46 protein-coding genes and 3 pseudogenes (2 of these 49 only partly in view) are annotated in these 57,671 nt (G+C 64.2%); 24 read left to right on the top strand and 25 right to left on the bottom strand.

All coding sequences use genetic code 11. The features are described 5' to 3' along the window. From ACYPXD_RS01980 to ACYPXD_RS01970, 3 genes are all read left to right on the top strand, one after another. Positions 1-1,112: the final stretch of a hybrid sensor histidine kinase/response regulator gene (locus ACYPXD_RS01980; RefSeq protein ID WP_459706846.1), read on the top strand. Its footprint begins 1,291 nt before the window's first position; the window shows 1,112 of its 2,403 coding nt (coding positions 1,292-2,403); the start codon falls outside the window, past its left edge; it ends in the stop codon at positions 1,110-1,112. Next, positions 1,109-2,122: a chemotaxis-specific protein-glutamate methyltransferase CheB gene (gene cheB, locus ACYPXD_RS01975; RefSeq protein ID WP_459706844.1), complete on the top strand. Its 1,014-nt coding sequence runs from the start codon at positions 1,109-1,111 to the stop codon at positions 2,120-2,122. The genes ACYPXD_RS01980 and cheB overlap by 4 nt, the downstream gene beginning before the upstream one ends. A gap of 137 nt (positions 2,123-2,259) precedes the next feature. Further along, positions 2,260-3,357 carry a GGDEF domain-containing response regulator gene (locus ACYPXD_RS01970; RefSeq protein WP_459706842.1) on the top strand — a complete coding sequence of 366 codons (1,098 nt, stop codon included), beginning with the start codon at positions 2,260-2,262 and terminating at the stop codon, positions 3,355-3,357. Positions 3,358-3,540: 183 nt separating this feature from the next. Here ACYPXD_RS01970 and ACYPXD_RS01965 read toward each other — a convergent pair whose 3' ends face one another. Together ACYPXD_RS01965 and ACYPXD_RS01960 are read right to left on the bottom strand one after the other, a co-directional pair. After that, entirely contained in the window at positions 3,541-4,566 is a 1,026-nt protein-coding gene (locus ACYPXD_RS01965; RefSeq protein WP_459706840.1) for a GlxA family transcriptional regulator, read from the bottom strand. Between the two features lie 220 nt (positions 4,567-4,786). Continuing rightward, positions 4,787-5,626 (bottom strand): annotated as a pseudogene (locus ACYPXD_RS01960) (SDR family NAD(P)-dependent oxidoreductase); the annotation flags it as partial. Between the two features lie 5 nt (positions 5,627-5,631). On the opposite strand from ACYPXD_RS01960, the gene ACYPXD_RS01955 reads away from it, so the two are divergent. After that, entirely contained in the window at positions 5,632-6,267 is a 636-nt protein-coding gene (locus tag ACYPXD_RS01955; RefSeq protein ID WP_459706837.1) for a LysR family transcriptional regulator, read from the top strand. A gap of 171 nt (positions 6,268-6,438) precedes the next feature. Next, positions 6,439-6,723, top strand: coding sequence for a hypothetical protein (locus ACYPXD_RS01950; RefSeq protein ID WP_459706835.1), 285 nt, complete (start codon positions 6,439-6,441; stop codon positions 6,721-6,723). A gap of 77 nt (positions 6,724-6,800) precedes the next feature. On the opposite strand, the gene ACYPXD_RS01945 is transcribed toward ACYPXD_RS01950, so the two are convergent. Then, positions 6,801-7,832, bottom strand: a complete 1,032-nt coding sequence (locus tag ACYPXD_RS01945; RefSeq protein ID WP_459706832.1) for an AraC family transcriptional regulator — start codon at positions 7,830-7,832, stop codon at positions 6,801-6,803. Between the two features lie 358 nt (positions 7,833-8,190). Here ACYPXD_RS01945 and ACYPXD_RS01940 point away from each other — a divergent pair, with 358 nt between their 5' ends. After that, positions 8,191-9,162: an AraC family transcriptional regulator gene (locus tag ACYPXD_RS01940; RefSeq protein WP_459706830.1), complete on the top strand. Its 972-nt coding sequence runs from the start codon at positions 8,191-8,193 to the stop codon at positions 9,160-9,162. 79 nt (positions 9,163-9,241) lie between these two features. Here the strand turns inward: ACYPXD_RS01940 and ACYPXD_RS01935 are convergent, their stop codons facing one another. Together ACYPXD_RS01935 and ACYPXD_RS01930 are read right to left on the bottom strand one after the other, a co-directional pair. After that, the gene (locus tag ACYPXD_RS01935; RefSeq protein WP_459706828.1) at positions 9,242-10,030 is read right to left on the bottom strand and encodes an alpha/beta fold hydrolase; all 789 of its coding nucleotides are present in this window, start codon (positions 10,028-10,030) and stop codon (positions 9,242-9,244) included. Positions 10,031-10,313: 283 nt separating this feature from the next. Continuing rightward, complete coding sequence (locus ACYPXD_RS01930) at positions 10,314-11,438, bottom strand: ABC transporter ATP-binding protein (protein WP_459706826.1); 1,125 nt, start codon at positions 11,436-11,438, stop codon at positions 10,314-10,316. Between the two features lie 292 nt (positions 11,439-11,730). Between ACYPXD_RS01930 and ACYPXD_RS01925 the strand changes: the two genes are divergently transcribed. From ACYPXD_RS01925 to ACYPXD_RS01900, 6 genes are all read left to right on the top strand, one after another. Continuing rightward, a complete protein-coding gene (locus tag ACYPXD_RS01925; RefSeq protein ID WP_459706823.1) occupies positions 11,731-13,083 on the top strand; it encodes an ABC transporter substrate-binding protein in 1,353 nt (450 codons plus the stop codon). Between the two features lie 23 nt (positions 13,084-13,106). Beyond that, a complete protein-coding gene (locus ACYPXD_RS01920; protein WP_459706821.1) occupies positions 13,107-14,054 on the top strand; it encodes a carbohydrate ABC transporter permease in 948 nt (315 codons plus the stop codon). Beyond that, positions 14,051-14,950: a carbohydrate ABC transporter permease gene (locus tag ACYPXD_RS01915; protein WP_459706817.1), complete on the top strand. Its 900-nt coding sequence runs from the start codon at positions 14,051-14,053 to the stop codon at positions 14,948-14,950. Before ACYPXD_RS01920 ends, ACYPXD_RS01915 begins: the two co-directional genes overlap by 4 nt. 64 nt (positions 14,951-15,014) lie before the next feature. Then, positions 15,015-15,995: a sugar-binding transcriptional regulator gene (locus ACYPXD_RS01910; protein WP_459706815.1), complete on the top strand. Its 981-nt coding sequence runs from the start codon at positions 15,015-15,017 to the stop codon at positions 15,993-15,995. A gap of 29 nt (positions 15,996-16,024) precedes the next feature. Beyond that, positions 16,025-16,801 (top strand): SDR family oxidoreductase, encoded by a 777-nt coding sequence (locus ACYPXD_RS01905; protein WP_459706813.1) that lies wholly within the window; start codon positions 16,025-16,027, stop codon positions 16,799-16,801. A 31-nt stretch (positions 16,802-16,832) separates the two neighbouring features. Beyond that, complete coding sequence (locus ACYPXD_RS01900; RefSeq protein WP_459706811.1) at positions 16,833-17,867, top strand: NAD(P)-dependent alcohol dehydrogenase; 1,035 nt, start codon at positions 16,833-16,835, stop codon at positions 17,865-17,867. Positions 17,868-17,989: 122 nt separating this feature from the next. On the opposite strand, the gene ACYPXD_RS01895 is transcribed toward ACYPXD_RS01900, so the two are convergent. The 6 genes from ACYPXD_RS01895 to ACYPXD_RS01870 form a co-directional block, all read right to left on the bottom strand. Next, positions 17,990-19,087 (bottom strand): GlxA family transcriptional regulator, encoded by a 1,098-nt coding sequence (locus tag ACYPXD_RS01895; RefSeq protein WP_459706809.1) that lies wholly within the window; start codon positions 19,085-19,087, stop codon positions 17,990-17,992. Positions 19,088-19,158: 71 nt separating this feature from the next. Beyond that, complete coding sequence (locus ACYPXD_RS01890; protein ID WP_459706807.1) at positions 19,159-19,731, bottom strand: OsmC family protein; 573 nt, start codon at positions 19,729-19,731, stop codon at positions 19,159-19,161. A gap of 78 nt (positions 19,732-19,809) precedes the next feature. Next, positions 19,810-20,745, bottom strand: coding sequence for a hypothetical protein (locus ACYPXD_RS01885; RefSeq protein ID WP_459706805.1), 936 nt, complete (start codon positions 20,743-20,745; stop codon positions 19,810-19,812). A gap of 228 nt (positions 20,746-20,973) precedes the next feature. Continuing rightward, positions 20,974-22,227 (bottom strand): RNA polymerase sigma factor, encoded by a 1,254-nt coding sequence (locus ACYPXD_RS01880; RefSeq protein ID WP_459706803.1) that lies wholly within the window; start codon positions 22,225-22,227, stop codon positions 20,974-20,976. Next, entirely contained in the window at positions 22,224-22,592 is a 369-nt protein-coding gene (locus ACYPXD_RS01875; RefSeq protein WP_459706801.1) for a YciI family protein, read from the bottom strand. The genes ACYPXD_RS01880 and ACYPXD_RS01875 overlap by 4 nt, the downstream gene beginning before the upstream one ends. Positions 22,593-22,821: 229 nt before the next feature. Next, positions 22,822-23,748: a LysR family transcriptional regulator gene (locus tag ACYPXD_RS01870; protein ID WP_459706799.1), complete on the bottom strand. Its 927-nt coding sequence runs from the start codon at positions 23,746-23,748 to the stop codon at positions 22,822-22,824. Between the two features lie 127 nt (positions 23,749-23,875). Between ACYPXD_RS01870 and ACYPXD_RS01865 the strand changes: the two genes are divergently transcribed. Further along, positions 23,876-24,820, top strand: a complete 945-nt coding sequence (locus tag ACYPXD_RS01865) for a DMT family transporter (protein WP_459706797.1) — start codon at positions 23,876-23,878, stop codon at positions 24,818-24,820. Positions 24,821-24,889: 69 nt separating this feature from the next. Here ACYPXD_RS01865 and ACYPXD_RS01860 read toward each other — a convergent pair whose 3' ends face one another. Beyond that, on the bottom strand, positions 24,890-26,536 hold the full coding sequence (locus ACYPXD_RS01860) for a hypothetical protein (protein WP_459706795.1): 1,647 nt from the start codon (positions 26,534-26,536) through the stop codon (positions 24,890-24,892). A gap of 442 nt (positions 26,537-26,978) precedes the next feature. Between ACYPXD_RS01860 and ACYPXD_RS01855 the strand changes: the two genes are divergently transcribed. Further along, positions 26,979-27,416, top strand: coding sequence for a hypothetical protein (locus tag ACYPXD_RS01855; protein ID WP_459706793.1), 438 nt, complete (start codon positions 26,979-26,981; stop codon positions 27,414-27,416). Positions 27,417-27,441: 25 nt separating this feature from the next. Here ACYPXD_RS01855 and ACYPXD_RS01850 read toward each other — a convergent pair whose 3' ends face one another. Further along, entirely contained in the window at positions 27,442-29,829 is a 2,388-nt protein-coding gene (locus ACYPXD_RS01850; protein ID WP_459706791.1) for a phosphoketolase family protein, read from the bottom strand. Positions 29,830-30,100: 271 nt separating this feature from the next. Further along, complete coding sequence (aldA, locus tag ACYPXD_RS01845) at positions 30,101-31,546, bottom strand: aldehyde dehydrogenase (RefSeq protein ID WP_459706789.1); 1,446 nt, start codon at positions 31,544-31,546, stop codon at positions 30,101-30,103. A gap of 397 nt (positions 31,547-31,943) precedes the next feature. Here aldA and ACYPXD_RS01840 point away from each other — a divergent pair, with 397 nt between their 5' ends. Together ACYPXD_RS01840 and ACYPXD_RS01835 are read left to right on the top strand one after the other, a co-directional pair. Next, positions 31,944-32,348, top strand: a complete 405-nt coding sequence (locus tag ACYPXD_RS01840; RefSeq protein WP_459706787.1) for a heme-binding protein — start codon at positions 31,944-31,946, stop codon at positions 32,346-32,348. A gap of 104 nt (positions 32,349-32,452) precedes the next feature. Further along, positions 32,453-34,633 (top strand): malate synthase G, encoded by a 2,181-nt coding sequence (locus tag ACYPXD_RS01835; protein WP_459706784.1) that lies wholly within the window; start codon positions 32,453-32,455, stop codon positions 34,631-34,633. Between the two features lie 127 nt (positions 34,634-34,760). On the opposite strand, the gene asnB is transcribed toward ACYPXD_RS01835, so the two are convergent. After that, a complete protein-coding gene (asnB, locus tag ACYPXD_RS01830; protein WP_459706782.1) occupies positions 34,761-36,596 on the bottom strand; it encodes an asparagine synthase (glutamine-hydrolyzing) in 1,836 nt (611 codons plus the stop codon). 276 nt (positions 36,597-36,872) lie between these two features. Between asnB and ACYPXD_RS01825 the strand changes: the two genes are divergently transcribed. Together ACYPXD_RS01825 and ACYPXD_RS01820 are read left to right on the top strand one after the other, a co-directional pair. Then, positions 36,873-38,588, top strand: coding sequence for an alkaline phosphatase family protein (locus ACYPXD_RS01825; protein ID WP_459706780.1), 1,716 nt, complete (start codon positions 36,873-36,875; stop codon positions 38,586-38,588). A 180-nt stretch (positions 38,589-38,768) separates the two neighbouring features. Further along, the gene (locus tag ACYPXD_RS01820) at positions 38,769-39,635 is read left to right on the top strand and encodes an intradiol ring-cleavage dioxygenase (protein ID WP_459706777.1); all 867 of its coding nucleotides are present in this window, start codon (positions 38,769-38,771) and stop codon (positions 39,633-39,635) included. Here the strand turns inward: ACYPXD_RS01820 and ACYPXD_RS01815 are convergent. Continuing rightward, on the bottom strand, positions 39,632-40,603 hold the full coding sequence (locus ACYPXD_RS01815) for a polysaccharide deacetylase family protein (RefSeq protein WP_459706976.1): 972 nt from the start codon (positions 40,601-40,603) through the stop codon (positions 39,632-39,634). The two genes, ACYPXD_RS01820 and ACYPXD_RS01815, sit on opposite strands and share 4 nt — an antisense overlap. 392 nt (positions 40,604-40,995) lie before the next feature. Between ACYPXD_RS01815 and ACYPXD_RS01810 the strand changes: the two genes are divergently transcribed. The 5 genes from ACYPXD_RS01810 to ACYPXD_RS01790 all read left to right on the top strand — a co-directional run bounded on the left by ACYPXD_RS01810 (position 40,996) and on the right by ACYPXD_RS01790 (position 46,779). After that, positions 40,996-41,793 (top strand): GntR family transcriptional regulator, encoded by a 798-nt coding sequence (locus tag ACYPXD_RS01810; protein ID WP_459706775.1) that lies wholly within the window; start codon positions 40,996-40,998, stop codon positions 41,791-41,793. Between the two features lie 91 nt (positions 41,794-41,884). After that, a complete protein-coding gene (locus tag ACYPXD_RS01805; protein ID WP_459706773.1) occupies positions 41,885-42,994 on the top strand; it encodes a BMP family ABC transporter substrate-binding protein in 1,110 nt (369 codons plus the stop codon). Positions 42,995-43,023: 29 nt separating this feature from the next. Next, on the top strand, positions 43,024-44,169 hold the full coding sequence (locus ACYPXD_RS01800) for an ABC transporter permease (protein ID WP_459706771.1): 1,146 nt from the start codon (positions 43,024-43,026) through the stop codon (positions 44,167-44,169). Then, on the top strand, positions 44,169-45,098 hold the full coding sequence (locus tag ACYPXD_RS01795) for an ABC transporter permease (RefSeq protein ID WP_459706769.1): 930 nt from the start codon (positions 44,169-44,171) through the stop codon (positions 45,096-45,098). Before ACYPXD_RS01800 ends, ACYPXD_RS01795 begins: the two co-directional genes overlap by 1 nt. Positions 45,099-45,168: 70 nt before the next feature. Then, positions 45,169-46,779, top strand: a complete 1,611-nt coding sequence (locus ACYPXD_RS01790) for an ABC transporter ATP-binding protein (protein WP_459706767.1) — start codon at positions 45,169-45,171, stop codon at positions 46,777-46,779. Positions 46,780-46,843: 64 nt separating this feature from the next. Here ACYPXD_RS01790 and ACYPXD_RS01785 read toward each other — a convergent pair whose 3' ends face one another. The 6 genes and pseudogenes from ACYPXD_RS01785 to ACYPXD_RS01760 form a co-directional block, all read right to left on the bottom strand. Continuing rightward, the gene (locus ACYPXD_RS01785; protein WP_459706765.1) at positions 46,844-48,355 is read right to left on the bottom strand and encodes an amidohydrolase family protein; all 1,512 of its coding nucleotides are present in this window, start codon (positions 48,353-48,355) and stop codon (positions 46,844-46,846) included. Between the two features lie 126 nt (positions 48,356-48,481). Beyond that, on the bottom strand, positions 48,482-49,642 hold the full coding sequence (locus ACYPXD_RS01780; protein ID WP_459706763.1) for a DUF1501 domain-containing protein: 1,161 nt from the start codon (positions 49,640-49,642) through the stop codon (positions 48,482-48,484). 8 nt (positions 49,643-49,650) lie between these two features. Beyond that, on the bottom strand, positions 49,651-51,198 hold the full coding sequence (locus tag ACYPXD_RS01775) for a DUF1800 domain-containing protein (RefSeq protein WP_459706761.1): 1,548 nt from the start codon (positions 51,196-51,198) through the stop codon (positions 49,651-49,653). A gap of 82 nt (positions 51,199-51,280) precedes the next feature. Further along, entirely contained in the window at positions 51,281-51,802 is a 522-nt protein-coding gene (locus tag ACYPXD_RS01770; protein WP_459706759.1) for a periplasmic heavy metal sensor, read from the bottom strand. Continuing rightward, on the bottom strand, positions 51,799-52,284 hold the full coding sequence (locus ACYPXD_RS01765; protein ID WP_459706757.1) for a hypothetical protein: 486 nt from the start codon (positions 52,282-52,284) through the stop codon (positions 51,799-51,801). The genes ACYPXD_RS01770 and ACYPXD_RS01765 overlap by 4 nt, the downstream gene beginning before the upstream one ends. Positions 52,285-52,429: 145 nt before the next feature. Further along, a pseudogene (locus ACYPXD_RS01760) lies at positions 52,430-52,984 on the bottom strand (RNA polymerase sigma factor); the annotation flags it as partial. Between the two features lie 382 nt (positions 52,985-53,366). On the opposite strand from ACYPXD_RS01760, the pseudogene ACYPXD_RS01755 reads away from it, so the two are divergent. After that, positions 53,367-53,492, top strand: a pseudogene (locus ACYPXD_RS01755) (YciI family protein); the annotation flags it as partial. A gap of 20 nt (positions 53,493-53,512) precedes the next feature. On the opposite strand, the gene ACYPXD_RS01750 reads toward ACYPXD_RS01755, so the two are convergent. From ACYPXD_RS01750 to ACYPXD_RS01740, 3 genes are all read right to left on the bottom strand, one after another. Further along, positions 53,513-55,417 carry a tetratricopeptide repeat protein gene (locus ACYPXD_RS01750; RefSeq protein WP_459706755.1) on the bottom strand — a complete coding sequence of 635 codons (1,905 nt, stop codon included), beginning with the start codon at positions 55,415-55,417 and terminating at the stop codon, positions 53,513-53,515. Positions 55,418-55,562: 145 nt separating this feature from the next. Further along, positions 55,563-56,759, bottom strand: coding sequence for a cytochrome P450 (locus tag ACYPXD_RS01745; protein WP_459706753.1), 1,197 nt, complete (start codon positions 56,757-56,759; stop codon positions 55,563-55,565). Between the two features lie 183 nt (positions 56,760-56,942). Further along, positions 56,943-57,671: the 3' portion of an MFS transporter gene (locus ACYPXD_RS01740; protein ID WP_459706751.1), read on the bottom strand. It continues 489 nt past the right edge of the window; the window shows 729 of its 1,218 coding nt (coding positions 490-1,218); its start codon lies off the right edge, out of view; it ends in the stop codon at positions 56,943-56,945.

Below are 57,671 nucleotides of genomic sequence, written 5' to 3'. Positions count from 1 at the left end.
GCGGCATCGATCTGGCCGGCTTGCGCGCCGCGATCGTGCGCCGCCATCTTGCCGACGAAGCGACGGTCGCGCGCCTTTCCGAACAGGAACTGCTGGAATTCCTGCTGCTGCCTGGTTTCTCGATGCGCGCGCAGGTGACCGATGTGTCGGGACGCGGCGTCGGTCTCGATGCGGTGCACGATATGGTGAAGGCGGTGCGCGGTACCGTGCGCATCGTCAACGAGCCGGGCAGCGGCATGCGCTTCGTGCTGCAGTTGCCGCTCACGCTATCGGTGATTCGCAGCCTGCTCGTCGAAGTCGGCGGCGAGGCGTACGCGTTTCCGCTCGGCGCGGTGCATCGCACGCTTGCGCTCGCGCGCAACGACATCGACATGCTCGAGGGCCAGCAGCATTTCTTGTTCGAAGGCCGGCGCGTCGGACTCGTTTCCGCGCATCAGTTGCTCGGGCTCGAAGCAGCGGAGGCGGCCGCGGAAGTCGCGGTGGTCGTGCTCGGGGACGAGCGCGGCACGTACGGCGTAGCGGTCGAGCGTTTCCTTGGCGAACGGATGCTCGTGGTCCAGCCGCTCGATGCGAGGCTCGGCAAGATCAAGGACATCGCAGCGGCCGCACTGATGGATAACGGCGAGGCGGTGTTGATCGTCGATGTCGAAGACCTGCTGCGCTCGGTCGACAAGCTCGTGCGCGAAGGGCAGCTGGCACGCGTGCGCGCGTCGTCGGGCACGGTCGCCGTGCAACGCAAGCACGTGCTGATCGTCGAAGATTCGCTGACGGTGCGCGAGCTCGAGCGCAAGCTGCTCGAAAAACGCGGCTACGCGGTGACCGTCGCGGTGGACGGCATGGACGGCTGGAATGCGCTAAGAGGCGCGAGCTTCGACCTCGTCGTAACCGATATCGACATGCCGCGCATGGACGGCATCGAGCTCGTCACGATGATTCGCCGCGACCCGCAACTGAAGTCGACGCCGGTGATGATCGTGTCATACAAGGATCGCGACGAGGACCGGCGCCGCGGGCTCGACGCCGGCGCCGACTACTATCTCGCGAAAGGCAGCTTTCACGACGAGGCGCTGCTCGATGCGGTGCGCGATCTGATCGGCGAGGCGACGCCATGAACATCGGCATTGCAAACGACCTGCCGCTGGCTGTCGAAGCATTGCGCCGCGCACTTGCGCGCCGCGCCGACCATCGCGTGCTGTGGGTGGCGGAGGACGGCGCGCAGGCTGTGGATTTTTGCATGGCACAGCCGCCGGACGTCGTGCTGATGGATCTGATCATGCCGAAGCTCGACGGCGTCGAAGCGACGCGCCGCATCATGGCGCGCGCGCCGTGCGCGATTCTCGTCGTCACGAGCAGCGTCGGCGCGAATGCGTCGCGCGTCTATGAGGCGATGGGCGCGGGCGCGCTCGACGCGGTCGATACGCCGACGCTCGCGGGCGGCAATGATGGAGCCGAAGTCGCCCAGGCTTTGCTCGAGAAACTCGATCAGATCGGTTACCAGCTCGCGAACCGTCCGATGCCCTCGGCGCCGCCCGATACAGGCATGGCGCGCGGCGCGCGCGCGCCGTGGCTTGTCGCGATTGGCGCGTCGGCGGGCGGCCCGACCGCGCTTGCGGCCGTGCTGGGTAGCCTGCCTGCGGACTTCGGCGCGCCAATCGTGATCGTTCAGCACGTCGACAAGGCGTTTGCGCAAGGGATGGCCGAGTGGCTCGACGGACAGTCGCCGCTGCCGGTGCGTATCGCGCGCGACGGCATCCGGCCACGCGCCGGCGAAGCGCTGCTGGCGGCGACCAACGATCATCTGCTGCTGACGCGTGGCGGTTCGCTGCGCTATACGCGCGAACCGGTCGAGACACCGTATCGTCCCTCGGTCGACGTATTTTTTCAGAGCGTCGTCGACCATTGGGATGGCGAAGCGGCGGGCGTGTTGCTGACCGGTATGGGGCGCGATGGTGCATTGGGGCTCAAGGCCATGCGCGCCAAAGGCTATGAGACGTTCGCGCAGGACGAAGCGACGAGCGCCGTTTACGGCATGCCGAAAGCGGCGGCCGCGCTCGGCGCGGCGCGGCGCATCCTCGCGCTCGAGCGCATTGCCGGTGAACTCGCCGCACTGATTAAACGTTAGCCGCCGGGCCGCACCGCAACCGCAACCGCAACCGCAACCGCAACCGCAACCGCAACCGCAACCGCAACCGCAACCGCAACCGCAACCGCAACCGCAACAACAGCAAGCACGGAAAATTTCGCTAGACAGGTACAGATATGGGAATGAATCACAACGGCTCACACGATCCTCGAGCCGTCGCCGACGAAGCCGATGCCGCGCTCGAAGCGGCGCGCGCCGCGCTCGATACGCCGCCCGCAGCGGACGTGCCCGCCATGGTGTTGCTGGTCGACGATCAGGCAATCGTCGCGGAAGCGGTGCGGCAGGCGCTCGCCGGCGAAGAGGGCATCGACTTTCACTACTGCGCGAAAGCCGAAGAGGCGATGAAGGCCGTGATCTACACGCGGCCGACCGTGATTCTGCAGGACCTCGTGATGCCGGGCGTCGACGGCCTTACGCTTGTGAAGGCTTACCGCAGCACGCCGGCCACGCGTGACGTGCCGATCATCGTGCTGTCCGCGAAAGAGGAGCCGGTGATCAAGAGCGCCGCATTTGCCGCCGGCGCAAACGACTATCTGGTGAAGCTGCCCGATCGCATCGAGCTCGTGGCGCGCGTGCGCTATCACTCGCGCTCGTTCGTGAACCTGCTGCAACGCGACGAAGCGTATCGCGCGCTCAGGCAATCGCAACAGCAGTTGCTCGAAGCGAATCTCGAACTGCGGCGCCTCACGCATTCGGATGGTTTGACGGGGCTGTCGAACCGCCGCTATCTCGACGAATACCTGAGCGCGGAGTGGCGGCGCAGCGCGCGCGAGCATGTGGAAATCGCGATGCTGATGATCGACGTCGACAACTTCAAGCAGTACAACGATACCTATGGCCACGTGGCCGGCGACGAAGTGCTGAAACGCATCGCGACAACGGTCGAAAGCTGTCTCGGGCGCGCAGGCGATATTGCGGCGCGCTATGGCGGCGAAGAGTTTCTGGTCGTTTTGCCGAACACCGCGGCGGACGGCGGCAACCTGCTTGCGCAGAAGATTCGCCTCGAAGTCGAAGCGCTCGCCTTGCCGCATCGCAACTCGTCGGCCGCGCAGCATGTGACGGTCAGCATCGGCGGAGCGGCTACGGTGCCCGCGCCAGGGGCGCCGATGACGTCGTTGATCGAATCGGCCGACCGTGCGTTATACGAAGCAAAGCGTAAAGGGCGCAACTGCGTCGTGATGCATGACGGCGGCGAACAGGGCCCGCGCGTATAAAAAACGATTCGACCCAACCATTTGAGTCGTCCTCTTTATCGACAGTCCTGTCCTTTTCTCGCGAACGCGTAACCACAGTATAAAAATTGGCGCTTAAAGATAACCGGGCAGCTAATAAAGCGGCTAGCAAAGCGCTAAAGAAACGCTAAAGCAGCCGCCAAGGCCTGGCTGCTTTCCAGCACTTCAGCCCATCCCGGCCACCTCGGTCAAACTCGACTCGGTACTGACGCGCGGCGGCCGCGCGCCGGGTTCCGGCGTGCCGAAATGCAGACGGTATTGCTGCGGTGTGATGCCAAGCCGCCGCTTGAATACCGCGCGCAGATGGTGCGCATCGCGCAGCCCGCAGCGGTACGCGATTGTTTTCAATGGCGCGCCGCTGTTTTCCAGCATCACACGCGCCGCATCGATGCGTGCGCTCTCGACAAACTCGGCGGGCGTCGCGCGTGCCTCGCGTGCGAATACGCGCGAGAAGTGGCGCATGCTCATTTTTGCGACCGACGCGAGCACCGAAATGCTGAGGTCGTCCGCGAGATGCGCGAGTACGTACTGCTGCACTTGTGCAATCGGCGAAGAATCTTCCGCATACGGCGTGAGATACGGGCTGAATTGCGACTGGCCGCCGGCACGCTGCAAGAACACGACCATGCGTTTTGCCACGCGCAATGCGATCTCGGGTCCGTGATCCTGGGCGAGCAGGTACAACGAGAGATCGATGCCTGCGGTGACGCCCGCCGACGTATAAAGCTCGCGGTCCTGCATAAAGATGCGGTCGGCCTCGACATGTGCAGTCGGACAAAGCGAGGACAGCATCGCCGCGCTGCTCCAGTGCGTCGTTACGCTGCGGCCGTCGAGCAGCCCCGCGCGCGCCAGCGTCAACGTGCCGTTGCAGATCGCGCCGAAACGTTGCGCATGGCGGCTCGCTTCCTTGAGCCACGCATGCACGTCGTCTTCGAGCGGTGTGCGCACGATACTCGGGCCGCCCGCGACAAGCAGCAGATCATGATGCCGGTCGGCTTCGCTGAAATGCACGTCCGCGTGAATGCGCAAGCCGCTCGAACACGGCAGCGCATCGCGTTCGGTGGAGATCAGCTTGATCTGGTAGTGCGATTCTGGCGGAAGGAAAACGTTCGCTTCCGAAAAGACATCGGTCGGACCGAATACGTCGAGCGCCTGTACGCCCGGAAAAATGAGAAGTGCAATGCTGCGCATCTGTCGAAGTAGCGAGTGAGGGACGTGCGGACATACGCCAAAAGTGCGACATCCAGGATCTGATTTCAAAATCAGTTTGGACTATAGGCTAATTTTGACAAGCGTGTTATCGACCATTGCACTTTGCATCGTTCAACAAGCTCGAACTACACGAATGAGCGTTAAAGCAGCGGCACGTATCGCACGAACCGCTGCTAAGCGCCACATAAAATTCGGACATTTATCGGGCGATTTTCGGCTTAAGCAGGGCTGACATGCCGACTTGATGCAGCCTCTCGGCGCGCACGCGATCGATGACGGTGAACCCAACTTCTGCGCCGTCTTCGGTTGGGTCGATATACACACGGAATGGCCGTTTGCCGAATGGCGTATTTACGACGCTCACGATTGCATCGGCCACGAGGCCTGCATCCGCATCGGGCGGCACGATCGCACTAAAAGCCTGCTGGATCTGCTCGCCGAAGCGTGCGTAAGGCCCTGCCTCGTACTCGGCCGAGCGCGCCTCGTCAGCGGGCCGCGCCGTATGGGCAAAGTGATGGGTGCCGCTCGTAAACGCACCGGGAACGACGATCGAGGTCTCGATGCCCCAGCGCGACCACTCGCGCGCGTACTGCGCGGCGATCGCATCCATCGCGGCCTTCGCCGCACAGTACGGCGCGAGATAAGGCGGCGTTCCGCCGGCCGTGCTGCTGCTCGATACCCACACAAGCAGACCTTTGCCGTGGCTGCGCATATGCGGCAACACGGCGCGGTTCACGCGTTGCGTGCTAAGTACATTCACGTCGTAAAGTTGTCCGTACTGTTCAGGCGTGAATGCTTCGGCGGGACCGAACGCCATGTGTCCGGCGTTATGCATCAAGACGTCGATGCGGCCTGCTTGAGCGACGATCTGCTCGACCGCGGCGTCGATCGACGGCTGCGATTGCACGTCGAGTTCGACCGTGCGGAGATTGGCGTTGTGCGCTTTTGCGAATTCCGTCATCTGCGCGACGACCGGCGCGTTGCAGCGCGTGGTGTTGCGCATCGATGCATAGACCGTGTGACCCGCTTGGGCGAGTGCTTAACGTGGACCGACTGGATGCGATGCGTCTCTATACGCGCATCGTCGAGCGCCGCAGCTTCACGCTGGCGGCCGACGACATGGACGTGCCGCGCTCGACGGTCACGAAGGTGATTCACCAGATGGAGAAGCGTCTCGGCGTGCGGCTATTGCAGCGAACCACGCGGGTCGTGCGTCCGACGCTCGACGGCGAAGCGTATTACCGGCGTTGCCTTGCGATACTCGGCGACATCGAGGACGCCGAAGGTGCGTTTAGCGGCGCGCAACCCACGGGCACGTTGCGCATCGAAGTGCAGGGCACGCTCGCGCGGCACTTTCTGATGCCGGGGCTGCGCGAGTTTTTCGCGCTAGATCCGCAGATCGAAATCGTCACGAGCGAAAGCGACCGGTGGGTCGATATCGTTCAGGAGGGCGTCGATTGCGTGCTGCGTTATGGGCACTTGCTCGACAGCGAACTGGTCGCGCGCCACGTGGCGACGCTCGACCATGTGACCTGCGCCACGCCCGCATATCTCAGGCAATACGGATTGCCAACCAAGCTCGACGAGCCGAAAAAGGAAGACGGAAAGCAAAAAGAAATGATTGGAAGGGGACCGTGTTGTCGCCAGGATGTCTGCGGCCGTTGCAATTTGATCATCTGATCATTAAACGACCGAGGCAGATTGCTGACGGATGTTGTAATGAATCTTTCGTCCAGCTGGCCGGTGCATGCTATGGACGAGGGCTGTTTTTCGATGAACGTATCGCTGCGCGAGCGCAGGCCGTCCTTATAATGAGGCAGGGCACGCAGCCTGCCGCTTCACGATCTTCTTATGTGGATGAGCACCATGAACGAGTCGCCGCTTCATATGACCGCGCCGCTTCTTTCCCGGAACGCCGCGGTCTGGTTTTCTGTTTATGGTTTTGGCTGGGGCTATCGCGCGTATGCGTTGCCCCATGACGCCGTGTGCGCACGTCTCGGCGCAAACGACACAAGCGAGCAGCAGATACGCGTTGCGTTCGAACTGGGCAAGTGGCGCATTCTCCGCGCGGTCGAGCCGTCCACTGCAACGCCTTATGGCGGCGAGCGCATCGCGCTCGAGCCGGAAAAACTATAAGCGGGTGTTGTGTCTCAGAGACGCCGAGCGCATTCCCGATAAAGTATCTGTGCCGGCGCCAAGCCGGTCAACGCCGGCTATTTGTCACCATTGTCGAGCGTCTTGACCTTTGCCGGATGTGATCGCGTAACGGGACTTGTCGCCCTGAAGGTCGCGGCCTGCGCGATGCGGCGAGTCTCGCGAGGCGGAAATCCGAACTGCGCCTTGAATGCGCGACTAAAGGCTGCTTCCGAGCTGTAGCCCGCATTGTGTGCGACTTCGATAACCTTTGAGGTTCCGCTGCGTAGCGACTCGGCTGCAACATTCAAACGCCACTCGGTCAGGTAGCGCAGTGGCGGGATGCCTATTATTGCGGTAAAACGCCGTGAGAAGACCGATCGGGACATCGCTGCAATTTCCGCAAGCGATTCCACTGTCCACGCCCGGCCGGCATCCATGTGCATTGCGTTCAAGGTCCGTCCGATGCGTTCGTCGCTGATTTCGCCAAGCCATCCTGACCGGTCGCCTTGACTGCAGATCCACGTGCCTAATGTGCGTATGACAAGCAGCTCGATCAGGCGGGGAATCGTAAGCGATGACCCCGGGCCGATGCGAGTCGATTCCTCGTTCAGGAATTGCAATAGGCTTGCCAGCCAGGGCAGCATTTTGCCGCTCTCGCATTTCAGGTGGATCAGGGCCGGAAGTCCCGGCAGTAACTGTCGCAGCGGGCGGCCGTCGAAGTGGAAAGTGCCGGCGAGAAAGCAGGCGGCGCTGCCGTCGTCCTTAGTCCATCTGATCGCCCGCTCTCCCTGGCAAATGGCGTATGAATCCTCCAGGTCGAAGTATTCGTCAGCATCAGCGGTCTCTCGATCTCGCAGCGTATATCCGTCGGTATCGAGCAGAAGCGCGAAATCGCCTGGTCGCAACAATACCGATTCGCCATGGTATTGATAAACCAGGGCTTCACCGTCCAGTAAATGAATAAAGCCGGCGGGACCGGACGGAAAGGCTAACTCCGTAAGCGTTTTCAACGCACCGTGAAAGACGGTATCTCCACGAGGCCGAATCAGCTGCAGCAACTGCGACAGCGCATCACCATGCCCTAATGACAAGCGTGGTTGCTTTTGCATATCGACAGACGACGCTGGGTGACGGCTTTGGACGGCGTGGGTGCGGCGGCGAAGCAGATCGCCAGGTGTTTCGTGAAATGCTCAAACATGGGATTCAAACGAAGGTTCCGGAAGCGGACTTTCCTCGCGGATAGTCGATGCAGGTTGAGTATCGACTATAGAGAAGGAAGATACGACCGACCATATCGCGGCGTCCGGTTCACATGATCCATCGTACGGCTTGGGCGCCAGACCCGGTCGGCCGCCGCGTCGCAACGGTGCTGCGTAGACTATGGGTTTTGCCCGTAATCTGATCCGTTAGAATGTCTGATGCGTTCGGGAACGCTCGTCGGGATTCAAATCACGAGAGGTGCCGCTCATGCCGTCTGAAGACCCCGATGTCTTGTCTCAGGTGCTCAAGCTTATCCGCCTGCGTGGCGACCATGTGTTCCAGGGCGAGTTGGGTGTTCGGGCCGAGGTGACTTTCCCGTCGGGGCCTGCCACGTTCGTGCATTTGCGCACGGGAGAACTGTCCGTTTCGCAACGCGACGGCGAACCCGTGCTAATGCGGGAGGGCGACTTTGTCCTGTTGCCGCATGCAGACGGACATATGATCCGGGGCAACCCGGCTGTTGAAGCACCGCGATGCTTCGATGCCGATATATCGGTCGACTCGCGAAGCCAACTTCGGATTTTCAGATGGGCAACGGAGGACGGTGTCGCCGGATCCTTTCTTGCCGGGGCGTTTTACTTTGATGGAGCGCCATTGCGATCCTTGCTCACCGGGCTTCCGGGGCTGATTCATTTGACTTGCGACAAATCGATGGAACCGCCCTGGCTCGCTGCGATCTCCCACTTCCTGGAGGTCGAGTCACGTATTGCGAGCCCTGGCGCATCGTTGATGATCTCGCGGCTTATCGACCTTCTGGTTATCCGCACACTGCGCATGTGGGTCAGCCGGCAAGGCAACCGGGTGGGCTGGTTGTCGGGATTGACCGATGAACGCGTTGGACGGGCGTTGAACGCGATGCACGAGGCGCCCGACCGCGCATGGACGGTGCAGTCGCTCGCGGACATTGCGACGATGTCGCGTTCGATGTTTTCGGACCGCTTTACCGCAGTCGTCGGCGTACCGCCGTTGCGATATCTGACACGCTGGCGGTTGACGGTCGCGGCCGATCTCCTGCGAATGGGAACGCTTAAAGTAACCGATGTAGCCTACGGCGCAGGCTACGGTTCGGAAGCTGCCTTTAGCCGTGCCTTCAAGGCACAGTTCGGCTATCCGCCAAGCGACGCCCATCGAATGACGCAGAGCGGAATCTTTCGCACACGAAGTTCAGACATACTGTGACGAGATGAGATCCGCGCGCGCCAAAAACGAAAGAGCGAGGCGACGTGGCGGCCTCGCGTGCGATTCGTGAAGTTCGATTCTACTTCGAGGCGGATTCGATCACATTGGCCAGGCCGTCCGGATCGGTCAGAAACGGCGTGTGCCCCGTCTGCAACGTATATTCGCTGCGCACTGGCGTGGCGGCGACCATCGTGGCCTGGAATGACGGGCTGATGACCTGATCGAATGCGGTATGGACATAAACCTTGTCAACCCTGCCGAATCGGGCGGCAGTCAGATGTACAGGGGTGGCCAGCGGGCCGAGAGGTTCATCGATGACCTCATCCGGAATCGCCTTGCGCAAGCTCTCGGGAGCGCCATTCGCAAACAGGTCGGCGCGTGCCGAATATTCGACCGATGCAATGCCCTTTTCCTTGTCGATTTTCAGATACGGGCCGATCTTTGCGTCCGCGTCGTGCTGCGCCATCGAGACGAGCGAGTCGCCGTCGTGCGGCAGGTAGGCCGCAACGAAGACAAGCGTTTTGATTTTTTGCGGCACCTTCTCGGCCACGGAAGAGATGACAATGCCGGCGAAGCTGTGACCGACCACGACAGCCGGACGATGCAACCCGTCCAGCGCGTTGACCACGGTATCGCGGTAAAGGTCGAGGCTGACCTTGTCCGGGGCCGCGGGCGCGCCCGGACGGCCGGGCAGGTCCACGGCGACGACCTGGTAGCCATCGGCCTGAAGCTTGGCGGTGACGTAGCCCCATACCTGCGCATTTTCAAACGCGCCGTGCACCAGGACGATGGGTGGCTTTTCCGCGGACATCGCATTGGCGCTAAAAGCGAAAACGGGAGCGATAAGAGCGGCGAGGAGGCGATTCATTTGCGTGGCTTCCTTGGGTCGGAGAGGCATCGATTCCAATGCCGTCAGTTGATTTCGCTGCCCACTCTAAGGAAAGTGCCAGAAGCCGACATGGCGCAACGTCTCGATTGCTTGATCGATCGTGCGCAGATGGATGAACCGTTCACCGATCCGGAACAACGCGTCGAGCGCAACGGACACACCGCCAGCGCGTTGCCGGTCATGGCGCAGCGCGCGGGCGCGGGAGGGAGGCGTACCCGGACGGCGGTCCTGTCGCTGGTCCCGCGGCGACCCGGCGAGCGATTCAGTTCGCGCCGATTGCTTCCGCAATCGGGCGCATACGCTCGAGCGCGCGGCCGTCCTCGCGAAACAGATGCACGTGCCGGATGCTGAAGCCCGCATTGATGCGCTGTCCTTCGACCGCCGCGGATTCGCCCGAACCTTTGACCTGAATCACGCGGTCGTCGGCGAGGCGAATATGCAGCAGCGTCTCGCTGCCCAGATGTTCGATCACCATCACCTCGCCGCTCAGCCCGCTATCGATGTCGCCGCCCGCAGCCTCGACGAAATGTTCGGGGCGTATCCCCATCGTCAGTTTCCCGCCCGCCTCGATGCCATCGCCGACGAACGGCACCGTGAGGGGCGCACCGCCGGGCAGCTCGATCGTGACGCCTGCCGCGTCGGCGCGCGCAACGCGCACCTCGAGGAAATTCATTTTCGGCGAGCCGATAAAGCCCGCGACAAACGCGTTGTGCGGATTGCGATAGAGCTCGAGCGGCGAGCCGATCTGCTCGACCTTGCCATGATTGAGCACGACGATGCGATCGGCCATGGTCATCGCTTCGGTCTGATCGTGCGTGACGTAGATCATCGTCGCGTTCAGCTGCTTGTGCAGCTTGATCAGTTCGAGCCGCATCTGCACGCGCAATGCGGCATCGAGATTGGACAGCGGTTCGTCGAACAGGAACACCTTTGGTTCGCGCACGATCGAGCGGCCGATCGCGACGCGCTGGCGCTGGCCGCCCGAGAGCGCGCGCGGGCGCCGCTCGAGCAACTGGTTGATCTGGAGGATTTCCGCGGCGCGCTGCACGCGCTGCCTGATCTCGGCTTCGGGCAGCTTGATCATGCGCAGCCCGAACGCGATATTTTCGTACACCGACATATGCGGGTACAGCGCGTACGACTGGAACACCATCGCGACGCCGCGTGCCGACGGCTCGAGCTCGGTGACGTCTTCGCCTTCGATCACGACCTGGCCTGAGTCGATGCGTTCGAGGCCCGCGATGCTGCGCAGCAGCGTGGACTTTCCGCAGCCTGAGGGTCCGACGAAAACGAGGAATTCGTGTTCGTTGACTTCGATGTCGACGCCCTTCAACACCTCGGTGCCTGAGAACGTCTTGCGGATCTGCTGCAGATGAACGGCGCTCATACGTTGTCTCCTACGTACGCGATGCCTGTGATGTATTCGTCGAAGCCGGTTGCCGTAAGCGCTGTCGCACTGCGTTGCAACATGCCGTGCCTGCGATTTTCTTCTTGACAACAGGTGTCGGCCAAAATATACATTTGTAAAACACAAATTACAAGTGATACAAAGCCGAGGAGGTCGCATGGTTCGCGAGTGATTCGACCTGGCAGTACACGTGAAAAAAAACTTCGCAACTACGTTGCATGGGACCGGAGTAAGCGCTAAAGCGCCCACTCCGGTCGACAGGAGACAAACGATGAAAAAACGCTTCTTGCAGCCCACCGCCATTGCGCTGACCATCGCAACGGCGTCGCTTTTCGCGGCCGCCAACGCGCAGGCATGGACCTTGAAGGAGGCCGCGCAGCCCTACTCGGGCACGACGATCAAGGCGATCTTTCTGGACCGGCCAGGCTATAAGGCCGCAGAAAAGCTGATCCCCCAGTTCGAGAAGGAGACGGGCATCAACGTGAAGTGGGAGGTGATTCCGTACGAGAGCACGCGCGAGAAGGAGGTGCTCAATTTCGTCGGCGGCGGCGATATGGATATCGTGCTCGTCGACGTGGTGTGGATCGGCGAATTCGCGAGCAACAAATGGCTCGTGCCGATCAAGACCTTCACGGATAACCCGAAGCTGGCGGATCCGAAGCTGAACCTGCCGGGCTTTTTCCCGATTCTGCTCGATTCGTTCGGCACGTGGGACAAAGTGACCTATGGCCTGCCATTCGATAACTACTCGGGCCTCATGTTCTACAACAAGTGCATGCTGAAGGATGCGGGTTTCAGCGAGCCGCCGAAGACGTGGGACGGCCTGCTCAACACCTACGCGCCGAAGCTCACGAACGCGAGCAAAAACCAGTTCGCGTTCGCACTGCAGTCGCGGCGCGGCGAAACGCAATCGGCGGACAGTTTCATGCGTGTGCTGTGGCCGAACGGCGGCTCGCTGCTCGACGCGAAATTCAAATCGAACCTGATGTCGCCGCAATCGCAGGCGGGCCTCGAATATCGGCAGAAGCTCATGAAGTACATGCCGCCGGGTATCGTCGACTTCGATCACGCGGAAGCCGTGAACGCGCTTGCACAAGGGCAGGTTGCGATGATCACCGAATGGTCGGCGTTCTATCCGACGCTGACGGACCCGAGCAAATCGAAGATCGGCAACTGTCTTGCGATCACGACCGAACCGCGCGGGCCGGCGGGTCTGAAGCCGGCACTCGGCGGCTTCTCGCTTGCGGTCAATGCGAAGTCCAACGCGAAGAAGCAGGCGGCGGCATGGCTGTTTATCCAGTGGATCACGTCCGAGGACATGGCGAAGCCGTATCTCGAAGCGGGCGGTGTGCCGGCGCGCACGTCGCTCTATCAGGACAAGGCGATTCAGGACAAGTATCCGTTCGTGAAACCGATGGTCGAATCGTGGCAGGGCGGCGTGCCTGACTACCGGCCGCGTTTCCCCGAGTGGCCGGCCATTTCCGAGGTGATCGGCGAGTGGGGCACGAAAATGATGCTGGGCCAGGTATCGGTGAAGGACGGCGCGCAGACCATCGGTCAGAAGACCGAAGATATTCTCAACAAGGCCGGGTACTACAGCGGCAAGAAGCCGCTCCTGAAGTAATGGAAAGTGGAGAAGGAGGCCCGATGTTGAACGATGCAGTTCGACGGGAACAAGGGGCGGCGCGTGCGGTGCCGCGCGCCGCCCCGCGCGCGCGATTCCGTTTGCCCGGTTCGCCTGCGTTCTGGTTCCTGATTCCGGCGATCTTCACGCTGGCGGCGATCGGCATCTATCCGACGCTGCTGGCGCTGTACAACTCGTTTCATCAGTACCAGCTCGCGAATCTCGGCTCGGGCACGCCGTTTATCTGGTTCGACAACTACATCGCGACGCTCACCGATCCGTCGTTCTGGGGCGCGCTCGGGCGCACGGTGCTGTTCCTGTGCCTGACGCTGCCCATCGAAGTTGCGTTGGGCCTGTTTGCCGCGCTGATGCTGCATCGGGTGGAATTGCCGTGGATGCGTGCGATTGCACGCGTGAGTCTGGTGATTCCGATGGCGACCACGTATGCGGTGGTCGGTTTGATCGGACGCCTGATTTTCAACCGGCAGTTCGGCGTGGCGAATTACTTCGCCGGCTTCCTGGGCATTCAGCCTCTCGATTGGCTCGCCGATCCGACGCTCGCTTTCGTTTCCGTGATGATCATGGACATCTGGCAGTGGACGCCGTTCTGCGCGCTGATCATGCTGGCCGGTCTCGCGATGGTGCCGAAAGAGGCGGAAGAGGCCGCGCGGCTCGAAACGCCGAAGTGGAGCAAGATCTTGTGGCACTTGCAGCGGCCGTATCTGCTGCCGGGGCTTACCGCGATTCTGATTCTGCGGTCGGCCGACATGCTGAAGATGTTCGACGCTGTCTTTACGATGACACGCGGCGGCCCAGGCACCGCGACCGAATTCATCAGCGTATATATCCAGCGCGTCGGCTTCCGTCTGTTCGATCAGGGCATGGCGTCGGCGCAGGCGATTCTGCTGCTGATCCTGACCATCGTGCTGTCGCGTTTGTATATCCGCTTCGTATATCGGGAGGCTACGTGAACGCCGCATCGACGCAACCCGCAAACGGCGCGGCATCGCGCGCCGGGGCCCTCACCCCGCGTGCGCGCCGTGCGAGAGCCGCACGCCGCAACGCGACGCTATGGCATTTTCTCGGTCTTGTCGTCGTATTCCTGTCTTCGGTGTTTCCGTTCTACTGGATGGTGAGCACGAGCCTCAAGAGCCAGGCCGAAGCACTCGCGTATCCGCCGCTATGGTTGTTTCACCCGACGTTCAAGCACTATACGGATGCGCTTTTCGAACATCAGGTCGGCGCGAGCCTGATCAATTCGCTGATCGTTGCGAGCAGCACGACGGTCGCGTCGATTCTGCTCGGCACGCCGGCGGCCTATGCGCTGGCGCGCTATGAATTCCGCGGCAAGGAAGATCTCTGGTTCTGGTTTATCTCGAACCGCATGGTGAGCCCGGTCGTGCTCGCGGTGCCGTTTTTTCTGATTGCGACCAAGCTCGACCTGGTCGATACGCATCTCGTGCTGATTCTGCTTTACATCACGTTTTGCCTGCCGATCGTGATCTGGATCTGCACCGATCAGTTTCGCAATATCCCCGTTGAACTCGATGAAGCGGCGCGCCTCGACGGCGCCTCGCCTTTGCGTATTTTCTGGCGCATCAATCTGCCGCTCGCGATGCCGGGCATCGTGGTGTCGGCGATCTTCGCGTTTATCTTTTCGTGGAACGACCTGCTGTACGCACTCGTGCTGACGCGCACCGACGCGGTGACCTCGCCGGTTGCGGCAACGAGTTATATGAGCGGCTACGAGCTGCCGTGGGGCGAAATCATGGCGACGGGCACGCTGATCGTGCTGCCGATGGTTGTGTTCGCGCTGCTCGTCTCGGGGCGGCTCGTGCAAGGTCTCACGATGGGCGCGGTGAAGTGATGCGGTGGAGCGATCCGGTTCTGGTATAAGGGCCCCGTCACTTTCATTCGAGGCGATATTCCCCATGAGTAAATCAGCTCCGCCCGTGATGATGCTCGAGTCCGACGGCGCGATCGATTCCGAAGAGGAGTTACAGGCGCGCGTCGCCTGGCATTACTACATCGGCAATATGACGCAGCAGGAAATCGCGCAACGCATCGGCAGCAACCGCGTTCGCGTGAACCGGCTGCTGGCCGCAAGCCGCGAATCGGGCCTTGTGCAGATCACGATCAATAGTCCGATTGCGCCGTGTATCGCGCTTGAAGAACAGCTGGTCGAGCGTTTCGAGCTCGAAGGCGCCGTGGTCGTGCCGACCGGCGCAAACGACGAAGCGAATATGGCGGGGCTTGGCATCGGCGCGGCCGGCTATCTCGCCACGCGTATCGAAGACGGCGGCACGATCGGCATCGGCTGGGGCCGCACGATCCGCGCGGTGCTGCGGGCGATGCCGCAGCGCGCGTATAGCGCATTGAACGCGGTGTCGCTGCAAGGCGGGCTGTCGCATTGCCCGAGCATCAATACCTTCGATATCGTGTCCGATTTCGCGAACCTGTGTCATGCGGACGGTTATCTGTTCGCTGCGCCGATTTATGTGGGCAGCCAGAAGGCGCGCGATCTGATCTTGCAGGAAGAAGCGGTGCGCGGTACGTATGAGCTCGCGCGTCATGCGGATCTCGCGCTGCTGACATGCGGCGATCTGACCGAGTCGCTCGTCGTAACGTATGGCATCAGCAAGCCCGACGAACTGCGCATGCTGCGCAAGGCCGGTGCGGTCGGCGATCTGCTCGGCCACTTTATGGACGCGAACGGCGAGCTGATCGACCATCCGCTCAATCGACGCACGGTGGCGATCACGCTCGACGATCTGCGCAATATCGATCATGTCGTGCTCGTGTCGGGCGGCGTGAAGAAGTTTCATGTGACGCGCGCGGCATTGCGCGGCCGGTATGCGTCGGTGCTCGTGACCGATGAGGATACGGCACGGCGTTTGTGCGATGAGCCTTGAGATGAACTGAAGAGACGGGGGCGACGATCATGTCCGATATCGGTGGAAGCGGAAGCGAGCACGGTCGGGTCGATCGCAGCCGCGAATTCGCGGGCAAGACGGTGCTGATCACCGGCGCGGGCAAAGGCATCGGGCGCACGACCGCGCAGCTGATGACGCAACGCGGCGCGCGCGTGATCGCGCTAAGCCGCGCGGCGAGCGATCTGAAGACGCTAAAAGAAGAGAGCGGTTGCGAAACGCTATGCGCGGATCTCGCCGACGCAACCGCGGCACTCGACGCGGCGCGCGCCGCGCAACCGGTCGATCTGCTCGTCAATTGCGCCGGCACGGTTGAGTTGCAATCGTTTCTTGACACGACTGTCGAAGCATTCGACCAGACGATCGCCGTCAACCTGCGCGCCGCGATGATTATTTCGCAGCAGTGCGCGCGCAGCATGATCGAACGTGGCGTGAAAGGCGCGATCGTCAATGTGTCGAGCGTCTCGGCGCAGATCGGCTTTCCGTTGCATGCCGCGTATTGCGCGTCGAAGTCGGGTCTTGACGGTTTGACACGCGTGATGGCGATCGAGCTCGGCGAGCATGGAATACGCGTGAACGCGGTCAATCCGACCATCACGATGACCCCGATGGGCGAGAAAGCGTGGAGCGATCCGGTGAAATCGGCGCCGGTGCTGGCGCGCATTCCGCTGCATCGTTTTGTGCAACCGCTCGAGGTGGCGAACACCATTGCTTATCTGCTCTCCGACGAATCGAGCATGGTGAATGGCGTGAGTCTTGTCGTCGACGGCGGGTTGCTGGCGGCTTGAAGCGGTTTTCTTAATTTGCAAAGGAACGACGATGGAAGCTCTGGTTCTCGAAAGCGCACAGCGCATCAGCTTGCGGCCGTTCAGCTTGCCGCAGACGGTCGGGCCGCGCGATGTGCGTATCCGCATCAACACGGTCGGTATTTGCGGCAGCGACATTCACTACTATCAGCACGGCCGGATCGGGCCCTTCGTGGTGACGGAGCCGATGGTGCTCGGGCACGAAGCAGCGGGAACGGTCGTGCAGGTCGGCGACGAAGTGACGAATCTGAAACCCGGCGATCGGGTTTGCATGGAGCCGGGCGTGCCCGATATGGAATCGCGTGCATCGCGCGAGGGCATGTACAACCTCGATCCGAAAGTGCGCTTCTGGGCAACGCCGCCCGTGCATGGGTGTCTTGCGCCGTTTGTCGTGCATCCGGCAGCGTTTACGTACAAGCTGCCCGATAACGTGAGCTTTGCGGAAGGCGCGATTGTCGAGCCGTTGTCGATCGGTCTGCAGGCGGCGAAGAAAGCGGCGATCAAACCGGGCGATGTGGCGGTGGTGCTCGGTGCGGGCACCATCGGCATGATGTGTGCGCTTGGCGCGCTCGCCGGGGGATGCAGTCGTGCGATCGTTTGCGATCTCGTGCCGGAGAAGCTCGAGTTGATCGGCAATACGCCCGGCGTAACGACGGTGGATATTCGCAATACCTCTGTCAAGGATGTGGTGAACAAGCTGACCGACGGGTGGGGCGCGAACGTGGTGCTCGAAGCGAGCGGCAGCGCCAAGGCGTTCGAGGGAATTCTCGATCTGCTGTGTCCGGGCGGATGTCTGGTGCTGGTGGGCATGCCGCAGAATCCGGTACCGCTCGATGTGGTCGCGTTGCAGATCAAGGAGGCGCGCGTCGAATCGGTATTCCGTTATGCGAATATTTTCCCGCGGGCGATTCAGTTGATTGCGTCGGGGCGCATCGATGTAAAGCCGTTTATTTCGAGAACGTTTCCGTTCGCGGAGGGTATCAAGGCGTTTGAGGAGGCGGCAAGCGGGAAGCCGACCGATGTGAAGGTGCAGATTGTGATGGAGTGAGTTTGCGTTGCGGGACGTGACGTCCGCTACGCCTGTGCGACTCGATAGAAGCGGTCGAAGACATCGAACGGTGCTTCGACCGCGAGCGGCTGCAAGGGGCGCAGCGCCCCCCTCTGACCGCTTCATCTCGAACCCGCGCTGGTCATATCCGGCGTAAACATCTTCCGATATTCCGTAGGCGTAAGCCCCGTGTGCCGCTTGAACAGCCGCCGAAAGAACGCGGTTTCCTTATAACCGACCTCGCTGCTGATCTCATCCACCGATTTCGCACTGGTTTCAAGCAAGCGCTTGGCGCTTTCCATTCGCAGCCTCTGAACATGCTCCATCAGCGTCACCCCCGTCGCCGCAAGGAATCGGCGCTTGAGCGAACGTTCAGGAATGCCGGACGCGCGCGCCGCCGCCGCCACCGCCCCCTGGCATCGAAAATTCTTCTCCAGCCATCGTTCGCAGACCCGAACCACGGAGTCCGTATGATGACGGCGCCTCATCAGGTTCGTGTACGGCAGTTGCCCTTCGCCGTGCCACTTGAGCAGATACGCCTTGGCGATATTGACCGCCTCGCCTGGACTGCAATGTCGCGCAATGATATGGATGGCGAGGTCGTGCCACGACATGACGCCTCCCGCCGTGACAATGCGCCCCTGCGCATCGGCGAAGCAGATATTCGGCGTAGCCTCGAATTTGACGCGTGGGTATTCGCGCTGGAACAGTTCTTCGTAACCCCAGTGCGACGTCGCATGACGCCCGTTCAGAAGTCCAGACTCGGCTAGCATGATCGATCCGGAGCAAGCCGAGTAAATCGACCTTCCCTTGCGATAACACGCGCGCAGCCATTCCATCAGGTCGTCGTAGCGCCCCTTGATCGAATCCTCGGGACGCAACCAGATCTCCGGCAAGATCACAATGTCCGCGGATGGATCGTCGTGGATCGACACGTCAGGTGTAATCGGAATGCGGTGTCGGCACAGGAACGTTTCGGTTGAGGGCGCAACGATTCGGGTATCGAACAGCTTGCGCTCGTCGCCCGTGCCGTTCATTACTTCCCAAAGGCTGCCCGTAACCGAAAGGACGTCGACCATTCCGTAAAGTGCCGACCCAGCCGTCTCCGGCACCGCAACAATCAAGGCGCTGACCGGACGGTTGGGACGTTTTGCCATAGGCCGCTGCTCCGACAAAAGAAAAGCGCTCGCGCGCGAAATGAGTCTGTCATCCAGACTCATCGTGAGCAGCGAGGTTCCTCCCGGTCTTTAAAGATGACACGAACTTGAGAAAGCCGGTAGAGACGTGCCCGCTATTCGATCACCAACATCGGTTCAACCCGCACCGCAGTCGTGATGTTATGGAAATTGGGCGAGCTTGCCATCACCGTCGCGTGGATCTCGCGCAGCTGTTCCTCGGTGGCATCGGCCTTGATCGTGACCCGGCTTTTGAGCGATTCATAGCCTCGCGCGACATCTTTTGAGATTCCGAGGAAACCGCGCAGGTCGATGTCCCCTTCGGTGACGATCTCGAGCTTGCGGATGCTGATCCCATGAAGCGCGCAAACGGCCGCATATCCCACCGTCATGCAGGCGTTGAGGGCGGCAAGCAGGTATTCCTGGGGGTTCGCATAGGTGTTGGTGCCGCCCAGTTCGGCGGGCTCGTCGATGTCGATACTGAACGAGCGCGGCACCGTGGTTCCGCCGATATCGAACGAATCGATCCTGGACTGGCTGCGTGTCCCGCCTTGCCAGCGGCTGCTCACGCGCCAGTGTGTCATGCCCCGGCCGGCATCGGTCTCGATCTCGTCGATAAGCGTGCGGACGTCGTCGGCGTTAATTCCATTGACGATATCGCCTTGCGTGGCGTGACTGGAATCGTTCATGTTCATTTGTCTCCGTGACTTGAAGAGTGGTAACGAAAGGGCGGTAGACATTGGCCGGCAGTGAGCCGGTGCCGCTGCCTACCGGAGTGCGTCGATCGCGGCGAAAAAGCGCTCGCTTTGTTCACGCGTCGTCAGACGGGTCAACACGCCTGAAAATTCGGCGTGGCGTGCGCCCGAAAAGATGTACTGAAAACGGTAGGCATCGAGCAGCAGAGCCTGCAGCTTCGTTTCCTCGGCATGGCTAAGCGCGCGTGCGCAGTTCAGCTTGAAGTAATGGCAGTCTGCTGCCGCCTGTCCCTGCACGACGCCATCGACCGCCATAACGAGTTCGATCAGTTCGTCAACCGCGATATCGCGGGCCGCGTCGGTCGTCATCGAATCGACGCGCACCCATTCGAGTTCATCGAGAATGGCGTGCTGACTTTCCTCTTTCCAGTGGAAAAGAAAGACGTCCTTGAAGAGCGGCGACAGGTCGCCGTCCGGTTCGATGCTTTGGCGATAATGAACCTGCGTAAACAGCTCGATGAGCAGTGTCAGCCCAAGCACCGCCCACGTACTTTTGCGCAAGACGGCCGTGCCGATCTCGTCCGCGTTCCACGCGAACGAGTACCCCGGCGGCATGCCTTCGGCAATCAGCAATTCGATACGACGAAATAACGCCTGATGCTTGAGCTCCTCGTCGCTGAAGCGCACCAGCGATTCGAGCACGGTCTGATTGCCGAGCCAATGGTCGTTGGTGATCTCGAGAATCTTCGCGTTGATAAAGCGTTCGACGAGGCCAAACATATTCGCGTAGGTTCGGCCTTGAATCTGGCTCAGGTACCGCTTGTCATCGGCCGATAGCCAATCGACATCCGCAAGCAGCGTCAATCCGTCGGGCAGGAATTTCTGCGTGGTATCGAATGAGCGCGCGCGGATAACGTCCCGATCGATGTCCCATCGCACGCGCTTCGAGGCTGCAATGCAACGGCCATAACGATCTGCGTCAACGCCTGCATAGGAAGTTGCTGTCATTTCGCCACCTTCAGGGGAGACCTAACGATGTGCGAAGTATGGAAGGGCGGCAAAAGAGGCGTAAGGGGACGGTTTTACCAACCGCAGATCCGATTCTGCCAACGGGTCGGGTGGCAAGCGGCGTGCTCTTTGCGTTCGCAGCCGGATTGCATGAAAGTCTCACTAACCTTATCCAGCGCGCGCCTTTTCGCTTAGGCATCGGGGGCTTCGCGTCCCGCTGCCCGACGCTCATCGTGCCATCTGCTTGCGCTGCAGGAACCGGCGCACGGCCGGATCGCTGGCGAGGCCGATCGCGAGTTCGTATGCGCCGAATGCGTCGGCCGTTGCGCCAGCGCGCGCGAGCAGATCGGCGCGCGCGGCCCAGTACGGTTGATAGTCGGCGAGGCGCGGATCGTCCGCGTACGGCGCCAGCGCGTCGAGCGCCGCCTGCGGGCTGTCCCGTTCCGCCACGGCGAGCGCGCGGTTCACCGCGACCACCGGCGACGCCGTAATGGCGAACAACGCATCGTAGAGCTGCACGATCTCGTCCCAGTTCGCGCAATGCGTCCGGCAGCGATGGATATGCGCCGACTGCAGCGCGGCCTCGAGCTGAAAGCGTCCGATGGCGTGGAAGGTGCTCGCGCGCAGTAGCAGCGCGTCGGCTGCGTCGATCATCGCCGCGTTCCATGTCGCCGGATCCTGGGCCGACAGCGGCACATAGTCGCCGGCCGCGTTGCGTCGCGCATCACGCCGCGCCTGCGCGTACAGCATCAGCGCGAAAAGACCCAGCGTCTCGGGCTCCTCGGGCAGCAACTCCGCGAGCATGTCCGCCAGAAACAGCGCCTCGCCGGCAAGATCGCGCCGCTCGGTGTCGCTGCCGACCGGGTCGGTCCATCCTTCGGTGTATGCCGCATAGACGGCTTCGAGCACGGCCGCGAGCCGGCCGGGCAACGCCTCGCGCTCGGGCACGCTGAACGGGATACCCGCTTCGCGGATCTTGTTTTTGGCCCGCACGAGGCGCTTGCTCATCGCGGCGGGCGAGGTCAGGAACGCGCAGGCGATCGTCCTCGCGTCGAGCCCCAGCACCACTTGCAGCATCAGCGGCGTGCGAATCGCCGCCTCGAGCGCCGGATGCGTGCATGCGAACAGCAGGGCAAGCCGGCGGTCGGGCAAGGCGCCTGTTTCGTGCTCGTCGATCTCGTCGGCGAGAATCGCGAGCTGATTCACCACGTCGTCGCCGACGCGGCGATGCCGTGCGCCGTCGATCGCCCGGCGGCGCGCCACCGTCATCAGCCATGCTTCGGGATTGGCGGGGCAGCCGCGCTCGGGCCAGTCGGCGAGCGCGGCGGCAAAGGCGTCGGCCAGCGCATCTTCGGCCGTGGCCACGTCGCGCGTGCGCATCGCCACCAGCGCGACGAGCTTGCCGTAACTGCGGCGCGCGACGGCTTCGGCAATCGCATGCGCGGCGCCGTCAGCATCGCGGCCGCGGCCGGACGGACTCATGCGGAGCGCGCATCCTTCGGCGCAGTCCAGACCGGGCGCACTTCCATCGTGCCGTGCGCCGCGCCGGGACAGCGCGATGCCCATGCGATCGCCGCGTCCAGGTTGGGCACGTCGATCAGGTAGTAGCCGGCGAGCTGCTCCTTCGTATCGGAAAACGGTCCGTCAAGCACCTGCGGTTTGGCGTCGACGAGCCGCACCGTGGTGGCCGTGTTCGTGTGCTGCAGCCGGTTGGCGCCGACCAGCGCCTGCGCTTTCTGCAACGATTCGGTGTACGCCTGATAGGCGGCGACGCCTTGCTGCCGCTCGCTGTCGGTCATCTGGTTCCAGCGGCTTTCTTCCGAATAGATCAGCAACAGGTATTGCATATGAGCCTCCGTTTTGGGGTTGAGGCGGTGCTTGCGCTTGCGGCAAACCGGCCGCCATCTCAATGACGCGCGATCGGCATGCGGATGGACAGGCGGCGTTGAAAAAGTCGCGCGCCGCGCGCCGGCCCGCGGAAGAGGCCGAGGCGGGAGAACAGGCGTGTGTGGACTATATGCAATCGGGCCGTGTAGCGCGAGGCATGGTTCGGACCTGAATGCCGCAGGCGGCGGGTCACTCGCCTACGGCGTCGTGCAGGTGCGCGGCGAGGTGATCGATCAGCGCTCGCACCTTCGCGGGCAGAAAGCGGTTAGGCGGATAGAGCAGCCAGACCGGCCCCATGTACAGGCGCGCCTCGAACGCCCAGTCGACCAGAACCTGGACGAGGTGGCCCTGCCGTAGCGCATCCGCGGCGGCGAAGTCGGGCAAGCTCGCAATGCCCAGATCCTGCAGCGCGGCATCGAGACGGGCGCCCGCGTGATTGGCTATATAGCGTCCCCGCACGTCCAGCGACTGGGTTTCCGTGCCGCGCCGGAAATGCCATCGATTGTCGTCGACCGTTTCTCCGAGATACAGGCACGCGTGGCGCGCGAGATCGCGCGGCTCGGCCGGCGTGCCGTGCGCGTCGAGATAAGCGGGCGACGCGCAGAGCAGCCATTTCACCGAGCCCAGTCGCCGGGCGGCAAGGCCCGGGGGAGGAGAACGGGTCGGCCGGATCACGATATCGACGTCGTCGCGTAACGGATCGATCTCGCGGTCGGCGAACACCAGCTGGACATCGACATCGGGCCAGCTGCGCAGGAATGCCGGGATCAGCGGATGGATCACGGCGCGGGCAAAGGCAATCGGCGCGCTGACGCTGACCTTGCCGCGCGGTTCGCCGACCGCTTGCCCGGCGACATCGACCGCCCCCGACGCCGCGCCGACCATCTCGCGGCAATACCGGTAGATTTGCGCGCCCGAATCCGTGACGCGGACGCTGCGCGTCGAGCGCTCAAGCAAGCGCGTGCCAAGCGCTTCTTCGAGACGTTTGATCTGCCGGCTGACCGTGGAGGGCGTGGTGCCCAGTTCGCGCGCGGCCACGGAGAAGTTGCCCGCATCGACGACGCGCGCAAACGTCGCCATGTCCGGCAGCAACGCAAAAAGCTCAGTGGGGTTCATGGTCGTGCTCGCTCGATCGGGCCATTTGTGCGTCCGCGACATAAAAGATGTTCCGCGCGCCATGATTATAGTTTTGGACGCAATAGTCGACAATTTGGCCCATTCGAATTGACATCGAAGGTTCGCCATGTCGAGGCAAAAACGCCTGCTCCAGATATCCGACCTGATGCTGCTGGCGGTCGCAATCGTGTGGGGTACGAGCTATGGAGTCGCAAAAGTCGCGCTCGTGTTCTATCCCGTGTTAGGGCTGCTCGCGCTGCGCTTTGGTCTGACGTTTGTCGTGCTGTTGCCGGCGTTGCGTTCGCTGCGGCACGTCAAGGCGTCCGCGCTGGCCGGTGCGATCGGCACGGGTGGGCTGCTGCTAGGCATCCTGCTTGCCGAGACGTTCGGTATCTCGCTGACGCGTGCGTCGAACGCAGCATTCCTGATCAGTTTGTGCGTCGTGCTCACGCCGCTCGTCGAGTGGGCGCTGCTGCGCAGAAAGCCTTCGAGTGTCGAATGGGCGGCCGTCGTGTTGTCGTTGGCGGGCGCTGTCATGGTCAGTGGCGGCGTATTTATCCCGACCGCGGGCGACGCGCTGATTCTTCTGGCGGCATTGCTTCGCGCGGTGATGGTGTGCGTGACGCGGCGTGTGATGCGCGAATCGACGCTCGCTCCGTTGTCCGTGACGGCGGTTCAGGCCGGCACCGTCGCGCTCGGCAGTCTGATCGCCGCGTACATGTCCGGGTTCGTATCCGCGTCGCAGCAGTGGCGTGCCCTGCCGTCGCTAGCGGGGCATGGCACGTTCTGGACGAGCGTCGTTTACCTCGTGCTGGCATGCACGCTGTTCGCATTCTTCGCGCAAAATTTCGCCGTCAAGCGCAGCAGCCCCACGCGCGTGGCGTTATTGATGGGAAGCGAACCGGCGTTCGGCGCGTTATTCGCCTATGCGTGGCTTGGCGAGCAACTGTCGGTTTGGGGCTGGGTGGGAGGAGCGCTGATGGTGTTGGCGTCCTTGCTCGCGACGGCGCCGTGGCAAAGCAGCGCCAACGCTTCGGTCGAGATGCGTGGCGCGGTCTCAAGCGATGCTTGAGCCGCGCCCGCTGTCAGCCGTGTTAGTCGGCCAGGGAACAATCGACATCAGCCCGCAAACAGCGCCGCTTCAGGCGCCAGGCACAATCGTCACACCGCGCAGGACCTGACCGAACGGCGCTGTCTGCATCACGCTGAATCCGGATGCGGAGGTGGCCGTCGCGCCATTCACGCTCACGGTGATCTTGACCAGCTGGTTCGAGTCGGCACCCGAATCGAAGTTGGCGCCGAGGCTATCGCCCGCTGTCGACGTCGTTCCGAAGATCGTGAACGAGCCGTCCGGGTTGGTTTCGCCCGTGATGCTGCGAAGACCGTCGGGTGTGGTGGTGTAGCTCGCTCCGGCGGTTCCGAACAGGCCCAGACTATCCGTCACCGCGTAGGCGACCCCGAGATTGAGACCGGTGGTCAAATGGGCCAGCGGCGCCCACGTGCCGTTCTGATTCTGATACACCCACAGACCGCCGCTGCCCGATGCCTGATCGCCGGCCGTGCCGTCGCCTTCATCGGAGACGAACATGATCGACGGGTTCGACGCCGGAATCCAGACGCTGAAAGGAAACACAACGGCGTTGCTGGTGGCGGGCGGTGTATTGGCCGCCAATGCAGTCGGAAACCCCGGAACGATCGTGATCGCAGCGTTCTGCGGCAACAGACCGCCATTGGCCAACGCACCGGTCGCGCCCACCTGGTACACGGTATTGACGCCGTTACTGCCGCTTCCCTTCGTGATGAACATGGTTCCGTCCGGACCCACGAACAGGCCGCGGAAGTTGTCGTCCTTGCCGGTCTTGTCCGCCGGCTGGCCGATACTGGTCACCGAAAAGCCGAACTGATCGCCCGTGGAATTGCCGCCGGTAATGGTGCCCATGGTCGCCAGCGAACAGGCGGTTCCCGCGGGCGCGACGCTATAGCTGCCGCCGCTGCTCGATTGAAACGCGCCGATGACCTGCGTAAACGGACACGTGCTGCCCGGCACAATGCTTTGCACGCCGGTATCCGTCGTCAACATATCGAGTTGTGCGGTGGTCGGCTTCGGGTTTTTGCCCGAATCGCCCGCGTTGCCGACCAGGTAGAACATGCCGTTGGCGAGAACGGCCGCGCGGCCGTTATCTCCGCTGAAAGCATTGGTATTGGTAAACGACATGCTGCTATCGGCGAAATTCAACTGGGCAACGGTGCGGAAAGTCGGCGTTGAAATGTCGTTGTTGGTTGGATCGACGACACCCGGCGTATTGCTATTGGAAATATCGAGCTGGTCGATCGGACTGTTGTAAGCGACCAGCGTCAGGGACTTGTGATCGAGAGAAACATTCAGTGCGAGTTCGGACTTCGACGAAAAGCTCGTCGCGAAACTCGTCTGGTTCTTTGCAGCCATCGATGTGATGTCGGTCGTTTGCGCGGGGCTGGTTGCGCCCGGCGTCCACTGATCGAGCAGCACCTCGGACGTGACGCCGAAGTTCGCATCGTTAGCGACGTTGGTGAATACATTCGGAAAGGTGCCGGGCGCGACGGCGGCGATGGGCGCGGAATTGGTGGTTTCGGGCGTCGCGTTGAAAGGCAATGTGCCGCTCACGACGTTCGCCGGATCGTACGTCGAGCGCGAGACCAGCAGATTACCCGGTGTGAAGTTGCTGACGGTACCCGGCGCGGTACCGCCGGTACTGGACGATGGCGTGGAGGGATCGTCGCCGCCACATCCGGCCAGCGCTGAAACCATAACTGCAATAGGAAGTAATCTGAGCGTCGCTTTCATTGACGTTTATTAAGTTAAACGAAGGTTAATGAAATAAATGCAGTGAATACACTGCCGATATAGCGCGACACAAGCTACGAACTATCAGTGTCAATCCGGTGAATGAAGAATTACGAATATTAAGAAAGGCGATAGGGGCGCAGCGGAGTTTAATCAGGGCTCGCGGATCCAGCCAACGGTATCCCTACAGCATTCCTGCGCGCAGCGCTTTCACGCCATGCCCTGGCCTGTGCGACACGGGTATGAAGTATCCGAAGCGCTTCGCGCAAGCGCAGTTGTTAAAGCGGCTGGAATTATCTTCGCCATCCACAGGTCATGATCATCGGCGAGGAATAAACGAAGATTGAGCCGTCACCTGCTCGGCCATCGCGCCAACGCGCAAGCCCAAACTTCGGAGAGCCGTACGATGAAACCCTCGGTCACCTACCTGCCCCTGTTGCGCAAAACGCCTTTCTTCACCGCGCTGAACGATGCGCAACTGCGCTGGACCATCGATCACTCGCGCGAATGGGAAGCGCGGATCGGCAGCGTGATCGTTGATGGCGCAACCACTGCCGCGGAGCACAAGGACGATATCTGGATTCTGCTCGATGGCGGCTGGCAGGTCGAAGCCGGCGGCCGCGCGTATCCCGCGGGCCACGCGGACCCCGGCAAGTGGTTCAGCGCCGGTCAGGCGCCGCAGGACTGCCGCCTCGTCGCGACGGAGCACAGCTATGTGATGAAAATCACGGCCGACGATATGCACGACATGCTGTCGCTCGGCTTTGCGTTCGATGCGCATCGGCAAGCGGGCCGCGTGTACTACGCCAAACTGCTCGCCGAACACGCGACCCCACTGCGGTGAGACAAAGCGCTCACTGAACCCGCGCTCACCCCTTCCAGCGCCAGTCGCGAATCTCCTCGCGATCGATGCCCTCGGTGTGCGCGTAATTGAGGTGCTCGATCTTCTGGTCGCGCAGCCGCTCCTTCGCATGGTCGCCGATACCGCGCAGGCGCGGCACGCGGTCGATCGCATCGATCGCCAGCGTAAAGCGGTCGATGCCGTTGATCATCGCGAGCTCGAGCGGCGTATTGATGTTGCCTTTCTCCGCATAGCCGTGCACGTGAATATTGTCGTGGTTCGTGCGCCTGTACGTCAGCTTGTGCACGAGCGACGCGTACGAATGGAAATTGAAAATCACCGGCTTGCTGGTCGTGAACAGCGAGTCGAAATCGCGTGACGACAGGCCATGCGGATGGTCGGTATCGGGCATCAGGCGGAACAGGTCGACCACATTCACGAAGCGGATCTTCAGGTCCGGGAACCAGCCTTTGAGTATCTCGACGGCCGCGAGCGCTTCCATCGTCGCGATGTCGCCCGCGCACGCAATCACGACGTCGGGCTCGAAGCCCTGATCGGTCGAGGCCCACGGCCAGATGCCGATGCCCTTCGTGCAGTGCGCGATCGCGGTATTCATATCGAGGTACTGCAAATGCGGCTGCTTGTCCGCGACAATCACATTCACGTAATCGCGCGAACGCAGGCAGTGGTCGGCGACGCTCAGCAGGCAATTCGCATCGGGCGGCAGATAAATGCGCACGACGTCAGGGCTCTTGTTCGTGACGACATCGAGAAAGCCGGGGTCCTGGTGCGTGAAGCCGTTATGGTCCTGCCGCCAGACCAGCGACGTGATCAGCAGGTTCAACGCCGGTACCGGCTGCCGCCAGCGCAACTCGCGCTTCGCTTTTTCGAGCCACTTCGCGTGCTGGTTGAACATCGAGTCGATCACATGCACGAACGCTTCGTAAGTCGCGAAGAGCCCGTGGCGGCCCGTCAGCGTATAGCCTTCGAGCCAGCCCTCGAGCGTGTGTTCGCTGAGCATCTCCATCACGCGGCCGTCGACGGCGAGTTCGCCGCCGTCCGCGTCGCTGTCCTTGAGCTCGGCCAGCCAGGTTTTCTTCGATACTTCGTAAATCGCGGTGAGCTTGTTGCTCGCGGTTTCGTCGGGGCCGAATACGCGGAAGTTCGTCATATTCCGGCGCATCACGTCGCGCAGGAAATGGCCGAGCACGTCGGTGGGCGACACGTATTCGCTGGCGGGCTTTTTCACCGTCATCGCGTATTCCTGAAACGGCGGCAGATCGAGCGCCTTGCAGAGCGCGCCGCCGTTTGCATGCGGATTCGCGCTGATACGGCGCTCGCCGGCCGGCGCGAGCGCGCGCAGTTCTTCGACGAGGCGTCCTGCTTCGTCGAACAGCGTCTCGGGCTCGTAGCTCTTCAGCCACGCTTCGACTGCGCGCAGGCTTTCGCGATTGGTCGCCGGATCGGCGATCGGCACCTGGTGGGCGCGCCACGATCCTTCCAGCTGGTGGCCGCCGAGTTCGCGCGGCCCGGTCCAGCCCTTCGGCGTGCGCAGCACGATCATCGGCCAGCGCGGCCGGTTGCGGATGCCTTGCGTGCGCGCGTTGTGCTGGATCGTATGGATCTCGTCGAGGCAGCGATCGAGCGTCGCGGCCATCTTCTGATGCATCGCCGCCGGGTCGTCGCCTGCGACGAAATAGGGCTTGTAACCGTAGCCTGTCATCAGCGCTTCGAGTTCCTCTTGCGGAATGCGCGCGAGAATGGTCGGGTTCGCGATCTTGTAGCCGTTCAGATGAAGCACAGGCAGCACGGCGCCGTCTCGCACCGGATTCAGAAATTTGTTCGAATGCCATGACGTGGCGAGCGGCCCGGTTTCCGCTTCGCCGTCGCCGACCGCGACGGTCACGATCAGGTCCGGGTTGTCGAAGGCCGCGCCATACGCGTGCGAAATGCTGTACCCGAGTTCGCCGCCTTCATGAATCGATCCGGGCGTTTCAGGCGTGCAGTGCGAGCCGATGCCGCCCGGAAACGAGAACAGCCGGAAGAACTGCTCCATGCCTTCCTCGGTTTCGCTGCGGTCCGGATAGATTTCCGAGTAGCGCCCTTCGAGGTAGCTATTCGCGAGCGTGGCCGGTGCGCCGTGCCCCGGGCCCGAGATATAGATCATGTTCAGATCGCGCTGCCTGATCGCGCGATTCAGATGCACGAGCAGAAAACTTTGCCCTGGGTCGGACCCCCAGTGGCCGAGCAGGCGGCGTTTGATATGGGCGGCCTCGAGCGGCTTGCGCAATAGCGGGTTGGCGCGCAGGTAAATCATGCCGGCGGAGAGATAATTGCAGGCCCGCCAGTAGCGGTCCATGTTACGTAATTCTTCGGACTGCAGCGGGGAGGGGGCGAGAGGAGCGTCGTCGGCCATGGCGTATGCCTCCGTGTGCGGGTGTCGCGACGCAGGCACGCGCGGCAATGCGTCGCGGATGACCGCGGGTGACCGCGGATGAACGTCAGGCAGCGCCGCCGCGGAGACTCGCGACGCTGGGCAAGTTACTAATCATAGGATGCGCTTCGCAATTTTTCGACCGGATCGCGCGGTCGTTTCTTGATCTGAAGCAGACTGCCGCAAGTGCACGGCGGTCTGCATCGGACGAAGCAAGCGCGGTGAAGCGCTACATAAGCGTGACACCGAAGCGTTACGCGTTCAGATAGATCGTCTTCGTGCGCACATACGCCTCCAGACCGTATTTGCCGTCTTCACCGCCGAGGCCGCTATCGCCGTAGCCGTGATGAAAGCCCTGCGGCGCTTCGCCGTTGGTCCGGTTCACATAGATTTCACCGAAGTTCAGTTCCGCGGACGTACGCATCAGCACGCCGATGTCTTTCGTAAACAGATACGCCGAGAGGCCATAGTTCGAATCGTTGGCGAATTCCAGTGCTTCGTCGAAGTTCTTTATTTTCAGCACGGAGACGACAGGACCGAACACTTCGGAGCGCACGATATCCATCTGGTGCGTCACGCCCGTCAGCAGCGTCGGCTGATAGAAATGGCCCTGATCGTAGAGACCGCCCGTCAGGCGCGCGCCGCCGATATGCACTTTCGCGCCTTGCTGCACGGCTTTCGAAACCATTGCATCGACCTTTTCGACTTCGATCTTGCTGACCTTCGGGCCCATATCGGTCGCTTCGTCATCGGGGTCGCCGACTTTCATGGCCTTGATCTTCTTCGTGACGAGTTCGAGGAAGCGGTCGTAGACGGCTTCATGCACGTACGTGCGCTCGTTCGCGGTGCACACCTGGCCCGCGTTCAGAAAGCGCGCTTCGACGGCGGCCGTTGCCGCGAGTTCGAGGTCCGCATCGGCCAGCACGATAAACGGCGCCTTACCGCCGAGTTCGAGTCGAACTTCCTTCAGCGTGGGCGCGGCGGCGGCCATGATCTGCTTGCCGGCACGCGTGCTGCCCGTCATCGTGATCAGCTTGATGGCGGGGTGCGTCACGAGCCGTTCGCCGGTGCGGATGCCGCCGCTCACAATATTGACGACGCCCGCCGGAATGCCGGCCTCGGCGATCAGCTTGCCGATTTCAAGCGACGTCACCGGCGTCAGCTCATGCGGCTTGAGCACGATCGTATTACCGGCCGCGATCGCGGGCGCCACTTTGCGAGCAAGCAGGGCGGCCGGAAAATTCCATGCGGTAATGCCGCCGATCACGCCGTGCGGCAACTTTTCGATCAGGATTTTTTCGCCGGGGCGGCTGCCCGGCACGATATCGCCTTCGATGCGGCGTGCGTTTTCGGCAGCAAAACGGTTCAACTGAATGGCAAAGTCGATTTCACCGCGCGCTTCGCGGATCGGTTTGCCCACCTCTTTCGTGAGCAGGCGGGCGAGGCGCTCGCGGTCGCGCTGCATCAGTTCATTGAGGCGCAGCAGGCAATCGGCGCGCTCGAGCGCGGTGCGGCGGCTCCATGCGGGAAACGCGGCTTGCGCCGCTGCGACTGCGCGATCGACGTCGGCATCGGTGGCATCGATGACGGTGGCGATTGTCTCGCCGGTCGCGGGACTGCGTATCGTCAGGCGCTCGGCGCCTGGCGATTGCATCCAGTCGCCGTTGATGAAAAGCGAATACTGTTGGGTCGTACTCATGCGTGGTCACCTTTGGCTGAGGGGTTGCCGCCCTGTGCGCGAAGCGTGCCGCATCGCGCGCGGCGTTGATCCGATGCGTGCGCATCGAATGCTCACGATAGACTCGTATGGGCCGCAAACGTTGCGCCGAATTCGCGCAACAATCGTCGACATCGGGCGACATCCGGGCAATATCCGGTCGGGGCCGCCCGCTGTCATGCGGCTTTCGACTGCCCGCCCGGTACACAAAACGCATTTCAAAGTGGTACTCTCGCCCCCGAACCCGTGTTTCGGAACGCGCACTTTGGGCCAGATGCTTCGGGCCGCGTTCCGGACGTGGGGCACGGCTGTGATTGAACGGGAACGGCCATTGCCTGTGGTAAATAGTGCAAATCTATAATCGAAAGGAAAATCGAATATGTTGAGCAAGCCCATGCTTTCCATCGCCGAAACGACGCGCATTCTGGACGCAGCCCGGGCCGAGGCCGAGAAGAACAAATGGGCCGTCACGATTGCGGTTGCCGACGACGGGGGCCATCTCCTCGGGCTCCTGCGCCTCGACGGCTGCGCGCCGATCGGCGCCTACATCGCGACCGAAAAGGCCCGCACCGCGGCACTCGGGCGCCGTGAATCGAAACAGTATGAGGACATGATCAACGGCGGCCGTACCGCGTTTCTGTCCGCGCCGCTTGCCGGTGCGCTCGAAGGCGGCGTGCCGATCGTGGTCGACGGCCAGGTGGTGGGCGCCGTCGGCGTGTCCGGTGTGAAAGCGCCCGAAGATGCGCAGATTGCCCGCGCCAGCGTACAAAGCGTTGCCGGCTGACGGATCACGCGCCCAGCCCGCGCGCCGTCGGTTAGCGGAATTCAAGCGGAATTCAAGCGGTATCCCACTCGCCCCAACGAAACAGCAGACAGGAAGTAGCGACAATGACTCAGCCAAAGATGATTCAGCGCGGCGGCCTGCAAGTGGCCGCCAATCTCGACCAGTTCATCGAAAAGGAAGCGCTGCCGGGCACCGGCGTCGAAAGCGCCGCGTTCTGGGCCGGCTTCGACAAGCTCGTGCACGACCTCGCGCCGAAGAACCGCGCGCTGCTCGCCGAGCGCGAGCGCCTGCAGCGCGAACTCGACACGTGGCACCGCGCGCATCCGGGACCGGTGCGCGACGCGAAGGCGTATCGCGCGTTCCTCGAAGACATCGGTTACATCGTGCCGTCGCCGACGCGCGTGCAGGCCACGACCGACCACGTCGATACCGAGATTGCCGAGCAGGCCGGCCCGCAGCTCGTGGTGCCGCTGTCCAACGCGCGCTATGCGCTGAACGCGGCGAATGCACGCTGGGGCAGCCTCTATGACGCGCTTTACGGCACCGATGCGATTCCCGATACCGACGGCGCCGAACGCAAGGCCGGCTTCAACCCGGCGCGCGGCGCACGTGTGATCGCTTACGCGCGCGCGTTCCTCGATCAGGCGGCGCCGCTCGCGAACGGTTCGCACGCCGATGCGACGCGTTATGCGGTCGAAGGCGGCAAGCTCGTCGTGACGTTGAAGAGCGGCAGCAGCGCGCTGCGCGATGCCGCACAGTTCGTCGGCTTCCAGGGCGACGCGGCGGCGCCGTCCGCCGTGCTGCTCAAGCACAACGGCCTGCACTTCGAAATCCAGATCGACGCGGCCGATTCGATCGGCAAGACCGATGCCGCGCATGTCAAGGATGTGCTGGTCGAAGCGGCGGTCACGACGATCATCGATTGCGAAGACTCGGTGGCCGCCGTCGACGCCGACGACAAGGTCGAGCTCTATCGCAACTGGCTCGGCCTCATGAACGGCACGCTGACCGAAGCGGTGACGAAGGGCGGCAAGACCTTCACGCGGCGCCTGAATGCGGACCGCGAATATCAGCGCGCGGACGGCTCGAAGCTCACGCTGCACGGCCGCTCGCTGCTGTTTATCCGCAACGTCGGCCATCTGATGACGAACCCGTCGGTGCTCGATCGCGACGGCAACGAGATTCCGGAAGGCATTCTCGACGGCATGATCACCACGTTGTGCGCGCTGCACGATCGCAAGCACAAGCTGAACTCGCGCACGGGCTCGATCTATATCGTGAAGCCGAAGATGCACGGGCCCGATGAAGTCGCGTTCGCCAACGAGCTGTTCGGCCGCGTCGAAGACGTGCTCGGTCTGACGCGCAACACGATGAAGATGGGCATCATGGACGAAGAGCGCCGCACGAGCGTGAACCTGCTCGCGTGTATCGGTCAGGCGTCGGCGCGTGTCGCGTTTATCAACACGGGCTTCCTCGACCGCACCGGCGACGAGATGCATACGTCGATGGAAGCGGGTCCGATGCTGCGCAAGGGCGATATGAAGTCGACCGCGTGGATTGCCGCCTATGAGCGCAGCAATGTGCTCGTTGGTCTTGCGGCAGGCCTGCGTGGCCGCGCGCAGATCGGCAAGGGCATGTGGGCGATGCCGGACCTGATGGCCGCGATGCTCGAGCAGAAAGTCGTGCATCCGAAGGCCGGCGCGAACACGGCCTGGGTGCCGTCGCCGACCGCGGCGACGTTGCATGCGCTGCATTACCACCAGGTCGATGTGCAGGCGGTTCAGCAGCAACTCGAGCGCACCGATTACGCGAGCGTGCGCGACGAACTGCTGGGCGGCCTGCTGACGGTGCCGGTGGTCGAAAAGGCGCAGTGGAGCGCGGACGAGATCCGTCAGGAGATCGAGAACAACGCGCAGGGCATTCTCGGCTATGTGGTGCGCTGGATCGATCAGGGCGTCGGCTGCTCGAAGGTGCCCGACATCCATAACGTCGGCTTGATGGAAGACCGCGCGACGCTGCGTATCTCGAGCCAGCATATCGCGAACTGGCTGCATCACGGCGTCGTTACGCGCGAGCAGGTGGAAGACACGTTCCGCCGCATGGCGAAGATGGTCGATCAGCAGAATGCGGGCGATCCGCACTACCAGCCGATGGCGCCGAACTACGACGCGTCGCTTGCGTTCAAGGCCGCGTGCGCGCTCGTGTTCGAAGGGCGTGAGCAGCCGAGCGGCTATACGGAACCGCTGCTGCACAAGTTCCGGCTCGAGCTGAAGGCGAAGGGCTGAGGCACTGAAGCACGCGCGAACGAACGCGCCGTTCGCGTTGCGTGCCGTTCGATGCGTCAATCCGCTCACCGGCCGGCGTGGCCCGCGCCGGTGAGCAGCGCAAGCATGCGTTCCCGTTCCGGCAAGCTCACACAATCTCGACGTCGTAGCGCTCGAGCCAGTCGGCAAGCGCCAGCGTGTGATCGACGTCGACTCTGTTCCAGTTGATGCTGACTTCTCCCACCGGCTTATCGATCAGACTGCGCATCGCGTCGCGGTCGAACAGGCGTTGCACGTGCGGCGAAGGTTTGGCGAGCAAAGCGGCCATGCTCTGCTGCAGCATCCGTTCATAGGCGGGGTCCTGCGTCGCCGGATACGCGCTTTTCGTGCGCTTCAGAATCGCATCGGGCAGCATGTCCCGGCAGGCGGCGCGCAACAGGCTCTTCTCGCGCCCATCGAAGCGCTTCATTTCCCACGGCACGTTGAACATGTACTGCACCAGTTCGTGATCGCAGTACGGCACGCGCACTTCGAGGCCGACCGCCATGCTCAGGCGATCCTTGCGGTCGAGCAGATTCGGCAGCCAGCAGGTCAGACCGAGAAAGGAAAGCTCGCGTCTGCGTTTGGCGAGCGCGCTTTCGCCGGGCAGCGCGGGCGTCGCACTGCAGACCTGATCGTGCGTATCGGCCCAGTATTCGGGGACGCGCAGCGCGTCGCGCAGATCGGGCGTCAGCACGCGCGCGGGGTCCGCGAGGCCCATTTTCCATGGCAGCGTCTTTGCATCGAGGAAGTGCGGCTGATGATGCCAGCGATAGCCGCCGAACACTTCGTCGGCCGCTTCGCCTGAAAGCGCGACAGTCGAGTCGCGGCGCACCGCGCTGAACAGCAGATACGCCGACGGACACATATCGCTGCCGATTTTCCAGTTCGCATCGTACGCATCGACGACCGCGCGCCGTACTTCAGGATCGGCCACCTGCGCCGTATCGAGCACGATCTCCGTATGTTGCGTGCGCAACTGTTCGACGAACGCGCGCACGAACGGCGTATCGCGCGAATCGCGCGAGTGATCCGCGCCGAACGGCAGGCCGCGATCGACGAAATCGACCGAGTAGGTGCGCACCGCATGGCCGTCGCGTTGCCGTACGCGTGTATCTGCGAGCGCGGTGACCGCCGACGAATCGAGGCCGCCCGACAGCAGGCTGCACAGCGGCACATCGCAAACGGTTTGCTGCCCGATGATGCGCTCGAGATGCGCGCGCACGGTTTCGATGGTGAGGTCGAGCGAATCGGTGTGCTCGCGCGCTTCGAGTTTCCAGTAGCAACGCTCGGTCAGTCCATCGCGCGATACGCGCACGCTATGGCCGGGCTTCACTTCGTGCATGCCGTCGTAGATCGCGTCGCCGGGCATGCGGGTGACGCTGAGCGCGCGCCGCAAACCGTCGAGTCCCACGCGCGGGCGCATGTCCGGATGCGCGAGAATCGCTTTCGGTTCGGAGCCGAACAGTACGCCGCGGCCGAACGGCTGGTAAAACAGCGGCTTTACGCCGAGCCGGTCGCGCACAAGCAGCAATTGTGCTTTGCGGACATCCCAGATCGCCAACGCGAACATGCCGACGAAGCGCTCCGCACACGCTTCGCCCCATTCGAGATACGCGCGCAACACCACTTCGGTGTCGCTTTTCGTTCGAAACGTGTGCCCGCGCCTTTGCAGCGTGTCGCGCAGTTCGACGTAGTTGTAGACCTCGCCGCTATACGTGAGGCACGCGATGGTTGTGCCATCTTCTATCGCGCGCATCGGTTGCGCGCCGCCTTCGAGATCGATGACGGACAGCCGGCGATGTCCGAGCGCCGCGTGCGCGTCGATCCAGATGCCTTGCGCGTCGGGGCCGCGCAAGGCCATCGTGTGCGTCATCGTTTCGATGATGGGCCGCTCGTTGTTCAGGTCGCGTTCGTAATCGATCCAGCCTGCGATACCGCACATACGCTCTCCTCGCTGTCACATGTACGGATAACGCTTCGACGACGTGCGAATTCCTCGACAGCGATGCGACGGAACATGCGTCTGCGCAAACGCGTCGCGCTCGTTGGTTAACAGAGCCTTAAGCAATAAATGCTGTTGCGCAAACGCTTCGATATTCAGGCTCATCGGCGCAATTCAGCGATATGAAAGCGATAAATCACGGAAACGACTTTATCGCCCTGCAAATTCGCCATCGATTACCAAGTATTACTTCACCCCACCTGAAAGGACGGAAACATGAAGGCGATCAGGAAATCGATGCGTGTGCGGTACATGGTTGGCGCGGTTGCGGTCTCGCTGGCCGCGATGCATGCGGCTGGCGCAGTGGCGATGAGCGACGGACAGGATCACGATGGACACAACGAAGGCAACGGCCATCATGGCGCGGCGGTGCAACATGTGCTGCTGATCAGCTTCGACGGTTTGCATGAACAGGACGTCGCGCGCTGCATCGCGGCGAATGCGTGCCCGAATCTCGCGCTGCTGGCGAAGGCCGGCATCACGTACACGAATGCGCACACGCCCGGTTTGTCGGATTCGTTTCCGGGCCTGGCCGCGCTTGTGACCGGCGGTTCGCCGAAAACGGCCGGGTTGTTCTACGACGTGTCGTACGACCGCACGCTGTATGCGCCGTCGGACACGCAGTGCACGGGCAAGCAGGGCTGGAATGTCGTGTTCGACGAGACCACCGGCATCGATGCGGAAAACGGCGGCGCGCTGATCCACCTCGACGGCGGCGGCGCGTTCAACCCGCAGGCGATTCCGCATGCGCGCATCAACGGCGCCTGCGTACCGGTGTTTCCGCACAACTATGTGAAGACCAATACGCTCTTCGAGGTGGTCAAGCAAAACCTGCGCGGCGCGCGCACGGCGTGGGCGGACAAGCACGCATTTGGCTACGACTGGCTCAACGGGCCATCGGGCGCCGGTGTCGACGATCTCGCGCGCACCGAGATCAACTCGATCGATCCCGCCACGCAGAGCAACTACACGGACGTCTTCACGCATACGGAAACGTTCGACAATTTCCACGTGCAGGCGATGCTCAACGAGATCGACGGCAAGGATTCGACGGGGCAGACGGGCGCGCCTGTGCCCAGCGTGTTCGGCGCCGACTTTCAGACCCTGAGCGTCGCGCAGAAGGCGCCGGTGGCGAGCGGCGGCGGCTACCTCGATGCCGATTTCACGCCGGGACCGCAGGTGAGCGCGGCGATCACGTATATCGACAACGCGTTGGGCCGTCTTGTGACCGAGCTTAAACAGCGCAACCTGTACACGTCGACCGCGATCATCGTGACGTCGAAGCACGGGCAGTCACCGACCGATCACACGAAGCTCGTGAAGAACGGCGACACGCTGACGAAGCTGCTCGAAACGAATAACTTCCTCGACCCGAACGGCAACTTCGGCCAGGCCGCGACGAAGAGCGGCAATCTGAACGACGGCACCGGTCTTGTCGATACCGGCTTTGTGCAGACCGATGACGTCGGCCTGATCTGGCTGCGCGATCAGAGCCAACGCGCGGCAGTCGTGAAGACGCTGAAAGACAACCTCGGCTGCAACGCGCCGGGCATCTGCGCGGACGGGCCGCAGGCCTATATCCTGTCGGGCCCGCAACTGGCCGCGCGCTTCGGCGACCCGGCGCTGGGCCGCACGCCGGACATCATCGTGCAGCCGAACCCTGGCGTGATTTATACGTCGAGCACGTCGAAGGACGAAGAGCACGGCGGCAACGCGCCCGACGACAGCCATCTTGGCCTCGTGATGTACGTGCCCGATGCGCAAGGTGCGCACGGCGCGCACAATGCGGGTCGTACGGTCGATGCGCCGGTGCTGACCACACAGGTTGCGCCGACCATTCTGCGTGTCCTCGGCCTCGAGCCCGCATTGCTGCATTCGGTCGCGCTCGAAGGCACGCCCGTGCTGCCGCAGTTCGATCACGGCCGTTTTTAAGTCGGAGTAGTTTGCGGGCGCCGGCGTGAGCGCTTCGCGCCGGCGCTACATTGCTTCGCATGCCGGAGTTTCATGTGGCCGGTATCGCCTGCTCGCCTGTGTCATGATCGGTTCACGCTTGTTGACGCTCGGTACACACTGAGTTGACGAACGGGAATTTCTGACACAGGGGCAGGCATCATGCGCAATCTCGACGAGAACACGATCACCGATGCCGTGCTCGCGCGGCATGAGCACGCGGGCAATGCGAGGCTCAAGGAGGTGGTCGGCAGCCTTGTGCGTCACTTGCACGCGTTCGCACGCGAAGTGAACCTCACCGAAAGCGAATGGGAAGCGGGCATTCGCTTTCTGACGGAGGTCGGTCACATGAGCGATGAAAAGCGCCAGGAATTTATCCTGCTCTCGGATACGCTCGGACTCTCCATGCTGGTGGTCGCCATGGCGAACCGCAAGCCTGCCGGCTGCACGGAGGCGACCGTATTCGGCCCGTTCTTCGTCGAAGGCGCACCCGAGTACGAGAACGGCGCGGATGTCGCGAACGGCGCAACGGGGATGCCGTGTTTCGTGTCGGGGAAAATCAGAGGCCTCGATGGCGAGCCGGTGCCCAATGCGCGCATCGAAGTCTGGCAGGCCGATGCCGACGGTCTCTACGATGTTCAATACCCGGACGACGGCGGGCATCGCGGCCGCGGCGCGCTGCATAGCCGCGCGGACGGCAGCTACCACTTCCGCTCGATTGTCGGCGAGCCGTATCCGATTCCGCACGACGGGCCGGTGGGCCGCATGCTCGATGGGCTGGGCCGGCATCCGTGGCGGCCCGCGCATCTGCATTTCATGATCACGGCGCCCGGCTATGAACGGCTCGTCACGCATGTGTTTCGCGAAGGCGACCCGTATCTCGACTCGGACGCCGTGTTCGGTGTGCGGTCTTCGTTGATTGCGCCCTGGGTGCGGCACGATGCGGGCGTGGCGCCGGATGGCACGCGGATGGCGGCGCCGTTTTATACGCTCGAGTTCGACTTTGTGCTGAACCGCGCAAAACCTTAGCGCGGCGGAGCATCCGCGCGCACGAGCCCCGCGCTTTCCATGGCATCCATGTGGCGCGCAATGGCGCCGGGTGTGGTGATCCAGACGTCGCCTTGCGCGCGGGCCTCGGCAATGTGCTTCAGCGCGCGTCGCAGGTGTCGCAGACGATAAGGCTGTCCGACCAGGTACGGATGCAATGCGATGCCCATCACCAGCGCTTGCGGACATCGGCTGGTGTGCACCTGCTCGCGCATTTCGTCGAACTGATCGATGATCATGTCGGCAAACGCGCAGCCGTCCAGTTGGCGGCCGATGATCATCGGCAGATCGTTGAGTTCCTGCGGATACGGAATCGACCAGAGCGGACCGCCGCGCGTGGCCATCCGGACCGGGCGGTCGTCGTGACACCAGTTCAGCGTGTAGCCATAGCCGGTTTCGGCAAGCAGATCCGGTGTGGCAAGCGACTCCGAAATCCACGGGGATAGCCAGCCGGCCGGCGGCGTGCCCGCATGCGCGGCGATCCGGTCGCGGCAGCGCACGAGCAGGGCCCGTTCATCGGCCTCGGACAGCGTGCCCTGCCGTTGCGAGTTCGTATGGCCGTGTCCGATCAGTTCGTCGCCGCGGGCGACGCATGCGTCGATCACTTCCGGACAATGATCGTAAAGCGAGGTATTGATCAGCACGCCGGCCGGCATGTCGAGCTGATCGAACAGCTCGAGGCAACGCCATACGCCGACGCGGTTGCCGTACTCGCGCCAACTGTAGTTGAGCACGTCAGGCTCCGGCGATATCGGCCCGAGCGCGGCGCCCAGCCCGCTGCCGAATGCGAAGTGCTCGATATTGAAGCCGAGATAGACGGCGAGCCGCTTGTCGCCGGGCCAGCTGAACGCGTCCGCGTCAGTGATCGCGCGATACGGAAAGCGGCCATGTGTCGCTAGCGGATCGATCGCAGCCGCGCCGGCGGCGCGGACGTCGAGGGTTTCTTTCATGTTTTTGACGATATTGACAAAGACCATGCGGCGCGGGAAATCACGCACGCGATGATCGGGTTTCCTGAGCATCTGCCCAAAAAATCGTTGTCGACAATACGTCGATTTGTCGTATCCGGCAAGCGGTCAAAACTGTGTACCAAAACGGGGTGAGGATTCGCCTATCTGGCGCATGCGCGCGCCAACAACGGGCGTGCCGATGCGCTGCGAGGCAGGCACGGCGCGGACACCGCTGTGGCGACATGCGACGCACAACGACGCTGCGTACGCGGCACCGCACATCTTGCATACCGAACACAGCCATCTGGCATACATGTTGCGATTCACCGCGTCCATTTTCCGGCGCACATCGTCATGCGCCGCCCGCTTCGCTTCTCTTACTGATCTCTTTCATGACGCCAGTCAGCCGTGCCGATGTCGCCTATCTGTCGATGCGGCAAGCCATCGTCGAACAGGCGCTCGTGCCCGGCACGAAGCTGCCCGAGGATGCGCTCGCGGCGCATTTCGGCGTGAGCCGCACGCTGATTCGCGCGGCGCTCGCGCGGCTCGCGAACGAAGGCCTGATCGATACCGGCAACAAGCGCAGCGCGACCGTGGCGCGGCCGAGCCGGGAAGAAGCGAAGGCGGTGTTCGAAGTGCGCCGCTGCCTCGAGGTGGAGGTCGTGCGTCTGGTGGTGCAGAACTGGCAGCCCGGGTTCGTCGCGTTGCTCGACGAACATGTACGCCGCGAAGAGGCGGCGCGCGGCGCCGGCGCGAAGCTCGAGCTGCGCGTCGCTAGCGAGTTTCACATGCTGCTGGCGCAACTGAGCGGCAATGCGCTGATGGAGCGCTACGTGTCGGAGGTCGTATCGCGTTGCTCGCTGATTCTCGCGGTGCACGGTCATGAACCGTCGCAGGAGTGCGGCATGCGCGAACACCGCACGCTGATCGCCGCGCTGCGCAAGCGCGACGCGGCGCTTGCGCAGCAATTGATGAGCGACCATCTGCAAGCGCTCGAGGCGCGTTCGCTGGTCGACCGCGCCGAGGTGGCGCGGCCCGACATCGTCGACATACTCGGGCGCTATTCGGCGGCTTTCGCGCCCGCGGACCAGCCGTCAGCCGCCGCGAAGCGTGCCGCCCGCAAACCACGCGAACCACAAGGATCACGCGAATCACGCGAGCGGGCCCCGAAGCGAACGCGCGGCGCATGAGACGTCCGCCGGCCGCGTCAGTGAAGTCTTTTTCCCGCACGCCTGAACACACTAATCGAATCAATCGAACCTACGCCTGGAGCGAACGCAGATGAAGCAGCGAATCAATCGACGACAATTTCTCGCCCTGTCCGGCGCCGGCGCGGCTGGCCTCGCCGCCGGCATGATGCCGCGGCTCGCGGCCGCGAAGGACAAGCTGACGGTCGGCATCGTCTATGTCGGGCCGCGCGACGATTTCGGCTGGAACCAGTCGCACGCGCTGGCCGCGCAAGCGCTGCGTGCGCTGCCCAACGTCAATGTGGTCGAAGAAGAAAACGTGCCCGAGACGATCGCGGTGCGCAAGACGATGGAGTCGATGATCCAGCTCGATGGCGCGTCGCTGATTCTCGGCACGTCGTTCGGCTACTTCGATCCCTACATGGTCGATCTCTCGCGCGCCTATCCGAACGTGCAATTCCGCCACGCGAGCCGGCTATGGGACCCGGCGAAGCAGCCGAACAACCTCGGCGGCTATTTCGCGTATCGCGACCAGGGCCATTACGTGAACGGCGTGGCGGCCGGCCTGTCGACCAAAACAAATCAGATCGGCTATGTCGCGGCAAAGCCGATCGGCATCGTATTGCGCACGATCAACTCGTTCATGCTCGGCGTGCGCAAGGTGAACCCGCACGCCTCGGTCAGGCTGATCTTCACCGGCGACTGGACGCTGCCGGTGCGCGAAGCCGAGGCGACCAATGCGCTGATCTCGGGCGGCTGCGATGTGATCGCGTGTCACGTCGACAGTCCGAAGGTCGTCGTCGAAACGGCTGAGCAGCACGGCGTGAAGAGTTGCGGTCACAACACGTCGCAGGCCGCGCTCGCGCCGAAAGGTTTCATCACCGGCGCCGAGGCGAAATGGGAAACCGCGTACAAGGGCTACGCGACCGATATCGCCGCGGGCCGCAAACTGCCGAACGTGCTGTACGGCGGCTACGACAAGGATCTGGTCGCGAGCACGCCATTCGGCGCGGGGGCGACCCCGCAGGCGCGCAATGCGGCGCTCGCGGCGATCGCCGATCTGAAAGCGGGAAAGCCGATCTATGTCGGTCCGATCCGCAGCAATACCGGCAAGATCGTAATCGACAAGACCTACGGCAATTACGATCCGTTCCTCGATCAGACCGACTACCTCGTCGAGGGCGTGGTCGGTTCGATCGCCTGACTCTCACCGTTTCCACTGTGCAATCGGGTATGGCGAGCGATTCGACGCAATCCATCACACCGCCGGCAAGCGCCGCCGGTGTACGCGAGCGCCGCGAGCGCTTCTTGCCGCTGCGCCAGGGCGCCGAAATGGTGACGATTTCAGCGCTCGCCGTGTGCGGCGCCGCGTCGCTCTTTTCGGTGCTGCTGCTCGCACTCGGCGTCGCGCCGGGCGAGTTCTTCGAACTGGTGTGGCGCGGCGGTTTCGGCACCTGGTTTTCGCTGCAGAACACGCTCGTGCGCGCGGCGCCGCTCGTGTTCACCGCGCTGACCGTCGCGATTCCGGCGCAGCTGGGTCTGGTCGTGATAGGCGGTGAAGGCGCGCTCGTGCTCGGCGGCTTCGCGGCCGCCTGCGCGGCACTGCCGTTCGGCGGCGGCGCGGCGCCCGCGCTCGTCACGACCGCCATGGTCGCGGCCGCGCTCGCGAGCGGCGCCGCGTGGATCGGCGCGGTCGGCGCGTTGCGGCATTTGCGCGGCGCGAACGAGACCATCTCGAGCCTTCTGATGTCGTACCTCGCGATCGCGATCCTGAACTTCTTCGTCGAAGGACCGCTGCGCGATCCGGCGAGTCCGATCAAATCGTCGACGCGGCCGATCGGCGACGCGAACATGGTCGGCAATATTCCCGGCACCAGCGTGCATTGGGGCCTCGCGGTCAGCGTCGCAGTTGCGCTCGCGGCGTGGATCCTGATGCGCCGCACGACGTTCGGCTTCGCGGCACGGCTGACCGGCGGCAACCTGCGCGCCGCGCGTGCGCAGGGTTTGCCGGTCGGACGGCTGATCGTCGCGGCGTGCGCGCTCGCCGGCGCGTGCGCGGGGCTTGCCGGCTATTTCGAAGTGGCCGCGGTGCAGGGCCGCGCGAATGCGTCGCTCGCGGCGGGCTACGGCTTTTCCGGCATTCTCGTGTCCTTTCTCGCGCGTCACCATGCGCTTGCGATCGTGCCGGTGGCGATTCTGGTCGGCGGCATTTCGGCGTCGGGCGGCCTGATCCAGCGGCGGCTCGATCTGCCCGATGCGACCGTGCTGCTGCTCGAGGGCACGCTGTTCGTGGTGCTGCTCGTGAGCGAGACGTTGTACGGGCGTTTTGCGATCTTCCGGGCTGCGCGCGGCGTGCCCGACCTCGACGGACAACCATGATGGCCACGACCGATATCGGCATCTGGGCGGTCCCGCTCGCGATGCTCGCCGGCGCGATTCGCGTGTCGACGCCTTTTCTCTTCGTCAGTCTCGGCGAATGCCTGACCGAAAAGTCCGGACGCATCAACCTGGGTCTCGAAGGCACGCTCGTGTTCGGCGCGATGGCGGCCTATGCCGTGAGCTTCCACACGCAGTCGCCGTGGCTCGGCACGCTGTGCGCCGGTTTTGCCGGCGTCGCCTTCGGCGCGCTGCACGGCGCGATCTGCCGGCTGCCGCGCGTGAGCGACATTGCGATCGGCATTGCGCTGATGCTGTTCGGCACCGGGCTCGCTTTTTTCTTCGGCAAGCCGTATATCCAGCCCGATGCGCCGCATCTGCCGTCGCTCGCGCTCGGCGCGTGGTCCGCGCTGCCGCAGGTGCGCGCGGCGCTGCAGATCAACCCGCTGTTCCTGATCGGCATCGTGCTCGCGATCGGCTTGGCCTGGGCGCTGCGGCGCACGCGTTGGGGACTCGTCGTGCGCATGTGCGGCGATTCGGCGAGCGCGGCGCGCGCGGCCGGCTATCGCGTCGACGCGGTACGGCTCGTGGCGACCGCGCTGGGCGGATTCATGGCGGGCGTCGGCGGCGCGTTCCTGTCGCTGTCGTATCCGGGCAGCTGGAGCGAAGGACTGTCGTCGGGGCAAGGGATGATGGCGGTGGCGCTGGTTATTTTCGCGCGCTGGCATCCGCTCGGCTGCGTGGGTGCCGCCTTGCTGTTCGGCGCGGCGGGGGCGATCGGGCCCGCGCTGCAAAGCATCGGCGTGACGTCGGGTTATTACTTCTTCAACGCGGCGCCTTATATGCTGACGCTCGTCGTGCTCGTTGCGTCGTCGTCGCCGCGCCGCAACCTGAAGGGCGCGCCGGCCGAACTGTCGATTACGCGCCGATGAGGCAAACCGGCACGGGCGCCGGCGCGCCCGTGGCTCGCGCTCTGCCGGCGGTTTCTTTCAGGTGACGATCATGACGTATTCCTCTGCGGTACCCGCCGCGCCGCGTGCCGGCGACTCGCCCGCCCGTGCCGGTCTCGCGCTCGAGACGGTCGGGATCACGAAGCATTTCGGCGCACACGTCGCGCTCGACGAGGTATCGATCAAGGTGCGCGCGGGCACGATCCACGCGTTGCTTGGCGAGAACGGCGCGGGCAAGTCGACGCTCGTCAAGTGCGTGATGGGCGAGTACAAGGCGACGCGCGGACAGGTTCTGCTCGACAACCGCGAGGCGGCCATCGACGGTATCCGCGACGCGCACCGGCTCGGGATGGGCATGGTCTATCAGCACTTCACGCTGGTGCCTTCGTTGAGCGCGGCGGAGAACCTCGTGATGGCGCGCGCCGACGTGCCGTCGCTGATCGACTGGCGCGCGGAGAAGCAGAAACTGCGTGCCTTTCTCGAGCGCATGCCGTTGCGCGTGCCGCTCGAGCGGCCAGTCGCGAGTCTCGCGGCCGGCGAGCGGCAAAAGCTCGAAATTCTGAAGCAGCTCTATCTCGCCCGGCGCCTGCTGATTCTCGACGAACCGACGTCGGCCCTCACGCCCGGCGAGGCCGACGAAGTGCTGACGCTGCTGCGCACGCTCACGCGCAGCGAAGGGCTCACCGTCATCATGATCAGCCACAAGTTTCGCGAGGTGATGCAATACGCGGACGAGGTCAGCGTGCTGCGGCGCGGCCGGCTGGCGGGCGCGGGGACGGTCGGTGAACTGTCGGTCGATGCGATGAGCCGCATGATGGTCGGCGACGCGGTGCTTCGCGAAGCCGCGCCGCGTCGGGCGTGGGATCTCGCGCAGCAGCCGGTCGCGCTCGAACTCGAGCGCGTGAGCGCGGATGACGACGACGGCCTGCCGGCGGTGCGCGAGGTGAGTCTCCCGGTGCGCGCGGGCGAAGTAGTCGGCATCGCTGGTGTGTCGGGCAACGGTCAGGCGCAACTCGTCGAAGTGCTGTCGGGTCAGCGTGAGGCAAGCGGCGGGCACATGCTCGTCGGCGGCCGGGCCTACCGGCCGCGGCGCGCGCAGATGCGCGCCGGCAAGGTGTTCTGCCTGCCTGAGGAGCCGCTGCGCAATGCGGCGGTCGCGCATATGACGGTGGCCGAAAACATCGCGTTTCGCGTGTTCGACGCGCCGGGGCTGCGCGGCTTCTGCGGCTGGCTGTCGCCGGCGCGCATCCGCCGTCACGCGCTCGGGCTGATTGCCGCGTACCGCGTGAAGACGGCGTCGCCGGACGAGCCGATCGGCAACCTGTCGGGCGGCAACGTGCAGCGTGCAATTTTGTCGCGTGAGCTGTCGGGCGAGGTCGATGTTCTGATTGTCGCGAATCCGTGTTTCGGTCTCGACTTCGCGTCCGCGGCCGAGATTCGCGCGCGGATCGTCGAGCAGCGCAACCGCGGCGCGGCCGTGCTGCTGATCTCGGAGGACCTCGACGAGATTCTCGAACTCGCGGACCGCGTCGCGGTCATGAGCGAAGGGCGCATCGTGTACGACGCGCCCGCGAGCGAGACCGATCAGCCGGCGATTGCGCGTGCGATGGCCGGCGAGGCGTCCACGGCGGCCGCGGATCGCCGATACGCCGCGCAGGCGTGAGGCGCACGCCACGCGCACGCCGCGAGGAGCGGCGCCGCATCGCTTCGCGCGCAACCGGCGCCGCTCAGCAGCAGCCGAACCACGCGCTGGTTCGATAGAACGGGCCGAGATCGTCGGACAGCGCGTCGAGCGTTTCGCGCCATGCGCGCACCGACGGCTGCGCGTCGATGCGGGCGCGCAACTGGCCGATCAGTTCGGTGCGCAACGCCGCTTCGTCGACGCCGCGCACGCGGCCGCCGGCCACCACGGTTCGGCCGCCGATCACGACTTCGTCGATATGCGCGCCGCTGCCGCGGGCGAGCAGTAGCTCGAACGGTTCGACCGGGAACAGCGCGTCGTCGTCGAGCGCATCCCAGTCGACGAGCATGAAATCGGCGGCCGCGCCGACCTCGAGCCGCCCGCCGGGCAGCGCGCCGGCACGCGTGCCGAGCACACTGCGCCGGCCGTTTTGTGCGGCGAACGCCCATAGCTGCGCGCGCGTCATGGTGACGTCGAAGCCCCAGCCGCGGTGCAACTGATACGCGAGGCGCAACTCGCGCAGCGCATCGTTGTCCTCGTCGAGACCCGTGCAATCGAGGCCGAGCGCGATCTGGCAGCCGTGCCGCAACATCTCGGGCACGGGCGCGATGCCGGATTTCAGATACAGATTCGAACTCGTGTTGACGGCGATCGTCACGCCGCGCTCGGCAAGCTGCGCGAGTTCGTCGGGACGCGCGTACACGCAGTGCGCGAGCGTGAGCCGCGGACTGAGCAGGCCGAGATCGTCGAGATAGCGGACGATGCCTTGCGGGTGCGTGCGATCGGCCCATGCACGCTGATAGCGCGTCTCCAGCAAATGCAGATGGACCGGGCGGTCATGGTCGGCCGAAGCCTGCGCGATCGCCGCGAGCAACGGCGTCGAGCACCACTGGACGCCGGTCGGTCCATATTGAACCGTCACGTGCTCGCCATAGCCTTCGCTGTCGATCATGCGGGCGACATCGTCGACAAGCGCAAGCTGCTGCTGCGCCGACACCGGTTTGACGGCGAGCTGCTCGGCCACTGCGGCGCGGATCGCGGGACGCAGCGCGGCGAGCGCGGTCGCGTCGTCGCAATAGGCGATGCCCTGGCGGTCGCGCATCGCGACCGCGAAGCCGATGCGGTTGCCGACGTCACGCGCGGCGCGTGCGACCGCGCGTGCTTCGTCGACATACGGCATGCCGCCCTGCACGCGGGTGTAGTGCACCATCAGATTCGCGACGCCATGACGCACCGAGCGGGCGAATGCGGCCGCGGCGCTGAGATAGGGGTCGGCGCCGGGGGCGAGGCCCATAAACGGCAGCCAGCTTTCGAGCGGCTTGTCGAACGCGCCGACGCTCGCGCTGCGCAGATAGCGCCCGTGATCGTGCGCATTGCTGAGCGCGGGCAGCGCGACGCGCCGCGGCTTGTCGTACGGCGCAGGCGGTTCAGGGGCAGGCTCGATCGCGGCAATGCGGCCGTCTTCGATGCTCATGCACATGCCGGCTTGCGCGGGCGTCGTGCCGGGGTCGGCTAATAGCCAACTGCATGGCCTGCTGCGGTCGTACGAGTGGTTCATAGGCGGGAGCCTGGGTTGCGTTCATTCCGCACCGCGCGCTTTATCGGCGCGCGCGCCGTGCGGGCAGGTTCGGGGGTACGCGATTCTAACCAGCCAGAAAAAGCCGCAATGGCGCGGCCCGCTCCGTCACGCGCGCACGAGTCCCTCGACATGCCGCTGTGCGACCGTTTGCCCGAACAGCGCCGATGCCGTGCGTTGTGGATCGAGCCGCAGGCTTTCCGCAGCCACGCCCGCGATCAACGCATCGAGCGCGGTGGTCGGCTTCAGATCGCGTCCCTCGTACAGCTCTGTTTTGCGCAGGCCCGGCCAGTCGGCGATCACGCGGCCGCCTGCTACCGCGCCGCCGATCAGCATCGCCGCCGATGCGGTGCCGTGATCGGTGCCGCCCGTGCCGTTCTCGGCCGCGGTGCGTCCAAACTCGGTGGCGACCAGTACGGTGGTGTGCGCCCAGTGCGGACCGAGTCCGTCGCGCAGCGCGGCCAGCAGCGCGTCGAGGCCTTTTAGCGTCGTCGCGAGCCGTTGCGTTTGCGCGCTGTGCGTGTCCCAGCCGGCGGTTTCGATCATCGCGATGCGCGGGCCGTCGTCGCGTGCGAGCAGCGTCGCGGCGAATGTGCCGAGTGTGCCGGCGTCCTGGCGTGCGCGTGTGCCCGCATCGCCGACCATCGCGCGTGTCGCGGTCGCCGCGTCCCATAGCGGTTTCAACTGCGCGTCGTGCTCGTAGAGCTGCGTGACGCGCATCATCAGGTCATCCTGCGCGGGCGGCAAGGCGGATGGCGCGTAGGACGTCACCGCCGTCTTGCCGCGCAGCGCCATCGGCACCGACGGTGCGAACGCGATCGCATCGGGCCCGCGCGGCAGCAGTCCGGCCAGGCGGTTGAGCCAGCCGTCCTTCACCTGATACGGCGCCGTGCCGCCGGTTTCGAGCACGTTCTGTCCGTCGAAATGCGAGCGGTCGCGATAGGGCGACGCGACGGCGTGCACGAACAGCGCCTCATGCGCGGCGTACATCTTCGACGTTTCCGCGAGCGACGGATGCAAAGCGAACATGCCGTCGAGCCTGGTCGTGTTCGCCGGGTCCATTGCCAGCGAGCCGCGTAGCGATGCATACGCCGGGTCGCCATACGGCATGACGATGTTGAGCCCATCGGCCGCGCCGCGCTGGATCACGAACACGAAGCGGCGTTCGGTATCGGCGCGCGCGAACGCGATGTTGGGGATCGAAAGCGGCGCGACAAGCAGCGCGCCCGCGCCGGCGGCCGCGACGCGGATAAAACGACGGCGGGACATCACGATGCTTACCTCCGCTGGAAATCAGGTGAGACAAAGAGCAGCGCAAGCGCCGTCGACGCGCTTTCGGCGCGCGATACGGCAATCGCCGTCGGCGTGCTGAGCGAGCCCGCGAACAGACGCTCGCCGAGCGTGCGCGCATCGAGCCGGTCGCCGACACGCGACGCGAGCCGCTGCGCGAGTTCGACACGGCGCAGCAGCGCATCGGGCGATGCCCAGCTCGCCGCGACGTCGTCGTAGCCCGCGGGGGAGCCCGGCCGCCAGACCGGTTGGCCGAGCTGCGTGAAAAGCGCGGCGGTTTGCAGATCGCCGAGGTCTTGCCAGCCGAGGCCGCGCATGGCCGAAATCGTCCACTCCCACGGCGATTTGAATTTTGCGGAAGCGCCCGACCAGGCCTGCGGCGCATCGATCAGGGCGCGATAAACGGCCGGCAGATCGCCCCCGCTTTGCGTGAACGCGGTCGCGATGCGCGAGACGGCGTCGGGCGGCGGCGTGTCCGAGATAAAGTGGCGCGCCAGTTTGTCCGCGATATGGTGCGCGGTGGCGGGCGATGCCGCGAAGTCGTGCAATACGGCGAGCGGTTGGGCTTCGCCGGTCTGATCGTACTGGCGTCCGGTTACGGTGCGCGCGCCCGGTTCGTGCTGCGCGAGGCGGAAGACGAAGCGGCCCGGTTCCGCGGGGGCGGGGCGAGCGGGCGCGTCGCCACCGCCTGCGCGCGCGAGCGGCAACGCAATGCTCCAGCCCGTCATCGCCCGCGCGAATTCGGTGACGTCCTGCTGCGTGTAGCCGCTGCGCGCCCCGAGCGTATGCAGCTCCATGATCTCGCGCGCGAGGTTCTCGTTGAGCCCGCGCGGGCGCGTCGGATGACGCTGTGCGGTACGCATGGCCGCGATGCTGTCGGGCCCGACCGAGTTCGTCTGGTCGAGAAAAAACTGCATTGCCGGATGACGTTCGACGGCGACGAGCATGTCTTCGAAACGGCCGAGCACATGCGGGCGTATCGCTTCGGCTTCGAATGCACCGGCCAGAACGGCGACGGGCGGCTTTTCCGTCGAGATCGCGAAGTGGTTCGCCCAGAAGTGAACGAGGCGTTCGACGAACGGCGTTTGCGTGTTCAGTGCGCTGAGCACGCGGGCGTTCACTGCGTCGCGGTAGGTACTGACGATGTCGGTGCGCAAAGCCTTGCGCGCCTGTTGCGCGGCCGTTTGCGCGCCGGCGGTGGCGGATGCGGGTTGCGGCGCCTGTGGCGCTTGCATGGAGGGCGCGCCGCTATCCCTATTGTTCGCCGTACTTATCGCACCCGATGCTGCGGCATCCTTTCCGTTTTTGCGCATCTCGCGCACTTCGCGCTGGCGTTGCACGAAGTCGACGACGAGCGTTGCCGAGTCGGGCTCGCGCGACCACGCCGGCGGGCGCGGATCGTAATGGTCGAACTGCGCGAGCAGCCACGCCTTCGGGTCGGGCGGCGCAGGCTCGTTCGCGTTCGCGCCGAGACCGAAGCGGTTCAGCGCAATGGCGGCGTGGGCGGTGGAAGCTGCGTCATTGGCATCGTTCATCGGCATTCCTTCTTTGCAAGCATCGGCTATGTCTGTCCGTTACACGGAAGTCGCGCCTCAATCCGTCGCTGTGCTCGAAGATTTATTGACTGGCCGCTTTCGACGCCGGCTGCTGTTTGGGCGCGGGTTGCCGCCATTGGCCGTATTCGCGCAGGCTGTCCGCGAACTGCGCGCGCTCTTGCGGCGACAACGACGCGGCGAAATCGGCCACGCTTTGCTCGACGCGCGCGCGCAGTGCTTCATCGGCATTGCGCGTGCGGGCAAGCGCGGCGTCGAGCGCCGGGCGGTTCAGCTCCGCCTCGCCGAGCAGACGCAGCACATCGCGGCGCCCTTCGCGGCCGGAGCGTACATATGTGCGGCCGTCGCGGCGCGCTTGCTGCAGGTCTTGTGCGAATTGCTGCCGGCGTTCGTCGGAGAGCTGATCGGCGGCGAAGCGCAAGGCGTGCGGCTGCGTCTGTGCCTGCGCCTGAGTCGGGACGACGCCCGCGGCGGCGCGCGGGCGGCTCGCGAACCATTGATAGGTGCCGCCCGCTATCGCGCCGAGCAGAAAAATGTTGAGCACGAGCGAGGCGACAAGCGCCCATTTCAGCGAGTGTCCGTTCATTCGCCGCTCCAGTCGGCGGTTGCGCCGTCGAAGCTGGTGGCGAGCGGCGGCGTATCCGATGCCGTACCGGACGAAGTGCCCGGCGGCGGGCTGCCCGCGAGCAGGACGAACGACACGATGAAGGCGCCGGCCAGCGCGCCCGCGAGGCCCGCGCCGATCAACGCGGCGCCGGACCACCAGACGCGTGCGCGCGGCGAGCGTGCCGTGCGAGACGCGCGGCCGTGCGGCGACCACGCCGGCGCCAATGCCGGCACCCATGCCGGCGCCGATGCGATGATGCGGTGTGTCAGCGCGGCGTCGGGCTGCGGTGGCGTGTCGGTGGCGAGCCATGCGTCGAGTTGCGCGGCGGCGCTTACCAGCGCGTGCGCTTCGTCGCGATGCGCTTCGGCCCACGCGAGCGCGGCCGCGCGCTCGCCGGCCGGCCAATGACGCGCATCGGCGCCATACGCATCGACGATCGTGCGGAATCGGTCAGGTGTCATCGGAAGTCCTTGTGCGTGTGTCCTGCGGGTGTGGCGTGGCCGGTTGTGGCGGCGGCGGTGCGGGCTTTTCATCGGGCAGCGACGGCTCCGCCGCGTCTCGCGACGCGGAGGGCGAGACGAGCCGGGGAGCGGGCTTCGCATCGGGCGCCGCCGCGAGCGTCGCGCGCATATGGCGGCGTGCCCGCGAGAGCAAACTTTCGAGCGCATCGACGGTGATGCCCATCACCGCGGCCGCGTCGAGATTCGACAGCTCCTGGTAGTACTGCAGCACGATCGCCTCGCGCTGCCGCGCGGGCAGGGCCGCGAGCGCCGCGCGTACGCTCGCGTCGCGCGCGTGCGCTTCGAGACGCGCGTCGGGCGGCGGAGCCGGATCGACGCTGTCGGGCAGGTCGTCGACCGGTTCGTCGCGGCTCGCGCGCAAGCGGTCGTAGCAGAGGTTCAGCGCGACGCGGTGTAGCCACGTGTCGAAGCGTGCCTCGCCTTCGCGCCAGCGCGGCGCGTGCTTCCAGATCCGCACGAAGGCTTCCTGCGCGACATCTTCGGCTTCCATACGGTCTCCGAGCATCCGTGTCGCGAGCGCGAGCAGCCGCGGCAGCTTGCGCGCGACGAGCGCGCGTACGGCTGCGGGATCGGCGCGGGCGACGCGCGCAACGAGGGCCGCGTCGGGGTCGGCGTCGCGGTCGCGTTCGGCGTCGCTCAATGCGCGGCGTCCTGCTCGACTTGCCGAGGGATCGTGTGCTGCGCGATGGCCATGCTGTTCTGCTCCCTTGTTCTGCTCCGTGCCGGTATAAGCGGGTGCGAGCGGCTTCGGACGCGTTCCAGCGAGGTGCGCGGCTCCTCACCGCGCCGGGCTAGTCCGCGGCGCGGAACCTGGCGACCCGGCTCCGGCCGCATCCCCGGCCCGCATCGCTCGTTTACCGTTTAACGCGCGGCCGGTCGAAATCCGTCGCTCGGCTTCGTTTCGCGGGATTGTCGCGCGCGATGTCGATTTCGGCCATGCCGATTCGTCGCAGGGTTAAAGCCGCCGTGCGGGCGCCGGATCGGGCGCGGCGGCTTCTCCCCACCCGTCAAGGAGAACGAAGATGCGCGTCATGGTGATCGTCAAAGCGTCGCCCGAATCGGAACCAGGCCAGTTACCGGATACCGACATGTTCGCGGCCATGGGCCGTTTCAACGAGGAACTCGTCAAGGCCGGCGTGCTGCCGGCCGCCGCTGCCGCGCGTACCGCTTAGCGCCCCGCCAGCTCCGCCCGCAGCGCCTCGACCACCTGCGCCCAATCGCCGGGCTCCGGCTGCCGGAACGCGCGCATCGTGTCCGCGTACCACGGCGACGCCGGCCCGCTGCGCGCATGGGTCCAGCGCCATTCGTTGTCGCTGGCGGGCAGCATGACCCAGCATGGCTTGCCGAGCGCGCCGGCCAGATGCGCGATCGCCGTATCGACGCTGATCACGAGATCGAGCTGCGCAACGACGGCCGCCGCATCGGCGAAATCGGTGAGTTCCGGGCCGAGCGGCAGAATCGGCTGCCCGGCCGGCGCGTAGCTCACTTCGTCTTCGCCGGCGCCTTTTTGCAGGCTCACGAAGCTCGCATTCGCCGCATTCCACAAGGGCGCAAGCGTATCGAGCGACGGCAGCGAGCGCTTGTGGTCGTTCACATGCTTCGGATTGCCCTTCCAGACCAGACCGATCTTGCGGCCCGCAAGGCCTTCGAGCCGGCCGCGCCACGTATCGACGAGACTCGCGTCGGGCGTGATGAATTGCGCGGGCGGCAGCGTCTTGTCGTCGAGCAGGCCCGGCACGCTGAGCAGGAAGGTCCAGTAGTCGTACTGGCCTTGCGAGACGGCCGCGAGCGTATCGAGCACCTCATCGACGCCCTCGACGCTTCTGAATAGCCGGCTCAACGCCGGCGGGCACGCAAACGTGAGACGCGCGACGCCCTGCGCTTTCAGGGTCGCGATATAGCGGCCGAACTGCAGCGCGTCGCCGAAACCCTGCTCGCGCCAGATCAGCAGCGACTTGCCCGCAAGCGGTTCGCCCTGCCAGCGCGGGCAGCTCACATCGGGCGCCTTCGCGCGCGTCTGGCCGTCGCCGCGTGCGTGGCGCGCTTCGTAAAGCGGCCAGCCTTCGTCGTAACGTTGCGCCTGCAACAACAGCGCGGCGAGGCCGAATTTCGCCGACGCCAGCTCCGGATGAATTTCAAGGGCGCGGCGGTACGCCGCTTCGGCTTCGTCGATGCGGCCCTGCCGGTACAGCGCGATGCCGAGCGTATGCAATGCATTTGCGCTGTTGTCCTGAAACGCGAGCGCGGTGCGGCACGCCGCTTCGGCGTCGACGTAGCGGTCGGTTTCGATCAGCGTGCTGCCGAGGCTCGTATGAAGGTCGGGCAGATGCGGCGCGAGCCTCAGCGCGTGACGCAGCGACACTTCGGCTTCGTCGAAGCGCTTGAGCAGATTCAGCAGCGAGCCGAGATGGTGATGCGCCTGCACGAGGTCGGGTTCCGCGACGAGCGCGGCGCGGTACATGACTTCCGCCTCGCGCAGCTTGTCGCGGTCCACCTGCAATTTGCCGAGATTGAAATACGCTTCGCCGTACTCGGGATTGCCGGCCAGCGCCTGCACATACGCGGCCTGCGCTTCGTCGAAGCGCTTTTCGTCATGCAGCAGCACGCCGAGATTGTTGTGCGCGGGCGCGAGATTCGGGCGCAGCTCGATTGCCTTGCGATAGGCGGCCTCCGCGTCTTGCGCACGCCCGATGCGATGCAGCAGCAGACCGAGGTTGTAATGCGCTTCGACGTAATCGGCGCGGCACGCGATGGCCGCGCGAAAGCTCGCTTCCGCTTCGGGCAGACGCTCGAGCCGCTTGTAAAGGCTGCCGAGATTGCTGTGCGATTCCGCGTAGTCGGGCTTGTCTTCGAGCGCACGCCGCCAGAACTGTTCGGCGTCGGCGAGCCGCTCGAGATTTTGCGCACACACGCCTGCCAGATTGAACGCCGCCGCGCGCGTCGCGCTCGCCGCGCGCTGCTGCATGATCGGTTGCAGGGCCGTCAGCGCATCGGCAAAGCGCTTGTTCGTATAGAGCAGGACGGCGGCCTGCAGCAGTTGCGCATCGTTGCGCGGCGAATCGGAAGACGTCATGGGCGAGCGGCACGGGCGCGAAGGAAAGGCCCCCGTAAGGGGTCATTGAACGACGGATTATCGCCCGTCTGCCTTTCTGATGCCTTCCGCGCGCCGTTTGCCGCTTTCAGCGGTTACCAGCGCAACGGCGGGGTCGCCAGCGCGGTTACCAGCGCACGTGCAGCGTCTCGACGCCGCGCAGACTGCTGCGGCCGTTCCAGTGCAGCTTGTCGAGTCCGTCGACGGTGAGTTTGGGCAGGCGCTTCAGCAATGCGCCGAGCGCGGTCTCGAGTTCGAGCAGGGCGAGCCGATAGCCGAGGCAATGGTGCACGCCGCCGCCGAACGTGAGCACGCGCGGCAGTTCGCGGTCGATATCGAGCTGGTCCGGATGATCGAACTTCGCGGGGTCGTGGTTGGCCGCGCCGAGCGACAGATAGACAATCGAGCTGCGCGCCACCGGTACGCCGGCGATTTCCATGTCTTCGCTCGCGGTGCGGCCCGATAGCTGCGCTGAGCCTTCGTAGCGCAGGCATTCCATGATCGCGTTCGGCAGCTTCGTCATATCCTGGCGCAGCGCATCGAATTGCTGCGGATGGCGCTGCAGGGCGATCAACGCATTGCCGATCATGTTCGAGGTGGTCTCGTGACCGCCGAGGTAAAGCAGGATCACGTTCGCGACGATTTCATCGTGCGTGAGCGTTTCGCCCTGTTCCTCGACCTCGAGCAGCATCGACACCAGATCGGCGCCCGGCTGCTTGCGGCGCGCTTCGATGACGCCGGAGAAGTACGTCTCGAGCGTCTCGTAGGCCTCGTTCGATATCGCGAGCTGCGCGTCATCGACTGGCGTCATGTCGAGCATTTTGGCCACGTGCCGGATCGCTTCGCCGAGCTTTTGCGCATGTTCGACAGGCACGTCCAGCATCCGGCAAATGATCTCGATCGGGAACGGCATCGCGTAGGCCGCCATGATGTCGACGCTGCCGTCGCTTTCGAAGCGGTCGATCAGACGCTGGGCGCTCGCGCGCGCGATATCGCGCATCGATTCGATCTGCCGCGCGTTGAAGGCCTTCATCATCAGGCCGCGCAGCCGCGTATGCATGGGCGGGTTCATCAGCAGGAACATCCGGCTATAGCCGAGCAAGACCGGTTGCTTTGCGCCTTCCTCGCCATAGCGTTTGCGCACTGATGACTGGAAATTGTGAATCATGCGGCGATCGTGCAGCAGCCTGTCGACGATGTCATAACGGCCCGTGACAAACTGGTTGGGCCCGACCGGCACGAGCGGGCCTGCTTCGCGCAGGGCGTCGTAGACGGGGTACGGGTTCGCGAGGAACGAAGGGGTGGCGAAGTCGGCAAGGTTCATAGGGGGCTCGGTATCGGTCCCAACGGCAGGTGAGGGAACCACCCGGTTGTGTATCGCCGGGGGCGACCGGTCGGACGGTGGTCCGCCGATGCTCACGAGAACGTTCGACCGGGCGGCCTATTCCCGGCGTGCGGTCAAATCGGGCCGCCTCGTACGCTTTGCACCGCTATGCGCTGCTGAGGTTTATTCGCCGCGCGCATTGGCGCCGGGCTGTGCAGTGCGCTTGCTGCCCACAAGAAAGCCGAGCGCCGCGATCACGACGACGATCGTGACCGCGGCGAACAGCAGTGTCGCGTGACGGATATCGGTCCGTTGCGTCGCGATGCCGAGCCCGATAACAGGCAGCGAGATCGCGACGTAGAGCACCACAAAATAGGCCGATGTCACGGCGGCGCGCGCATCGCCGGGGCTGCGCGCGGTCAGTTCGCCGAGCCCGGCGCGAAAGCTCGCGCCCTGGCCGAGGCCGGCGAGCACGGTGCCCGCGATCAGTGCGCTCTTCGCGTCCCACATGCTGCTGAGCGCCACGAGCGCGAGGCCCGCGATCAGGCCGACGCAGCCGGCCGGTTGCCGCCAGCGCGGCGCGAACCGCCCTTGCAATGCTTGTCCGCATGCGGATGACGCGAACAGCAGAAACACGACGAGCCCAATCGTGACGTCGCTGCGAAAACCGAGTTGGCTGCGCATCAACTGCGGCGCGACCGCCGCGAAGAATCCCACCACGACGAATCCGGCGAAGCCCGATAGCGCGGCGGGCACGAAGGCCGCGCGCACGGACCGCGGCAACGCAATGCGCTGCATGCGCAACGTGGCGCGGGCGGGGGGGTGCGCGGTTTCCGGCACGCTGCGTACCGCGCAAAGCGCGATGACGACGAGCGCGAGATGCACGGCATAAGGCGTGCGCATCGGCGCCGG

The sequence above is a fragment of the Paraburkholderia sp. 2C genome (genome assembly GCF_054589215.1).
Note: the sequence above shows the minus strand (reverse complement) of the source record. Positions and strands in the feature narration are given on the sequence as shown.

Coding starts and splice junctions, on each gene's coding strand:
- ACYPXD_RS01780 (WP_459706763.1), bottom strand. CDS start 49,642: ATGTCCCGCCGTCGTTTTATCCGCGTCGCGGCCGCCGGCGCGGGCGCG.
- ACYPXD_RS01750 (WP_459706755.1), bottom strand. CDS start 55,417: ATGACGTCTTCCGATTCGCCGCGCAACGATGCGCAACTGCTGCAGGCC.
- ACYPXD_RS01945 (WP_459706832.1), bottom strand. CDS start 7,832: ATGCAAAAGCAACCACGCTTGTCATTAGGGCATGGTGATGCGCTGTCG.
- asnB (WP_459706782.1), bottom strand. CDS start 36,596: ATGTGCGGTATCGCAGGCTGGATCGATTACGAACGCGACCTGAACAAC.
- ACYPXD_RS01865 (WP_459706797.1), top strand. CDS start 23,876: ATGTCGAGGCAAAAACGCCTGCTCCAGATATCCGACCTGATGCTGCTG.
- ACYPXD_RS01795 (WP_459706769.1), top strand. CDS start 44,169: ATGGCCACGACCGATATCGGCATCTGGGCGGTCCCGCTCGCGATGCTC.
- ACYPXD_RS01860 (WP_459706795.1), bottom strand. CDS start 26,536: ATGGTTTCAGCGCTGGCCGGATGTGGCGGCGACGATCCCTCCACGCCA.
- ACYPXD_RS01850 (WP_459706791.1), bottom strand. CDS start 29,829: ATGGCCGACGACGCTCCTCTCGCCCCCTCCCCGCTGCAGTCCGAAGAA.
- ACYPXD_RS01800 (WP_459706771.1), top strand. CDS start 43,024: ATGGCGAGCGATTCGACGCAATCCATCACACCGCCGGCAAGCGCCGCC.
- ACYPXD_RS01900 (WP_459706811.1), top strand. CDS start 16,833: ATGGAAGCTCTGGTTCTCGAAAGCGCACAGCGCATCAGCTTGCGGCCG.
- ACYPXD_RS01950 (WP_459706835.1), top strand. CDS start 6,439: ATGTGGATGAGCACCATGAACGAGTCGCCGCTTCATATGACCGCGCCG.
- ACYPXD_RS01870 (WP_459706799.1), bottom strand. CDS start 23,748: ATGAACCCCACTGAGCTTTTTGCGTTGCTGCCGGACATGGCGACGTTT.
- ACYPXD_RS01890 (WP_459706807.1), bottom strand. CDS start 19,731: ATGAACGATTCCAGTCACGCCACGCAAGGCGATATCGTCAATGGAATT.
- ACYPXD_RS01925 (WP_459706823.1), top strand. CDS start 11,731: ATGAAAAAACGCTTCTTGCAGCCCACCGCCATTGCGCTGACCATCGCA.
- ACYPXD_RS01820 (WP_459706777.1), top strand. CDS start 38,769: ATGCGCAATCTCGACGAGAACACGATCACCGATGCCGTGCTCGCGCGG.
- ACYPXD_RS01905 (WP_459706813.1), top strand. CDS start 16,025: ATGTCCGATATCGGTGGAAGCGGAAGCGAGCACGGTCGGGTCGATCGC.
- ACYPXD_RS01855 (WP_459706793.1), top strand. CDS start 26,979: ATGAAACCCTCGGTCACCTACCTGCCCCTGTTGCGCAAAACGCCTTTC.
- ACYPXD_RS01885 (WP_459706805.1), bottom strand. CDS start 20,745: ATGACAGCAACTTCCTATGCAGGCGTTGACGCAGATCGTTATGGCCGT.
- cheB (WP_459706844.1), top strand. CDS start 1,109: ATGAACATCGGCATTGCAAACGACCTGCCGCTGGCTGTCGAAGCATTG.
- ACYPXD_RS01790 (WP_459706767.1), top strand. CDS start 45,169: ATGACGTATTCCTCTGCGGTACCCGCCGCGCCGCGTGCCGGCGACTCG.
- ACYPXD_RS01840 (WP_459706787.1), top strand. CDS start 31,944: ATGTTGAGCAAGCCCATGCTTTCCATCGCCGAAACGACGCGCATTCTG.
- ACYPXD_RS01775 (WP_459706761.1), bottom strand. CDS start 51,198: ATGAACGATGCCAATGACGCAGCTTCCACCGCCCACGCCGCCATTGCG.
- ACYPXD_RS01930 (WP_459706826.1), bottom strand. CDS start 11,438: ATGAGCGCCGTTCATCTGCAGCAGATCCGCAAGACGTTCTCAGGCACC.
- ACYPXD_RS01765 (WP_459706757.1), bottom strand. CDS start 52,284: ATGACACCTGACCGATTCCGCACGATCGTCGATGCGTATGGCGCCGAT.
- ACYPXD_RS01825 (WP_459706780.1), top strand. CDS start 36,873: ATGAAGGCGATCAGGAAATCGATGCGTGTGCGGTACATGGTTGGCGCG.
- ACYPXD_RS01745 (WP_459706753.1), bottom strand. CDS start 56,759: ATGAACCTTGCCGACTTCGCCACCCCTTCGTTCCTCGCGAACCCGTAC.
- ACYPXD_RS01835 (WP_459706784.1), top strand. CDS start 32,453: ATGACTCAGCCAAAGATGATTCAGCGCGGCGGCCTGCAAGTGGCCGCC.
- ACYPXD_RS01910 (WP_459706815.1), top strand. CDS start 15,015: ATGAGTAAATCAGCTCCGCCCGTGATGATGCTCGAGTCCGACGGCGCG.
- ACYPXD_RS01875 (WP_459706801.1), bottom strand. CDS start 22,592: ATGCAATACCTGTTGCTGATCTATTCGGAAGAAAGCCGCTGGAACCAG.
- ACYPXD_RS01770 (WP_459706759.1), bottom strand. CDS start 51,802: ATGAACGGACACTCGCTGAAATGGGCGCTTGTCGCCTCGCTCGTGCTC.
- ACYPXD_RS01785 (WP_459706765.1), bottom strand. CDS start 48,355: ATGAACCACTCGTACGACCGCAGCAGGCCATGCAGTTGGCTATTAGCC.
- ACYPXD_RS01895 (WP_459706809.1), bottom strand. CDS start 19,087: ATGAGTCTGGATGACAGACTCATTTCGCGCGCGAGCGCTTTTCTTTTG.
- ACYPXD_RS01920 (WP_459706821.1), top strand. CDS start 13,107: ATGTTGAACGATGCAGTTCGACGGGAACAAGGGGCGGCGCGTGCGGTG.
- ACYPXD_RS01935 (WP_459706828.1), bottom strand. CDS start 10,030: ATGAATCGCCTCCTCGCCGCTCTTATCGCTCCCGTTTTCGCTTTTAGC.
- ACYPXD_RS01940 (WP_459706830.1), top strand. CDS start 8,191: ATGCCGTCTGAAGACCCCGATGTCTTGTCTCAGGTGCTCAAGCTTATC.
- ACYPXD_RS01810 (WP_459706775.1), top strand. CDS start 40,996: ATGACGCCAGTCAGCCGTGCCGATGTCGCCTATCTGTCGATGCGGCAA.
- ACYPXD_RS01965 (WP_459706840.1), bottom strand. CDS start 4,566: ATGCGCAGCATTGCACTTCTCATTTTTCCGGGCGTACAGGCGCTCGAC.
- ACYPXD_RS01880 (WP_459706803.1), bottom strand. CDS start 22,227: ATGAGTCCGTCCGGCCGCGGCCGCGATGCTGACGGCGCCGCGCATGCG.
- ACYPXD_RS01805 (WP_459706773.1), top strand. CDS start 41,885: ATGAAGCAGCGAATCAATCGACGACAATTTCTCGCCCTGTCCGGCGCC.
- aldA (WP_459706789.1), bottom strand. CDS start 31,546: ATGAGTACGACCCAACAGTATTCGCTTTTCATCAACGGCGACTGGATG.
- ACYPXD_RS01970 (WP_459706842.1), top strand. CDS start 2,260: ATGGGAATGAATCACAACGGCTCACACGATCCTCGAGCCGTCGCCGAC.
- ACYPXD_RS01815 (WP_459706976.1), bottom strand. CDS start 40,603: ATGAAAGAAACCCTCGACGTCCGCGCCGCCGGCGCGGCTGCGATCGAT.